The organism is Leeuwenhoekiella parthenopeia, from assembly GCF_020782115.1.
Taxonomy (GTDB): Bacteria; Bacteroidota; Bacteroidia; order Flavobacteriales; family Flavobacteriaceae; genus Leeuwenhoekiella; species Leeuwenhoekiella parthenopeia.
Genome location: NZ_JAJGMW010000021.1, coordinates 1 through 57,671, shown reverse-complemented (window position 1 = coordinate 57,671; position 57,671 = coordinate 1). Strand labels below are relative to the sequence as shown.

The 57,671-nt window shown below is 44.3% G+C and carries 40 protein-coding genes (1 of these 40 running past the window's edge); 15 read left to right on the top strand and 25 right to left on the bottom strand.

All coding sequences use genetic code 11. From position 1 onward, the window contains the following. The 22 genes from LLW17_RS14525 to LLW17_RS14420 form a co-directional block, all read right to left on the bottom strand. Positions 1 to 1,259, bottom strand: partial view of a VCBS repeat-containing protein gene (locus LLW17_RS14525; protein WP_228231016.1) — the 5' portion only. Its footprint begins 2,110 nt before the window's first position; only the first 1,259 of its 3,369 coding nucleotides appear in the window; its start codon is at positions 1,257 to 1,259; the stop codon falls past the left edge of the window. A gap of 85 nt (positions 1,260 to 1,344) precedes the next feature. Further along, complete coding sequence (locus LLW17_RS14520; RefSeq protein WP_228231015.1) at positions 1,345 to 2,868, bottom strand: SusD/RagB family nutrient-binding outer membrane lipoprotein; 1,524 nt, start codon at positions 2,866 to 2,868, stop codon at positions 1,345 to 1,347. Positions 2,869 to 2,878: 10 nt separating this feature from the next. Then, a complete protein-coding gene (locus LLW17_RS14515) occupies positions 2,879 to 5,977 on the bottom strand; it encodes a SusC/RagA family TonB-linked outer membrane protein (protein WP_228231014.1) in 3,099 nt (1,032 codons plus the stop codon). Between the two features lie 519 nt (positions 5,978 to 6,496). Then, positions 6,497 to 7,543, bottom strand: a complete 1,047-nt coding sequence (locus LLW17_RS14510) for a sialidase family protein (RefSeq protein WP_228231013.1) — start codon at positions 7,541 to 7,543, stop codon at positions 6,497 to 6,499. A 2-nt stretch (positions 7,544 to 7,545) separates the two neighbouring features. Next, positions 7,546 to 8,184: a copper homeostasis protein CutC gene (locus LLW17_RS14505; RefSeq protein ID WP_228231012.1), complete on the bottom strand. Its 639-nt coding sequence runs from the start codon at positions 8,182 to 8,184 to the stop codon at positions 7,546 to 7,548. A 5-nt stretch (positions 8,185 to 8,189) separates the two neighbouring features. Continuing rightward, positions 8,190 to 10,067: a beta-N-acetylhexosaminidase gene (locus tag LLW17_RS14500; protein ID WP_228231011.1), complete on the bottom strand. Its 1,878-nt coding sequence runs from the start codon at positions 10,065 to 10,067 to the stop codon at positions 8,190 to 8,192. Positions 10,068 to 10,079: 12 nt separating this feature from the next. Beyond that, positions 10,080 to 11,534 carry an alpha-L-fucosidase gene (locus LLW17_RS14495; RefSeq protein WP_228231010.1) on the bottom strand — a complete coding sequence of 485 codons (1,455 nt, stop codon included), beginning with the start codon at positions 11,532 to 11,534 and terminating at the stop codon, positions 10,080 to 10,082. A 6-nt stretch (positions 11,535 to 11,540) separates the two neighbouring features. Next, complete coding sequence (locus LLW17_RS14490) at positions 11,541 to 12,989, bottom strand: alpha-L-fucosidase (RefSeq protein ID WP_228231009.1); 1,449 nt, start codon at positions 12,987 to 12,989, stop codon at positions 11,541 to 11,543. Positions 12,990 to 12,999: 10 nt separating this feature from the next. Beyond that, positions 13,000 to 15,432, bottom strand: coding sequence for a glycoside hydrolase family 3 N-terminal domain-containing protein (locus tag LLW17_RS14485; RefSeq protein ID WP_228231008.1), 2,433 nt, complete (start codon positions 15,430 to 15,432; stop codon positions 13,000 to 13,002). A 167-nt stretch (positions 15,433 to 15,599) separates the two neighbouring features. Next, positions 15,600 to 16,124: a hypothetical protein gene (locus LLW17_RS14480; protein ID WP_228231007.1), complete on the bottom strand. Its 525-nt coding sequence runs from the start codon at positions 16,122 to 16,124 to the stop codon at positions 15,600 to 15,602. A gap of 3 nt (positions 16,125 to 16,127) precedes the next feature. After that, positions 16,128 to 16,775, bottom strand: coding sequence for a TIGR02117 family protein (locus LLW17_RS14475; protein WP_228231006.1), 648 nt, complete (start codon positions 16,773 to 16,775; stop codon positions 16,128 to 16,130). Between the two features lie 10 nt (positions 16,776 to 16,785). Next, positions 16,786 to 17,142 carry a helix-turn-helix domain-containing protein gene (locus LLW17_RS14470; RefSeq protein ID WP_099646820.1) on the bottom strand — a complete coding sequence of 119 codons (357 nt, stop codon included), beginning with the start codon at positions 17,140 to 17,142 and terminating at the stop codon, positions 16,786 to 16,788. A gap of 2 nt (positions 17,143 to 17,144) precedes the next feature. Then, positions 17,145 to 17,438 carry a type II toxin-antitoxin system HigB family toxin gene (locus tag LLW17_RS14465; RefSeq protein ID WP_228231005.1) on the bottom strand — a complete coding sequence of 98 codons (294 nt, stop codon included), beginning with the start codon at positions 17,436 to 17,438 and terminating at the stop codon, positions 17,145 to 17,147. A 117-nt stretch (positions 17,439 to 17,555) separates the two neighbouring features. Then, a complete protein-coding gene (locus LLW17_RS14460) occupies positions 17,556 to 19,376 on the bottom strand; it encodes a sodium:solute symporter family protein (protein WP_228231004.1) in 1,821 nt (606 codons plus the stop codon). A 58-nt stretch (positions 19,377 to 19,434) separates the two neighbouring features. Further along, a complete protein-coding gene (nagB, locus tag LLW17_RS14455) occupies positions 19,435 to 21,366 on the bottom strand; it encodes a glucosamine-6-phosphate deaminase (protein ID WP_228231003.1) in 1,932 nt (643 codons plus the stop codon). 194 nt (positions 21,367 to 21,560) lie between these two features. After that, positions 21,561 to 23,825, bottom strand: coding sequence for a GH92 family glycosyl hydrolase (locus LLW17_RS14450; RefSeq protein ID WP_228231002.1), 2,265 nt, complete (start codon positions 23,823 to 23,825; stop codon positions 21,561 to 21,563). Positions 23,826 to 23,875: 50 nt separating this feature from the next. Then, positions 23,876 to 26,200 carry a glycoside hydrolase family 20 protein gene (locus LLW17_RS14445; protein ID WP_228231001.1) on the bottom strand — a complete coding sequence of 775 codons (2,325 nt, stop codon included), beginning with the start codon at positions 26,198 to 26,200 and terminating at the stop codon, positions 23,876 to 23,878. A 5-nt stretch (positions 26,201 to 26,205) separates the two neighbouring features. Further along, on the bottom strand, positions 26,206 to 27,315 hold the full coding sequence (locus LLW17_RS14440; protein ID WP_228231000.1) for a glycoside hydrolase family protein: 1,110 nt from the start codon (positions 27,313 to 27,315) through the stop codon (positions 26,206 to 26,208). A 32-nt stretch (positions 27,316 to 27,347) separates the two neighbouring features. Next, positions 27,348 to 28,409 carry a carbohydrate-binding family 9-like protein gene (locus LLW17_RS14435; protein WP_228230999.1) on the bottom strand — a complete coding sequence of 354 codons (1,062 nt, stop codon included), beginning with the start codon at positions 28,407 to 28,409 and terminating at the stop codon, positions 27,348 to 27,350. Then, complete coding sequence (locus LLW17_RS14430) at positions 28,410 to 29,381, bottom strand: glycoside hydrolase family 130 protein (protein ID WP_228230998.1); 972 nt, start codon at positions 29,379 to 29,381, stop codon at positions 28,410 to 28,412. Positions 29,382 to 29,400: 19 nt separating this feature from the next. After that, the gene (locus LLW17_RS14425) at positions 29,401 to 31,275 is read right to left on the bottom strand and encodes a sodium:solute symporter family protein (protein WP_228230997.1); all 1,875 of its coding nucleotides are present in this window, start codon (positions 31,273 to 31,275) and stop codon (positions 29,401 to 29,403) included. Position 31,276: 1 nt separating this feature from the next. Next, positions 31,277 to 33,565: a GH92 family glycosyl hydrolase gene (locus tag LLW17_RS14420; RefSeq protein ID WP_434084788.1), complete on the bottom strand. Its 2,289-nt coding sequence runs from the start codon at positions 33,563 to 33,565 to the stop codon at positions 31,277 to 31,279. Between the two features lie 111 nt (positions 33,566 to 33,676). Between LLW17_RS14420 and LLW17_RS14415 the strand changes: the two genes are divergently transcribed. The 3 genes from LLW17_RS14415 (at position 33,677) to LLW17_RS14405 (ending at position 37,769) form a co-directional block, all read left to right on the top strand. Further along, positions 33,677 to 34,762, top strand: coding sequence for a sensor histidine kinase (locus LLW17_RS14415; RefSeq protein ID WP_228230995.1), 1,086 nt, complete (start codon positions 33,677 to 33,679; stop codon positions 34,760 to 34,762). Further along, entirely contained in the window at positions 34,759 to 35,466 is a 708-nt protein-coding gene (locus tag LLW17_RS14410) for a LytR/AlgR family response regulator transcription factor (RefSeq protein ID WP_228230994.1), read from the top strand. The genes LLW17_RS14415 and LLW17_RS14410 overlap by 4 nt, the downstream gene beginning before the upstream one ends. Positions 35,467 to 35,885: 419 nt before the next feature. Next, the gene (locus tag LLW17_RS14405) at positions 35,886 to 37,769 is read left to right on the top strand and encodes a TIR domain-containing protein (RefSeq protein WP_228230993.1); all 1,884 of its coding nucleotides are present in this window, start codon (positions 35,886 to 35,888) and stop codon (positions 37,767 to 37,769) included. Positions 37,770 to 37,774: 5 nt separating this feature from the next. Here the strand turns inward: LLW17_RS14405 and LLW17_RS14400 are convergent, their stop codons facing one another. Both LLW17_RS14400 and LLW17_RS14395 read right to left on the bottom strand, forming a co-directional pair. Then, the gene (locus tag LLW17_RS14400; RefSeq protein WP_228230992.1) at positions 37,775 to 40,324 is read right to left on the bottom strand and encodes an ABC transporter permease; all 2,550 of its coding nucleotides are present in this window, start codon (positions 40,322 to 40,324) and stop codon (positions 37,775 to 37,777) included. Continuing rightward, positions 40,321 to 41,007 (bottom strand): ABC transporter ATP-binding protein, encoded by a 687-nt coding sequence (locus LLW17_RS14395; RefSeq protein WP_228230991.1) that lies wholly within the window; start codon positions 41,005 to 41,007, stop codon positions 40,321 to 40,323. The genes LLW17_RS14400 and LLW17_RS14395 overlap by 4 nt, the downstream gene beginning before the upstream one ends. 69 nt (positions 41,008 to 41,076) lie before the next feature. Here LLW17_RS14395 and LLW17_RS14390 point away from each other — a divergent pair, with 69 nt between their 5' ends. From LLW17_RS14390 to LLW17_RS14365, 6 genes are all read left to right on the top strand, one after another. Further along, entirely contained in the window at positions 41,077 to 41,799 is a 723-nt protein-coding gene (locus tag LLW17_RS14390; RefSeq protein ID WP_434084787.1) for an arylesterase, read from the top strand. A 254-nt stretch (positions 41,800 to 42,053) separates the two neighbouring features. Continuing rightward, positions 42,054 to 42,902 (top strand): hypothetical protein, encoded by an 849-nt coding sequence (locus tag LLW17_RS14385; protein WP_228230990.1) that lies wholly within the window; start codon positions 42,054 to 42,056, stop codon positions 42,900 to 42,902. After that, complete coding sequence (locus tag LLW17_RS14380) at positions 42,847 to 45,288, top strand: AMP-binding protein (protein WP_228230989.1); 2,442 nt, start codon at positions 42,847 to 42,849, stop codon at positions 45,286 to 45,288. Before LLW17_RS14385 ends, LLW17_RS14380 begins: the two co-directional genes overlap by 56 nt. Continuing rightward, positions 45,281 to 46,591, top strand: coding sequence for an MFS transporter (locus LLW17_RS14375; protein ID WP_228230988.1), 1,311 nt, complete (start codon positions 45,281 to 45,283; stop codon positions 46,589 to 46,591). Before LLW17_RS14380 ends, LLW17_RS14375 begins: the two co-directional genes overlap by 8 nt. A 368-nt stretch (positions 46,592 to 46,959) precedes the next feature. Further along, the gene (locus tag LLW17_RS14370) at positions 46,960 to 47,556 is read left to right on the top strand and encodes a YdeI/OmpD-associated family protein (protein WP_228230987.1); all 597 of its coding nucleotides are present in this window, start codon (positions 46,960 to 46,962) and stop codon (positions 47,554 to 47,556) included. A 122-nt stretch (positions 47,557 to 47,678) separates the two neighbouring features. Then, complete coding sequence (locus LLW17_RS14365; protein ID WP_228230986.1) at positions 47,679 to 48,500, top strand: alpha/beta hydrolase; 822 nt, start codon at positions 47,679 to 47,681, stop codon at positions 48,498 to 48,500. A 97-nt stretch (positions 48,501 to 48,597) separates the two neighbouring features. Here LLW17_RS14365 and LLW17_RS14360 read toward each other — a convergent pair whose 3' ends face one another. Continuing rightward, positions 48,598 to 49,893, bottom strand: a complete 1,296-nt coding sequence (locus LLW17_RS14360; RefSeq protein ID WP_228230985.1) for an NAD(P)/FAD-dependent oxidoreductase — start codon at positions 49,891 to 49,893, stop codon at positions 48,598 to 48,600. Positions 49,894 to 50,017: 124 nt separating this feature from the next. Here LLW17_RS14360 and LLW17_RS14355 point away from each other — a divergent pair, with 124 nt between their 5' ends. The 6 genes from LLW17_RS14355 (at position 50,018) to LLW17_RS14330 (ending at position 57,120) form a co-directional block, all read left to right on the top strand. After that, positions 50,018 to 50,512 (top strand): RNA polymerase sigma factor, encoded by a 495-nt coding sequence (locus LLW17_RS14355; RefSeq protein WP_228230984.1) that lies wholly within the window; start codon positions 50,018 to 50,020, stop codon positions 50,510 to 50,512. Between the two features lie 6 nt (positions 50,513 to 50,518). Next, positions 50,519 to 51,160, top strand: a complete 642-nt coding sequence (locus LLW17_RS14350) for a DUF8845 family protein (RefSeq protein ID WP_228230983.1) — start codon at positions 50,519 to 50,521, stop codon at positions 51,158 to 51,160. Positions 51,161 to 51,323: 163 nt separating this feature from the next. Continuing rightward, positions 51,324 to 54,230, top strand: a complete 2,907-nt coding sequence (locus tag LLW17_RS14345) for a PEP/pyruvate-binding domain-containing protein (RefSeq protein ID WP_228230982.1) — start codon at positions 51,324 to 51,326, stop codon at positions 54,228 to 54,230. Between the two features lie 102 nt (positions 54,231 to 54,332). Then, positions 54,333 to 55,619 (top strand): serine hydrolase, encoded by a 1,287-nt coding sequence (locus tag LLW17_RS14340; protein ID WP_228230981.1) that lies wholly within the window; start codon positions 54,333 to 54,335, stop codon positions 55,617 to 55,619. Between the two features lie 250 nt (positions 55,620 to 55,869). Further along, positions 55,870 to 56,628: a hypothetical protein gene (locus tag LLW17_RS14335; protein WP_228230980.1), complete on the top strand. Its 759-nt coding sequence runs from the start codon at positions 55,870 to 55,872 to the stop codon at positions 56,626 to 56,628. Between the two features lie 129 nt (positions 56,629 to 56,757). Further along, on the top strand, positions 56,758 to 57,120 hold the full coding sequence (locus tag LLW17_RS14330) for a hypothetical protein (RefSeq protein ID WP_228230979.1): 363 nt from the start codon (positions 56,758 to 56,760) through the stop codon (positions 57,118 to 57,120). The last annotated feature ends 551 nt before the right edge of the window (positions 57,121 to 57,671 follow it).

The following is a 57,671-nucleotide window of genomic DNA, read 5'->3' as shown; positions in this document are numbered from 1 at the left end:
TCGGCTACATACTTAGCTACTTTTTTATCTGCATCGGTATTCCGGATATCGCGTAAAAGACCGTTTGAAACGTAAGTGTCTTTTAACCCATCGTTATCAAAATCTGCGATAAGGTTACTCCAGCTCCAGTCAGTCTTCGCCATTCCAAAAAGTTGGGCAACATCGCTGTAAGTACCGTTTCCGTTAGAAAGCTGAAACGTATTGTACATATATTGATAATGCCCGCCGTCGTTTACCACTTTCCAAAATGCATCCGGATTCATTCCGCTCATATTGGCTTTGGAGCGGTAATTGTCTTCCGCCGCCATATCAACGGTAAAAATATCGAGTTGGCCATCATTATTGATGTCTGCCACATCAACTCCCATACTGTAAAAGGATATGTGATTCATGGCCTCATCAATCACATTGCTAAAGGTTCCGTCCTGATTATTGATGTAGAGCAAATCTGGAGCATCAAAATCGTTGGCTACGTAGATGTCTGTCCAGCCGTCATTGTTGAAATCACTGGTGGATACTGCATTGGGATAGCCTGATTTAGCCACTCCTGCAAGGGATGAAACCTCAACAAAAGAATTACCACCCCGATTCTTATAGAGCTTAATATGATATTCAGGCCTTAACAGGTTAGTACCGGAATACTTGGAATAGCTCCCGGGATTGGGTGGTTGGGTGAGCAGGATCAGATCGAGAAAACCATCTTTATTATAATCAAAAAAGGAAGCGTGACGCGTGCGCTGTTGATCAGCCACACCATACTGCTCTGCCGATTCTGTAAACGTCGCATCACCGTTGTTGATATACAATAAATTACGACGCAGTTCAGGTTTCTCATCATACAATTCGCGGCTTAGGTAAATATCCGGCCAGCCATCATTATTTACGTCTGCCACCGTTACGCCTGTAGTCCAACCGCCATCGTGTACCAAACCGGAATTTGCGGAAGCATCTTCAAACTTCAAATCACCTGTGTTGAGATACAACTTACCGTCTACGAGGTTTCCTGCGAAATAGATGTCCTGCAAACCATCCCGATTAAAATCACCAATACCTACTCCTGCCCCGCCGTAAAAATTGTCGTAAAGCAAAATATTACGTTCGGTATTTTCATCCAGAAGATTATTGAAATGAATCCCTGTTTTTGAAGATTCAAGCAGAGTGAATTGCTTAAGCTGCTCTATTGATGTTTGCGCATGTATGAAAATGCCATTAAAAATCAGAGCAATGCAGTAGAAGCTAAGGGTACAAAATCTGTTCATAAAAAGCATCTGTAGATTTAAAAATATACAAAAAAAGGGAGAGTCTCCTCTCCCTTTTTTATAAGGCTAGATCAAAAAAATAAGCTTATTCGGCATCCCACCACATACGTGTAGTAAGTCTATCTGGTCCCTGATCTGAAATTACTGCATTGTAATTCTCAGCATTAAGAACAGCTTCATTAGTAGGATAAACCAAACGGCGAGGAATAGTCCCGCCCGTATCATTACCCTCGTAATTCACAGGAGTAAGTGCCGGTATTCCGGTACGTCTCCAGTTTGCATAGGCCTCATATTCATTCAGGAAAATAGCGAGGTAATACTGGGTGTTAATCTGTTCTAAGGCATTAGCAGCATCGTATGGATTGGCTGTTAGATAATCTGCAATCGCAGTATCTGAAATAGTTGCTCCCGGGTCATATATTGCAAGATACTTCATCGCAGCAGTAACCCCATCTTCATAATGCGTAGCCGCAGCAGCTGCGCCACCCGCAAGGCCCCATCTTACGGCAGCTTCGGCAAGCATAAACTCTACCTCCGCATACGTTTGCCAGAACATAGGTGCTCCCTCACTCATCAAGAATTTAGAGTTTGGTTCAGAATAGGTACTCAAATCAGCACCACCGCTATAGCTTTGGATTGTAGTTGCATCGAGACCATTAGGTAAGCCTTTTTGGTTGGCAGGGTTGTCATCAACTACCCCATTATCTGGAGGAAGTGCAGCATATACCCGTATTCTTGGATCATTACGCTCTTCAAGCATATCAAGAAAGGTCTTGCTTATACGAGCAGAGCGATCTGCTGTAAATACTTCTCCATTACCGTTTCTAATGATACCATTACCTCCGGTCTGGTGCGTGATGTAAGCGATATCATCATAAGATTCCATCACCCCACCTGCGATTGCTTTGCCGGCCCACTCCTGAGCGGCAGCAGGATCAACTTTCACCATACGCAAAGCCAAACGAAGCATTAACGAGTTGCCCCATTTCTTCCATTTTGAAAGATCGCCATTATAAATAATATCTGCTGATCCTATCGTTGAGGTTCCACTGCTTAGGGCAGTTGTGGCTTCTTCAAGTTCTTTAAGCATATCTGCATAGATGTCTTCCTGCTTGTCATAAACCGGTCTGGTTACCCCTTCAATAAAGGCCTTTCCTGCCTGAGAATAAGGAACATCCCCATACAGGTCAGTGATTCGGCTGTAAGCAAAAACACGCAGTATTCTTACCATCGCATATTCCGGAGAACCCGTTAGTTCTTCAGATTCCAACTGAAACTTCATATCTTCAATGGACTTAATAGTCTGCGGATATTGTGCATCCCAGTATGCCGAAGAATAGGCCGCATTATAAAAATACTTGTCTCCACTCCAGTAGCCCTGTGTATTTGCAAGGTGCTGAATCATTGTTGAGCAGTAAATTAAGTTTCCCCTCCAGGATTCATAGCGTTGTCCTGAAGCATATAGAATTGCTTTTGGAAACTTATATTGAAGATCAAGTTCATTTGATTTGGTAGGATCAACGTTAAGTTCGTCAAACCCCTTGTCGCACGAAACCCCGGTAGTTAATACGAGAAGTAGTAGCGTCGCTTTTATTAAAATATTTTTCATGTTTCTTTTTTTAAAACTTTACATCAACACTTAATCCGTAACTTCTTGTGGAAGGCAGTCCAAAACGCTCAATACCATTTGCGAACGTATTGTTATAAGCAGATTCCGGATCTATATTTTCGGTTTTTCTCATTAAGAAGAATAGGTTTCTACCTATGAAAGAGACACGTGCACTTCTAATAAATGTACTTTCAAGAAGACTGGATGGTAGTGAATAGCCTAGGCTTAGCTGTCTTAGTTTGATAAAATCAGCGTCCTGAACGTTAGCCTCCGCTATATCGTAAAGTCTTTGATAGTACGTTCTTAGATTCTCTGGCGCAATAGTCGTTGAGAAATCATTACCTGCTGCATTGACTCCGGTAACTGTTAGGCCATTTTCTCGCCCTACCAAAGTGTTTTTACTTGAACCATAGTAATTTGCAAAAGCACTTGTTCCTGAGAATATATCACCACCAAACTTGCCGTCAATTAAGAAGGAAAACTCGAAATTCTTATAATTAAAGGTATTGGTAATACCCATTGTCCACGGTGCAACACCCTGACCTATGACATCATTTGGACCTATCGTAGGAGCACCATTGCTATCGTACTGAATGTTTCCATCCTCATCTCGTATAAAAGTGGTTCCGTAAATGGTGGCTGCTGGATATCCTACCAAGAATCCCGATTGCGAGTTAACTCCATAAGCTGCATCACCCGGAAAAATGGGGTTACCATCATTATCTGTCTTGGTAACTTCGTTTTTATTGTAAGTAAGATTGTAACTCACGTTCCATTCAAAATCTGTGTTTTTAACAGGACTTCCACTTAATAACATTTCAACACCTCTGTTTTGAAGCTCTCCGATGTTGATACTCGCACTGCTATAACCCGAAGCTGTGGAAGTATTTATGTTTACGATATCATTCTCTGTCTTATTTGAGTAATAGGTTAAATCAAGATTTAAACGACTCTTAAATAAGCGCAGGTCCAAACCTACTTCATATTCCTTCTTTGAAAAAGGTTCCAGATTTTCATTAGGCAGTGAAGAATTGTTTATACCACCCAAAGAAACTGTTGGTCCGGTAGCTGTATAGGTATCTGTAATAGCATAGGTTAAAGCCAGTTGATACGGATCATTAGCACCACCACCTACATCAGAATAGCCGGCTCTTAGTTTACCAAAGCTGATCCATTCCGGCATCTCAAAAGCATCTGAGAAGACAAAACTGGAGTTAACGGAAGGATAGAAATAGTTGTTAGGCGCGGTTTTACCTTCTTTGGAAAGTGTTGAGAACCAGTCATTTCTTCCGGTTACAGTTACATATAGGTAGTTTCTAAATGAAAACTCTGATGAGAAATAAACTCCATTTCTCTTTACCCGACTCAATTGATAACTGTAATTTCTATTGGCCACATTCTCGATATTTACCAGTGACGGAATAACAAAGTCATTCCCGATTAAATTGATAAACTCGTTTTTCACATAGTTAGAGTTGGCACCAACCAAAGTTGAAGTCGCAATATCATCAGTAATTTGTTTGTCAAAACCTAAAATCACGTCGGCGTCAACAGTTTTCACATTGAACGTTTGTTCCTGCATTCCGCCTCTTGGTTTATAAGCAGTACCGTAAGGCTCAACCGAAGTTAAACGAGCCGTAAATTGATCTATACCTGTTCTGCCTAAAAGATAAAGCTCGTCTGTAAATTGATATTTAAGGGTCGTAGAACCTATAAATCTGTCTTTATCGCTTTCATTGCTGAATCTATAAGCAGTCCAATACGGGTTTTGATGATACTGATTAGAAGAAATTAAAAACTCTGTTCCTTCTTCGTTAAAACCAGGCTTGTAATTATTTACATCAATGTTTGGAGGTGAAAGCGCTACAGTAAAGTTTCCATTACCCGGAGAATCTGAAGATCGGGGACGGTTGTTAACTCCCTCAATGATGTATTTTCCACTTACGTTAAGGGTAAGTTTGTCTGCAAGCACAGCTCCTGCATTTAAAGAAAATGTCTTTCTGTTCAAACCTGCATTTGGGGTTATATCATCATTAGACAAATCGGTAGCTGAAAAACGTAAATTGTAATTCTCCCCTGCCTGACTAATGGCGACTGTATTAATGGCAGTTGTTCCGGTCTCATAATACTTGTCAATGTTATCGCCTGTATATGCATAAGGACGGCTCACTCCGTCAAACTGTACTGCAGAAGATACGCTACCCAATCTGGCTCCCCAGGATTGCATTCCCGCGTCTAAAGCTTCCTGCTGAGAAGAAGGCGCCACTCCATTGATACCCTGCCCATAAGTTGTTTGAAACTCATAAAGATCAGTCATTACAGTCTCTAACTGGTAAGAGCTTGAGATATCAATACCAAGTCCCTTTTGCCCTTTACCTGATTTTGTAGTAATCACGATAACCCCGGCAGATGCACGTGACCCGTAAAGTGCAGCGGCAGCACCCCCTTTTAGCACGCTTATGCTTTCAATGTCATCCGGGTTAATACCGGAAACACCGTCACCAAAGTCTGAACCACCCCATCTGCTGGCAGACCCCAGATTTTGGTTGTTAATAGGGATTCCATCTACGATATACAATGGCTGTGAAGTACCACTTAAAGACGACACACCCCGTATCACCACTTTACTCGTACCTGCAGGTCCTGTAGCCGCTCCCGTTATATTAACACCTGCGATTTTACCTTGAAGGGCATTGATGGCATTTACCTGAGGAACTTCTGCTACGGCCTCACCACTTACTTCAGTAAGTGAGTAACCCAAAGCCTTTTGCTCCTTTTTGATACCTAATGCGGTAACCACAACGGCATTGAGTTCTTCTGTACTTTCCTCTAAGCTTATGTTAATAACACCGCCGGAAGAAGCAGGCCGCTCTACTGTAACAAAGCCAAGAGCAGAAAATTCAAGAATTGCATTAGAGCCGGAAACATCAATAGAATAGTTGCCGTCAAAATCTGTTGACGTTCCATTAGAAGTGCCTTTTTCAATAACATTTACTCCCGGCACAGGATTTCCCGAAGAATCGGTAACTGTACCTGTAACGGTCTGGGCCAGAATTCCGGAGAAACTCAAAAGACCAAAAACCAAGAGGTATATAGTTTTCAACTTCATTTTAGATAGGTTTTTAGATGATTTAATTGTTTAGAAATTGTTTGCATTCATAGTTAACAGCAGAGAACCTGAAAGTAGTATCTGAGTTCCCGGTTGTTATACGTTTCAGGACTTAGTTAAGTCCCGTTTTTACTGGGTTTTCAGCATCTGATACATAATATTTTATCATAGAATATTGGTTTTGATTAGGTTATGTTTTTGTTAGTGAAAGCTTAATTCTTTCTTAAAGATGTTTATAAATTCATGTTAAAAGAAACTATTTCGACAGATAACACCTCTCAGAAGTTAAGTAACAAAATAGGCTATGTAGACAACCTCTGGAAAATGACAAATAACAGGTTTAAACTCCTAAACGTTGAAATATTAATCTGTATCGGGCATTTCCAATGATTAAACCCTATAGAATTATAGTTAAATCTGAAGAATTCAAATTTGAAAAGACTGAAGAATCCGAACTATACAACTAAAAGATACACCTAGAACCCGGCTAGCATTTCTTCTGAAGTAATTACATTTAGGTTACCTCTCAACCCGAAGCTTCACATACCTGATTTTGTTGCGGTTGTGGGTATAGGAGATATGTACAAATCCCTGAGCGTCCTGAATGATCGCCGGATAGCTAAACTCACCTTCGGTTGCGTTTTTCAGGACTAAAACATCTTCCCAGTTGTCACCGTCTGCACTGTAGGCCAGATTGAGTTTGTTACGACCGTCTGCCCAGTCTGCACCGGCCTCGGTGGGATTGTAAACCAATAGAAAAGTACCATCTTCTAAAGTCACTGCATCTACCCCGCTGTTGGGATTGAGCACCTTACTTGTTACAGCTTCAGACCAGGTTTTACCATTGTCGTTGCTCGTACTTTCCATCAAATAATTCTGATCGCTGCGCATTAAGGCTTTTAAACTTCCGTCTTTAAGCTGAAGTAGGCTAGGCTGAATCACCTTTACCGTATCTGCGGAAGGAATGGCTATCCTTTCCGATGTATAGCCCTGATCATAGGACAGTTCAATATGGGATTTCCAGACCTCGCCCCCTTCGCTTTCAACGCTTGACGGACTCACAATCACGCCAGATCCCAATTGGATGGGTTTATTTTTTACAGGACCAAGGATGCCGTCGGGTAGCCGTTTTGCTTCAGACCAGGTTTTACCGGTATCTCCTGAAACTTTCAACATTCCCCACCAGGTTGAGGGTGACGGACCTTCTTTATAAAACAGGAGTAATTTATTCTCGGCATTCTTAAATAAAACCGGATTCCAGGTAGGATAGCTTATACTGTCAATCGCAGTCTGGCCGTCAGCCACTTTTTCAGGTACAGACCAGGCGTTCTGAGTGAGCCGACTGGTGTAGATACTTACCTCAGGATGCCGCTCGTATTCCCCGCCGAACCATGCCGCGAGAATCTCACCGTCAAGGGTTTCCACAAGCGTTGAAGCGTGACATTGTTTAAACGGAGCCTCGTTAAAAATAAATTCATCTGCTATTATCTGTACCTGTGGTGTTTGATTCTGAACGCAGGAATTTAGCAGAAACCCGGCAAAGAATAGTATGAAAATGCGGTACATAATCACTTGCTCAATTCGCCTACAATGCGGCTTCCGTGATAGGCTTTGGCTCCCAAATGTGCGTGAAGCTCCTGCAAATTAAACTGGGTTATTTTTCCGGCAGGCATAACCTCGATTTTATCAGCTGCTAACTCGAGCATGGCTTTCAACGTCTCCGCTCCATCAAAAGCATTCGATTTTCCGCCTGAGGTAAGCACGGTATCTATTCCATTAAGCTCCAATACCTGTTGTAAAGCTTCGAGCGGATTTGGAGTTGCGTCGATGGATTTATGAATCACCACGTTTAAAGGTTTTGCCGCTTTGGTCAATTGCTTTAGCGCTTCGATATTTAAGGTATTGTCCGGATTCAGGGCTCCAAATACCACCCCTTCAGCACCGAGCTTTTTACACAACTCGATTCCGCTTTGCATATGATTGAGCTCCTCTTCGTTGTATTTAAAATCCCCATTGCGTGGTCTGATGATCACCCGAACCGGAATCTTTACCTGCCCGATCACTTTTTTGATCAGATCGGGCGCAGGGGTGAGTCCGTCAAAAGCCAGGTAGGCACAGAGTTCCAGGCGGTCTGCTCCCTTTGCCTCGGCAGCCAGGGCCTGTTCTAACGATTCTACACAAGCTTCTTTTAAATAGGGTGATGCCATAAAAATTAGTTTTTGGGTTGCGGAGTTAACATAGTTTCAGAAGTAATGCTTCCCAACAACTTAGAGTCTGAAAATAGTCCGGCTTTAACCGTGATTCCTGCTTTAAGCTTCAGTGGTTTCTCATACGCGTTTGAAGACGCTGTTGGCGTGCTTCCGTCTAAAGTATAACGCACACTTCCCTCCCATTGCGGATGTAATACGACCTCAAAATTTTTAGCTTTTTCATCGTATTCTGCCCGAATCTCCACATTGTAAATCGTATTGGAATAGTTGAGATCCTGCAACTCATAGCGCTCCAATTGCTGCGGAATGCGTTTTTTAAAACTCTCCCAGTCTTTGTGATCCTCCCCGCTCCAAACCACCTCAGCCAATGCACTGATACGTGGAAAAACCATATACTCCCTGCTGTCTGAAGTGGGTAAATACTCCGTCCACACATTGGCCTGAGCGCCCATAATGTATTGAGCCTCTTCATCAGACAGGGCATCAGGCGTGGGTTTGTAAGAATATACTTTTTCCAATGGCAGGTATCCGCCTATGTTTAAGGGTTCCTGATCGGGATCGCCCTGCCCATGGTCAAAATACAAATGCGAACCCGGCGACATCACGACATAATGTGCATCCTTCGCGGCAGCAATTCCACCTTCTTCCCCGCGCCAGGACATGACCGCAGCGTTTGGTGCCAGCCCCCCTTCCAGAATTTCATCCCAACCGATGATTTGACGGCCTTTTGAATTCAGGAATTTTTCAATACGGGTGATGAAATAACTCTGCAACTCGTGCTCATCTTTCAATCCTAAGGAATCTATTTTAAACTGAATGCGCTCCGAAGTTTCCCATTGGTCTTTTGGTGCCTCATCCCCACCAATATGGATGTATTTGGAAGGAAAAATATCCATCACTTCAACCAAAACATCTTCGAGAAAATCAAATGTGCTTTCTTCCACATTAAAAATATCCGGAAAAACACCCCAGGTGGTTACCGTTTTAACCGGCTCATCTGTATTTCCCAATTGGGGATACGATGCAACTGCGGCGGTGGCGTGACCGGGCATTTCGATCTCGGGTACCACAGCAATGTAGCGCTCTTTGGCGTAAGCAACAATTTCGCGGGCTTCCTCTTGTGTGTAGTATCCGCCGTAGCGCTTGCCGTCGTATTTGCCGGTTCCGTAATGACCTACTAGAGTCGAGTCGCGATACGCACCCACTTCAGTCAGCAACGGATATTTTTTGATCTGTAAGCGCCAACCCTGATCTTCAGTTAAATGCCAGTGAAAGGTATTCAGCTTATGCGCCGCCATCTGATCCAGGTATTTTTTGATAAATGCTATCGAACTGATGTGCCGCCCGGTGTCCAGGTGCAAACCACGCCATTTATAAGCCGGAACATCGGTAATTGTTACTGCAGGAACCGTCCAGTCTACTGCACGTACTACTTCATTTTTAACCACTTCAGGCGGAAGCAACTGATATACCGTTTGCAGGGCGTAGAAAAGTCCGGCAGGTTTATTTGCCTGGGCTAAAATATGATTTGGAGTTACTTCCAGGTGATACCCTTCTGCACCTAATTCTTCATCAGATAAAAGCTGAAAAACCACCGCGTGTTGCTGATCTTCAAAGTCAGCAAGTGGCCGTATGGGCAGCAGCATGCCGCTTACGGTTCGCAATTGCTTCTGAAAGCTTTCGGCAATGTGCATAACTTCAGCCTGAGCAGAATCTGCATACAAAACCGTACGCTGATCGATCACAAAATTGCCCTCACCCAACTCATATTCCGTTGGAATAGGAATTACTGAAAGCTCAGCTTTTTGAGCGCTCAGATTTCCGCAAAGCGAAAAAATAACAAGTGCAAGGCTTATACGTAACATTACAGAATGTTTCATAGGATTGGATTTTTAATACACTTCTACGTTTGAAATCAACGGACAAGCCAAAGCTTCTGTGATCTCCACTTTTACTTTTGAGGTTTCCACCCCGTTTAATTTTAAAATGCGTTTGTGACCGATGGTGGTCTCGCTGGCGATTTCCTTCCAGGCGTTATTTTCCCAGACTGAAACGGTAAAAGCCGCTACGCGTTGCCCCAGCTTTATATATTCCTGAAGCACCAGATAATTCAGTTTTTGAGGTGCATCCCAGGTCAGTTCCAGGCTTCCTGTGGTCACACCGTCATCAGTTGTCCAGTAGGTTTCAGCTTTACCATCTAATACTTTTGCCGCATCAAATACTTCGACCTTACCGCGATGGCTGCTTGCGGTAGCCGTTGCTTTTTCCGCCAGGTTAGTAGCAAAAACGCTGTCTAATATCTTGCGGAATCCCTGCAGGGCGGCCACATCATTTTCGTGAAACAGACCTCGACGATCGGGAGGAATATTGAGCAACAAGGTTGAACCGCGCCCTACCGAAGTGAGGTACAATTCAAATAAATTTTCGGGTGTGCGTACCAGCGAATCTTCCGAAGCATGATAAAACCATCCCGGACGGATGGATGTATTTACCTCGGCCGGTACCCAGCTGGTTCCGTCAGGAGAACCGGTTTGAAGCAAATCATAAATATCAGACTTGCCCGCATACAAAGTATCGGTGGTAATGGTGTTCCAGTTGGTTTTTCCGCCTATCCCGGCCTCGTTGCCTACCCAACGCAAATCGGGTCCCGCATCGCTAAAAAACAACACCTGCGGCTGCATTTCTTTAGCCATTGCAATAGTCTTAGGCCAATCGTAATAGGTCTCGCGGTCTATTTTGCGTTCTTCATTATCCCCGCCATAATAGCCATCGCCACCGTTAGCGCCGTCAAACCACATTTCAAAAACCGGCCCGTAACCGGTAAACAATTCTTTGACCTGGTTGCGGTAATAATCGACATACGAGGGTTCGCCATAATCAGCACGATTGCGGTCCCAGGGAGACAGATAGACTCCAAAATCGAGATCGTATTTCTTAGCCGATTGCGCTACTTGCTTTACCAAATCGCCCTTCCCGTCTTTATACGGACTCGCGGCAATATCGTGCTCGGTATAGGCTGAAGGCCACAGCGCAAAACCATCATGGTGTTTGGCGGTTAAAATTGCACCGCTAAATCCGGCATCTTTAAGGGTAGACATCCACTGGTCGGTGTCAAGCCCGGTGGGATTAAAAAGTTCGGGAGACTCATCACCATAACCCCATTCCTTATCGGTAAAGGTGTTGATGGTAAAATGAATAAATGCATTCATTTCCATATCGTACCAGGCCAATTGTTCGGCACTTGGTAGTGGACCGTATGGTTCCGGTGCTTCGTTATTTTTATCCTGCTCGCACGAACTAAAGAGGAGTATGGAAAGAATGGCGGTAAAACCAAATATCTGTTTCATAAAGCTTTAATTTTTAAATGAAAATGCTAAAGCGGCTTTAGCGCTTTTTCGCACTTCGGAAGGTATCTGAACGCTAACGGTAGTTCCGTTTAGGGTATAGCTTAACTTTTGACCCGTACTTACCAATCGCAAGGTGCTTCCCTTCTTCGGAAGCTTACCGGACCAACTGATTGATTTAGGCACTTCTTTTCCGGTTTCAAGCAGGCTAATCGCGAAGGTTTCTTTATCATTGGCCGTAAACCAGGTGTTGTTATCCTGATAGGTATCAATCGCGTGTGTGCCGTAGATGGCTTCTGCATTTTGATCAAGCCAGTCGCCTATTTCGGCCAAAATAGGAAGCGCATCGGGAGGAAGCAAACCATCGGGTTGGGGACCAACGCCCAGCAGCATATTTCCGCCTTTGGCGACCACTTCAACTAAGCTGTGAATGACTTCTGCCGAAGTTTTAAAATTATCATTTGGCACATAGCCCCAGTTGTTACCCAGTGTCATGCAGGTCTCCCAGGGATGATCGAGTTTGGTATCGGGAATTTTACGCTCGGGGGTCTGGTAATTTTCATAGGGACCGTGAACGGTGCGATCGGCAAAAATGATTCCCGGCTGGGCCTCGCGGGCCATTGCTGCGATGCGGGGCATGTTTACTTCCTGACCAAACTCAGGAATCGGTGCTCCCCAGGCACGCACTTCGTCGGTTACGGTTTCGCGTGGGCGCACCCAGCCGCCGTCTAACCACAAAATATCAATAGCCCCGTAATCATGCATCAGTTCGCTGATCTGATTGTAGGTGAAATCCTGATAGCTCTTCCATTTTTCGGGGTATTTGCGAATGTCGTAGTTCACATTTCGGTCTGGCGTAGCGTATTTATCCCACCAGAAGTCCTGATTGTGCCAGTCGGGCTTTGAATAATAAGCCCCAATCATAAAATCCCTATTGCGGAAGGCTTCAAACACATACTTGGCCACATTGGCTTTGGGATGGTTTTTAAAGGGTCCGTTGGTGATTTTATAGTCGGTTTGCTGCGTGTCAAACATATTAAAACCATCGTGATGTTTGGTGGTAAACACCACGTACTTCATCCCGGCATCTGCGGCAGCTTCCGCCCAACTGTCGGGATCAAAATTGACCGGGTTAAAAACCGAACTCAAATTCCAGTACCATTTTTTATAGTCGTTATACGAAATCCCTTCGGGCCGCTCCAGCCAGGGCTCCGAGCACAATTGCCAGGATTCAATAATTCCGGGAACCGCATAAACACCCCAATGAATGAGCATCCCAAACTTTTGATCGCCCCAGGTTTTCAGCTTTTGCTGAACCAAAGGATCTGTAGGTGCCACATAGACTTCAGACTGCTCGTGCAGGTTGCCGCCCTGAGCAAAAAGGGCCGTGCTGCCGGTTAGGGTGCCGTACAGCACAGTCCAAAGTATAAACCTATTTAGGGGTAAAAGGGTTTTCATGAATTCGTTTTTAGTTTTTTATAGGTATCGTTTCAGTAAGCGTCAGCTTATCGGTTAACCGGATGTCCTGTGAAGATGCACCAAGCTGTATTTCAAAGCTTCCGGCTTCGGCTACAAAATCCATATCTACATTATAGAGCGCTAAATCTTCAGGCGTAATTTGAAAGGAAAGTGTTTTGCTTTCGCCTTTGGCTAAATGAATACGCTTAAAGCCGCGTAATTGCTTAACCGGCGTCACCACACTGCTCACCTCATCGCGCAGGTAGAGCTGCACCACCTCATCCCCGTCATGATCACCCGTATTTTTTACAGTAACCGAAACATCAAATGCAGTGTCCTTTCCGTTTCCGCTTTGCGAAATAGTCAAACCTGAATACTCAAATTGCGTATAGCTCAGACCATGACCAAAGGTATAAAGCGCACCGGCCGACTCTTCTACATAATCGCGGCGTTTGGGCCACCAGTGGTTGTAATAAACCGGCGTTTGGCCTACCGATCTCGGGATGGAAATGGGTAAACGACCCGCCGGATTATAATCACCAATCAAAACCTCTGCCAGCGCATGGCCGCCCTGTGAACCCGGGTACCAGGCGTCCAGAATAGCAGGAATGTGTTTGGCAGGCCAGTTGATTAATAAAGGTCTGCCGGTAATCAACACTAATACGGTTGGGGTGCCGGTTGCGGCTACAGCCTGCAGGAGTTCGAGCTGTTTTCCCATCAGGTCAAGGGTAGAACGGTCGTAACCCTCCCCGCTTTCCATATCGCTTAAAAGTTCATCTTCTTTGGAAGAAACGCTTGCAGCACCGGTCTGCAGGTATTCGGTTTTAAAGTCACGGGCGCTGGAACCTCCGAGTACCACGATTGCTACTTCGGCTTCTTTTGCCGCTGCTATTGCCGCAGGAATATCGGTCTGGGTGGTATCGCGGATGGCAGTCCCTTTTATATAAGTTACTTCGGCATTTGGCCATTTTGCCCGAATACCTTCAAGTGGCGTGATGATATACTCAGGATCCTGAGGTGCTGTGTAATCCCCCAATTGATTGTACATCGTATCGGCGTTTGGCCCGATCACTGCAATTTTTTTTAGCTCTTTGGAAAGCGGAAGCAGATTGCCTTCATTTTTGAGCAGGGTGATGCCTTCAAGTGCTACTTCTTTGGCCAGGGCACTGTGTTGCGGGTTGCGCACCACTTTCGCCGGAAGCTTTTCATCTACATAAGGATTTTCAAAAAGCCCCATTTTAAACTTCAGCCGAAGTACGTTTTTAACCGCTTCATCTAATCTGTCCTCACTGACGTCACCCGCCTTAAAGGCTGAAAATAATGCGTCGTCAAAACCGTTTCCGCCCAGGTCAACATCTACACCGGCATTCATCGCAAGGGCCGCAGCCTCTTCTAAAGTCGCGGCTGCGTGATGGTCGTTCTTTATACCTTCTATACTCCCCAGATCGGAAACCACAAAACCTTTAAAACCCCATTGCTCCCGAAGCAATCCGGTAAGCAGTTTTTTATGAGCCGTACTGGGAATCCCGTCTACCGAACTGTAGGCAGTCATAACCGACAGGGCACCGTTGTCAATCGCCTTTTTAAAGGGATACATATACGCCTGCATGAGTTCGCGCTCCCCCACGTGAACCGCGCCGCCGTTGTGTCCGCCCTCAGAGACGCCGTAAGCTGCAAAATGCTTTAAGGTCGAAATAACCCGGTCTTTTTGATCGATGCCTGATCCCTGAAATCCTTTAATAAGGCCCAAACCCATTTCTGCAATGAGATAGGGATCTTCCCCAAAGGTTTCCTCTACTCGTGACCAGCGCGGCTCGCGTGCCAAATCGAGGATGGGTCCGTAGCCGATGTGCGCTCCCTGAGCGCGTAATTCCGCCGCGATGGCAGCGCCCATTTTTTGATTGAGATCGGGGTTAAAAGTGCTGGCCTGAGCGATAGCTGCGGGGAATTCGGTTGTGCCAATGGCCATATGCCCGTGCATGGCTTCTTCGGCTAAGAATAAGGGGATGCCCAGCCTGCTTTCCTCAACAGCAATCTTTTGGATGGCATTTGTAGCCTTTGCAGCCAATTGCGGATTGAGGCCGGTTTGTAATGTTTTTTGAGTCCAGGGATCGGCGCGCAAGGTGCCCCAGAGCGCTCCGATGTTTTGCGTAGCTACTGCGGTTTTGAGCGCTTCGCTGGCCACTACCCCATTTTTGGTTTTGGTATACATAGGCCAACCCAGCAAGGTTGAAAGCTGACCTACTTTTTCTTCGGGAGTCATACGCTTGAGGAGATCGTCAACGCGCTGTTCTATGGAAAGACCCGGATTTTTATAAGCGGCATGAGGCGGAATTTTACCCTGCGCACGAACTGACAAAATCCCCGAAAGGATAAAACTCAGCACGAGGCAGCTGCATTTAGCAAAACCGGAATACGATGTCTTTTGTGTAGCTTTTTGCATAAAATGGTATCAGGTATTCAAGCTTTGGGTGTAAATACCACTAATTTATTCTTTAAAGCTAAAAGAAGTGCGGGTTTACCTGAAAAATAATCGCTGAATGACGGCTCTGCGTAGCTTAGTGACGCCAAGGTGTTAGGAGTTCTTTATGAAATCAGAATGCTCAAGCCTTAATTGTGCCTGGATTCTTTACCTGTAAAACGCAATAACACCGAATCCTTTTGGCTTTGCCCAAAAAGCCTACCGGTTTTAAATGCCGTCAGTACCAAAAGAATTACCAAAGCCAACTGAATACTTATAAGAATCCAAAAAACAACATTCCATACATTGCCTTGAGTTGTTACTATTCCTTCAGTTGAAGAATGATAACCGGAAGAAGTACTCTCCCAAAGCCTAAAGAGACAAATTAAAAAGGTAAAGATTAGTATTAAGGCCATGGTAGATACAATCAAGATCAAATTTGCAATCTTATTTCTGAACTTCTGTAGTAAAACCCGAAACAGGTAAATACTAAAAATGATAAATACGATATAAACACAAATTGCAGGAAGAGTTGGAATTATAAAGTATGTATCGTGAATATTGACATCTATTTGAGACTCGGGGTGCAATGCTTCCCAGCCTATACTATACATAGGTAAAACCAGTAAAGACACAATTAGCATCAGCAAAAAAATCAACTCTTTACCCTTCATATTCTAATCATATTTCCCCATCAACCCAAAATCAAAAGGTGTCCATAAACAGGCTTTTAAACCACTTTCTTTAAATGCCGTATTTACCCAGGTATTGCAGGTTTTAATACACGAATAACTCCCGTTAGCCTTATAAAAATCATCGCGGGAACCATAGCCGGCATCCTTCAACATTTCCTTATTACCATTGGCATCCGGTTTGAAGCTGTTTACCAGATAGGTGTTGATTTTTTCTAATTCTTCCACACTCAGACGCACTTCTAACCAGTCCTCCTGCTTGTTGCGGTAACGGGTTAAATGCATCAGCGTGGTACTTTCTAAAAACAAGGCTCTAAAGGCATTTGCAAAAGTCAGATCTCCCCAGGTAGGCGTATTGATGTAGAAATTTTCATCTCCCCAGCCAAAAGACATATAGGCGTCTGCATCAGTCCTTTTCAAATCTTTACTCAAATCGGCAGTCATAGCCGCTCTGGGCAGAACAATATCTAAATGCACCCCATTGGTTTTGAGATAGATTACCTGATCTGCGGGTTGATCTTTAGCCTCGCGTGGAACGGTTATCGCTGTCAGAACCAAAGAAACAACCAGATAACCTACCGGGATCAACAGGACATAGAATAGAAATCTGAGCAGTTTGCGAAACAGTTTCATTTTTTATATTTCAATATTCCTGAACCAGAACTTCGGTAGGAATGTGAAGCTTTATGTTGAGTTTTCTGATCATATCGAGAGTTAGCTTTCGCTTTTTATTCAGTATCTCGCTCACCCTGCTTTCAAAACCTACTATTTCGGCTAAATCCCTCTGTTTCAAACCCATTTGTTCCATTCTGAATTTAATGGCTTCAATAGGATCTGGCATACCTATCGGAAAATTTTCACTTTCGTACTGCTCAATTAAAATCGAACGAATTTCAAGTTCATCTCCCTCTTCAGTACCTTTTTTGGCATCAAAAATGTCTTCTAGGCGTTCTAGCGCATCCTGATAATCCTGTTCATTTCGTATAGGTGTTATTTTCATGATCAAATGGTATTTGCATCTATTTTGTCATATTCTGCGTGTGTGCCCATAAAGCGAATCCAGCAAATCTGAAACTCAAAATTAATTTTTACAATAAGGCAGTATTTATTGCCCTTGATGTTGAAAACAATTCGATTTTCCCGAAGAACACTGGCTGTTGGATATTCATCCTTAAGCGCGTGGATGGTTTCAAAAGACGACCGCTCCAATTCCCGATACCAGGATTTTAGCTGCTCTTCACAGTCGGAATGCTTTATCCAAAAATCCCGTAATGTTCGCTTTGCAATAACTCTCACTTTAGACCAGGGTTTTACCAAAGATATCAAAACTTACCAAATTGGTAACTATCCGTTTAAAACAAAAAAAACGCCCCGAATTAACGGGACGCCTTTTCACCAGAAACAATTAAAAACTCAAAAAACTCGCGTTTTTATACGCTGCCATAGTTTTACCAGAACTACAGTTGCGATCAGCGTGAGTACGGTTAAAATACCGGCCTGGGTATAGAACCCGTAAATCCAGTATCCGGTGCTAAAGAGCGCACCATATATGGTAATACAACCCACTAAAGTAGCCAGTATCCCTGCGGGTACAGACCATTTTTGGGTTTTAGTAACTAAATTTTTTCCCTGCAACTGTGCTTCCGCAAGTATGCGCTCCCAGCCGGGACCACCGGGTTGGGTGCGTTTGTAAAAGTCGAAAAGCGTGCGTTCGGTTTCAGGCGGGGTCAAGAAGGTAACACTGAGCCATACAATAGTGGTTAGCAATACAATCATTGGATAGGTTGACCAAAAGGGCAAAATACCGTCTGCTTCGGCTGTGCCAAAAAGCACCACTCCCAATGAGGTAAAATTGAACAGAATGGAAATGATTCCTGAAGAGAACATAGCCGAGATTTCACTCCAGGCATTAATACGCCACCAAAACCAACGCAAAATAAAAATGAGTCCGGTACCCGCGCCAAACATCAATATGATATTGAATAACTGGTAGGCATTGGTAAGGATTAAAGCCAAAGCCGAGCTGATGATCATCAGCAGTACAGTTGAAATACGACCGGCATTAACCAGTTCCTTTTGAGATGCTTCGGGTTTGATGTAGCGTGCGTAAAAGTCATTAACTACATACGAAGATCCCCAGTTTAAGTGGGTTGAAATCGTAGACATATAGGCGGCGATCAACGAAGCCATGACCAGACCCAAAAGACCCGCAGGCAGTTTGGTCAACATTGCCGAATACGCCAAATCATCGCCCAGCTTACTTTCTACAATATTGGGAAAAGCCTCGTGAATACTGGCGATATCCGGATAAATAATCAATGATGAAAGCGCTACCAAAATCCACGGCCAGGGACGCAAAGCATAATGCAGGGCATTAAAGAAAAAAGTAGCTCCTATGGCGTGATTTTCATCTTTGGCCGCAAGCATACGCTGAGCGATATAGCCCCCGCCACCGGGTTCAGCACCGGGATACCAGGCGCTCCACCATTGCACCGCAAGCGGAATGATAAGCAGGGTAACCAGGGTCGCTGTATCATTAAAATCGGGCATGATGTTGATCTTATCTATGACTTCGGCGTGGCTCAGGAGTCCGCTCATACCGCCCACTTCAGGCAGGTTAACGCAATACCAGGCTGCTCCTATACCTCCGGCCATTGCTGCAAAAAAGAGAATAAAATCGGTGTACACAACACCTTTAAAACCACCCACGGTGCTGAAAATAACCGTTACCAGACCCGCGTAACCTATGGTTTCCAACGGACTCAACCCCAACATAATCTGACCGATTTTAATCGCTGCCAGAGTTACCGCACTCATCGCAAGCACGTTAAAGATCACACCCAGATACACGGCACGAAAACCGCGTAAAAAACGGGCCGGCTTTCCGCCGTAGCGCAACTCGTAAAACTCGATATCGGTGGTCACTTCAGACTTGCGCCAAAGCTTGGCATACACAAAAACAGTAAGCAAACCGGTAATCAAAAAGGCCCACCAGACCCAGTTGCCGCTTACTCCCTGATTCCGTACAATATCGGTTACCAGGTTAGGCGTATCGGTTGAAAAGGTTGTGGCCACCATCGAAATACCCAAAAGCCACCAGGGCATATTTCGGCCTGATAAAAAATATTCGGCAGAACTTTTGCCTGATTTTTTGGCAACCATTAATCCTATAATCAGGGTGATTGCAAAAAAGCCAATGATAATGGCATAATCGAGGTTTTCAAGAACTACCATGCTTTATTCTTATTTTTATTACAATTACTATTTAAGGGTAGAAAGGTACTTTTATTTTTTAAAAGTGATAGCGCATAAAGGCTTCCATCGCTGCATATTCTGCCAGACCCAGGGCCCGGTATTTCTGAGCGGTTTCTTTGTTTCGGTCTTCTGCACGCACCCAAAACTCGCGTAAATCTTCTCCCTGAAACATCACGCCGTCTTTTTGAGACTGATGGTAGAAAATAGCCTGACGCTTTTTAAGCACCTGGTCCGGACTCATAGGCACGGCCATCTCGATCTCGTGCATTTCAAACTCGTGCCAGGCGCCGCGGTATAACCAGACCCAGCAATCGTTCATATAGGCTTCGCTCTTTAATTGAGCAAGCGATTCAAAAATGATATTAAGGCATACTTTGTGAGTCCCGTGCGGATCGGCAAGGTCCCCCGCAGCGTAGATCTGATGCGGCTTAACGCTGCTGATCAATTCGTTTACGATAGCTACATCTTCCTGAGACATCGGGTTTTTCTTGATCCCTCCGGTTTCGTAAAACGGAAGGTCTAAAAAGTGTACATGCTCATCGGGAACGCCTTCAAAACGCGTAGCTCCCAGAGATTCGCAGCGTCTGATCAAACCTTTTAGCTGACGCACCTCAAGCGGATCGACCTCGTTGCGTTGTTTATTTTTTATCTGATCTGCGATTTTACTGAAACGCTCGCAATCGTTGTTGCCCATAAGCGCTGCCACTTCAGCAAACTTCAAGGCTTCGGTATCGCTCACTGCGATATTTCCCGAAGTCTGATATGCGATATGTACCTCGTGCCCCTGCTCTACCAGGCGATCAAAAGTTCCACCCATTGAGATCACATCATCATCAGGATGCGGACTAAAGATAATCACACGTTTTCTCGCGGGCTCTGCACGCTCGGGACGCTTGGTATCGTCTGCCCCGGGTTTTCCACCGGGCCAGCCGGTGATGGTGTGCTGCAGCTTGTTAAACATTTCGATATTGAGGTTGTAGGCCGAACCTTGCAAGGCAAGCAGGTCTGACATCCCGTGGTCGTTATAATCCTTATCGGTAAGGCTTAAAATGGTCTTTCCGGTTTTTTCGCAAAGCCAAAACACCGCTTTGGCGGTTAATTCTTTAGTCCAGTCACAGGTACCTACAAGCCAGGGTGTTTTTACGCGGGTAAGTTCGGAAGCAGCAGCATCATCGAGTACAAAAGTCGTATTGTCGTGCTCCTGAAGATAGGTAGCAGGCACGGTTGAGGAGATTTCGCCCTCAATGGTTTCCTTTAAAATTTCGGCTTTATTTTGACCCCAGCCCAAAAGCACAATACGTTTAGCGCTCAAAACGGTATTGATACCCATCGTGATGGCCTTTTTTGGCACGTTAGAAAGACCTCTAAACGAACCGGCAGCATCGGCACGGGTTAAATAATCAAGCGTAATCATACGCGTACCCGAGTTGAAATGCGATCCCGGCTCATTGAAGCCAATGTGTCCCGTGCGGCCAATTCCCAAAAGCTGAAAATCAAGTCCGCCAACAGCTTTGATTTTGGCTTCGTAAGCGATGCAAAAAGGTTTTATTTCTTCCTGCGAAAGGGTACCATCGGGTATATTTACCTGATCTGCAGGTATGTCAATATGGTTAAACAGATGCTCGTGCATAAAGTAATGATAGCTCTGCACGTCTGATTTTTCCATCGGCCAGTACTCATCCAGGTTGAAGGTGATCACATTTTTAAAACTCAAACCCTCTTCACGATGCATACGCACGAGTTCGGCATACACATTAATGGGGGAAGAACCGGTAGCCAGACCCAAAACGCAGGGCTTACCGGAAGCTGCTTTGCTGCGGATCAAATCTGCGATCTCACGGGCAACTATTGCCGAAGCTTCGGTTGATTGCCCAAAACTGATGTTGTGAATCTTCTCAAAACGGGTCTCTTCAAATTTACCCGCCGGTTCGTATTTAATTAATGCTGAATCTTGTAAACCTGGTTTCATAGTGGTTGTTATCTTTTTTTTGAGCGTTCAAAATTCCCGGAAAAACCGTATTCAATTCCAAATATAATAAAATATGTAGTACATATTATTCGTTGCTAAGTTGAAATTCTTAAATTTTTTAAGGTTTCCAAAAAAGATTCGATAGACAACCGCTGCGGGAAGCTAAATGACATGAATGGCAGGTTTTGGCCAAATCACTTATAAATCACCTCGCCGGCTTCCACCCAGGTTTTATGATCTACATACGTATTACTTAATGACTTTCCGTCTAAACTAAACTTACCGGAAGCCTCTGACTTCCGCGATCTTTCGTTTTTGATTACCAGCTCATCGCGCTCGTAAAATTGAGGGTCGAGATGAATAATCACTTCCTCAAACCGCGGCTGCGTCAAGGTATAGCCGGGATCAGCCGGAGTCATCGGGTAAAAACCCATCATCGCATACACCAGCCAGGCGCTCATCGTGCCGGTATCGTCATTACCCGGTAATCCTGCCGGTTTATTCGTAAAATAAGCAGCTATGAGTTCGTCTACTTTTTTGCGGGTTTTGTATGCTTTACCCGGCAGGTAATTGTATAAAAACGGATAGGCGATATCGGGTTCGTTTGCCATATCAAACTGTCCCTGCTCAAAAAGCGCATCGAGTTTTGCTTCAAACTTGCGGTTACCTCCCATCAATTGAATCATTCCTTCAATATCCTGGGGTTGCATAAAGAGATATTGCCAGGCATTGCCCTCAATAAACCCGGGATTCTCTGTAAAATTAGCACCTGCCAAAGGATCAAAAGGTTTATACCAGCTGCCATCGGCCATCCTGGGTTGTAAAAAGCCTGATTTTTTATTGTACAATTTCTTATACGAAAGCGCCCGTTGATCAAAACGTTTGGCTGTTTTTTTATCTCCCAAAGCTTCCGCCAGACGGGCAATGGCATAATCGGCGATGTTGTATTCCTGAGTGGTAGATACGGGGCCTTTAATGTGCGAATCGTAACTCACATAACCCAGATCGATATATTCCCCGATGCCGGGTCGCACCGGATTGGCCTCACGGGTATCTGCACTTTTGAGCATGGCTTTATAGGCCTTTTGCACGTCAAAACCGGTGATGCCGCGCAGATAAGTATCGGCCAGCACAACGGCCGCAGGATCGCCTACCATTGTAAACGTCTCGGTCGCGTTGAGCTCCCACTTGGGTAACCAGCCGTTTTCGTCATAAATAGCAAGCATGGAATTCACCATATCCAGTTGTTCCTGAGGATAAAGCAAACTCATCAACTGATGGTAATTGCGATAGGTGTCCCACAGCGAAAATACGGTATAGCGGGTTCCATTTGTATGTTTGGTCTTGCGGGTATTCATCTCGGGGTATTCACCATTAGCATCATTTAAAATGCTGGGTGCGATCTGGGTATGATATAAAGCCGTGTAAAAAATAGTCTTATCATCCCGATCATCTCCCGTAACCTCAACCACGCCCAGTTTATCATTCCAGGCTTTTTTGGTTTCGGCATAAACCGCATCAAACTCTGATGCCCCAACCTCTTTATCCAAATTCTCCCGGGCGTTGGCAATACTCACATACGAGATCCCCACTTTAAGCGTAACCTGCGTGGCTTCTTTAAAATCATACTTAAAATACGCACCAATACTGTCACCCACGACTTCTTTCATAAATTGTTCCTTCAGTCGGGTTTTGCCGTTATAGGTCATCCACTGGGCTTCAACTCCTTTATAAGTCGCGGGTTTATCCCAGATCCCGAAATTTTCCGGAGCTTCAGAAACACGGGCCACGAAATAGATGGGATAAGCGCTTTCGGCATTGTTATAGCAAAACGAACCTACCATACGCGAGCCTTCCACTTCGGTGGGCGAATTGAATTTCAGCACCGCCCCGTGCTCGTTGGTAAGGCCCAGTCCCAGATTGAGGAGCAAATTGGCCTTCCCTGCCGGAAAGTGATAACGGCTTATGCCCACACGGGTACTGGCCGTCAATTCGGTTTTGATGCCGTTATCGAGTTCGACCGAATAATAACCCGGCCTGGCGATCTCGTTTTTATAGGTCGTTCCATACTTTAAGTGATCGGTTTCCAGCGCGCCGGAGGTTGGCATACTTAAGATCACGCCCAGGTCGGGGCAACCCACGCCACTCATATTGACATGGCTAAAACCGGTTAAAAAACGATTTTCATACACATACGGATTGGACAACCAGCGACTGTCCTTTTCCAAATCGGTATCGCCTCCTGCCACGTTAAATGGCGAAACACTGGCCATACCACGCGGGGCAATAGCTCCCGGATGGGTGGCTCCAAAATTTGAAGTCCCGATAAACGGATTTACATATTGGGTAAAGTCCTGTTGCGCATTCGCGAAAAGACCACAGGTTAATCCCAATACACAACTCAGTATGTGTTTAAAGTTGAGCGGAATACTGAAGGATAAAAAAGTTGAAAATCGCATGATTTAAAAATTGTGCTCCTGTCTGGTTTGAAGAGCCTGTTTAAAGTAATCTACTTTACTAAAACTTCGTCGATAAACATCCACACGCCGTTAAGCTTTGACGAACTATAAGGCGATACACTTACCTTAACATAACGCGCTTTCTGATTCTGAATCGGTACGACAAAGGTTTCTAAACTCGAACTGCCGTTTGCCTTAAATGCGCGTTCAAAAGTTCCTGCGGGTTTGAAGGTTTTACCGTCCTCAGATACCGCCACCGCCACAGCGACCGGAAAATAAATACCCGCGCCCTGATTCTCCAGCGTACCCAATTGCACTTCCTCAATCTCCTGAAGGCTGCCTAAATCGAACTGCAGCTCCACCGGTGTATTGAGCCAGCCCAGCCATTGGCCGTCGTGAAAATTCTTAGACCCCCGCAATACGTTTACCAAAGTGGCCGCGCCTTTACCGCTATAAGCCTCTTGCGACTTCGGATTAATTTTGGCAACTGTACCTGCTGCTTTATGAAAATCAAAGCTTTTGTCTAAAATACGCCCTGCAGGCTTTCCGGCTTCGAAAACCGCAGCTTTAATTTGGGTTGTCGTATCAATCTGTAAAGCTTCGGTGAAAAGTTCAGATTCTGCATCAAGGGTATGGCCATTTAGCGCATAACGAATTTCGGCATCGGGCATTTCGGTCTTTAAAGCGATACGGATTCCGTTTGAGAGGCTATCCTGTTCGGCTTTCACTTCTACATTATAAACGCTGCGCGAATAGGCGATATCCAAAGCCTCGAGTCTGGGCATAAAACGCTTGAGCCTTTGCGTATAGTCTTCCCAGTCGCGCTGTTCGCTCCCGGACCAAAGCACCTCTGCCAAAGCCGTAAGCCTCGGAAAAAGCATATACTCTGACTCCTGAGGCGTGGTGATGTATTCAGACCATAAATTGGCCTGCGCACCCAGCACGTGACCGCGTTGCGCGGTGCTCATACTGTCTATCACCGGGTTAAAAGCATACACCTGCTCCAGCGTATTTACCGCATCGAAAGCCAGTGGTTCCACATCAGGATTACCCTGATAAAAATTGAAATACATGGGGTTTTCGGGCGTCATAATCACATCGTGACCCTGGGCGGAAGCTTCCCAACCGCCTTTGGTACCGCGCCAGCTCATCACTGTGGCGGAAGGAGGCAATCCTCCTTCGAGAATTTCGTCCCAGCCGATTAAGACTTTGCCCTTTTTCTCCAGAAATTGCCCGATGCGTTTCATAAAATAACTCTGAAGTGCTTCGGTATCCTCAAGGCCTTCTTCGGCGATACGCCGCTGGCAATCTGGGCAGGTTTCCCAGTTGGTTTTAGTAGCCTCGTCGCCCCCCACGTGCATGTATTTGGAAGGAAAAAGCGGTATAATTTCGTTCAGAACGTTTTCGAGAAACTCAAAAGTCGTTTCCTTGCCCGGGCAGTAAATCTGGGTGATGGGCCACACACCCCCGCTGGGCACCGCGATGGGTTCCTGTGTGCAGGATAAAAACGGATAGGATGCAATCGCGCTCATCACGTGTGCAGGCATCTCAATCTCGGGAACCACCTGTATGCCGCGATCCTGAGCGTAGGCCACGATCTTTTTGATATCTTCCTGAGTATAAAAACCCCCGTAAGTACCGGTTGCATCGGGGTCATTCGTGGCACGGGCGTTCCAGTGTTTATCTTCCTGATTTACGCGAAAAGCCCCCACTTCGGTGAGCTTCGGGTATTGTTTTACTTCAATGCGCCAGCCCTGATCGTCTACCAGATGCAGGTGCAGGGTGTTGAATTTGAGCAGCGCCAGCCGGTCAAGGGTTTTTAAAATGTATTCGGTTTCAAAAAAATGCCGGGAAACATCGAGCATGAGTCCGCGCCAGGCGTAGCGAGGGGCATCCTCAATACGCAGGTTGGGCACGCTAAGGGATGCGGCCCCGTTAGTTTCAAAACTCACCGGAAGCAGTTGCCGAAGGCTTTGCAAGGCATAGCCAAATCCCGCTTTTGCCGAAGCCTTGATCTCAATATAGTCTGAATGTACTTCGAGAATATAGGCTTCAGGCCCCAGATTTTGATCTGAACTGAAAAGGATATAATCTTCCTGAGGCGTTTGCAGCTGAAGCCTGAGCGGAAAATTTGCCGCATCGTGCATCTGCTCCCGGAAAAAGGCCACGGTAGCCGCCAGGCTGTCTGCCGCTACCAGCACCGTAGCTTCAGTAAACCGAAAACTACCTTCTTCAAGCTTAAGCTGTTTGGGTTTTGGAATCAGCGTTACCGCTTCAGGCTTAAACTGCTCTTCAGTCCCGTTGCCGCAACCCAGCAAGAGGCCAAGGCAAAGTACCGCAAAAAGTCTTGGTAGTCCCTGAATTCCTTTCCCCATAAATCTTAGTTTGCCGCTTTAATCACCGCGAGTTGTTCATCAGTTAGTGCATTTCCATCAAAGAAAGCCGCTCCCTTCGCCCCATTATCCTTCGCCAGTTGAATGGCTGTTGCCAGATCTTCCGCAGACATTTCGGGGACGTAAATCCCGGTGTGCAATTCGGTACCGGTACCTTCAAGGTCTTTTACGCCCTGCCCGGTCGCAAAGCCTATCCAGTCTATTTCTTCATTGTAAAAATTGTGGTAAATCATCGGCAGCACTACATCGATATCCCATTTATCCCAGCGTTGACGCACCATATGATCGGCCATCTCCGGGTATGGAAACACCGCTCCGGTTAAAATCTTTCCGTTATCGTGAGCTACTTTATAGGCATCGTCCACAACCGCCTTGATCTGATTGAGGCGAAATTGCTTCCACTCCATATCAATCGCGGTGTTTTCCATCTCCCGCGGATTTTTATGATGTATTTCTTCAAACTTCTCAACACAGGCATCGCAATAGCAAAAATCGTATTCGGGCAATTCGGTGTCCTGTACCAGATCGTATTTGGGCAATAAACCTATGGGCAGGAACACATCGGGATAGCGAATGTAGTCCAGGTGAAAACTGCTCACCCCTTCTACTTTGCTCAGTTTGTCTACCAGACTTAAAATGTGATTGCGCGAACCTTCCCGAGTGGGGCATAAAAACTGGTAATAATCTACATACGGCCTGTTATCAAAGGTTGATTTTCCATCGCGGCTTACCGCATACCATTCGGGGTGTTGCAAGGCAACCGTATCACCGGGGCGGTTCATGGTAAACATCCAGGCGTGCACTTCAAGACCCTGAGCCGTAGCCAAAGGCGTGAGACGTGCCAGCAATTCGGCATCGGCATTGGTATTGATCAAAACGGCGTCGAGACCGTTATCGCTGTATTTTTTAAATTCAGCCGTGTAAGATTCGTCAGTACGTTTAGCATCTGCCGTCATCCAGGTCCAGAATTTGAAATCAGCAGTTTCCGGCTCTGCTTCTTCGGTTTTAGCGGTCTTGCCCGCGGGATGAATATTATCGATGCATGAGGTGGCCGCCAGACTCAAAAGCAGCAAGCCAAGGATTAATTTAAGTTTCATAGAATTCTATTTTTAAGGTACCAGTTCTGGTTTTAATCGATTTTCAAATACTTACCATCTTCCCGGATGCTGTACGTGTAGCCGGTAAACGGACTTTCAACAAAGATGGTCCAGCCCATCTTGTGCGTATTGATTTCAGGTTTTACAATTTTCCCTTCAATCTCAAAACTTGCGGCATCTAAATCGTCCAGATCTTCTGCCCAGGCTTTGTGGGTATTGTAAAAGGTTTTTTGTTTGCGGTAGATTTCGTAGAGTTTCCAGCGGATTTGCTCATCAACCGGGATGCTGAAATTTTCGGTTTCGGTTAGCGGTTTTGAACTGAAATACACATAGCCCCAATGCTCGGGTTCGTGCATATTGATCACCCCTTGCGGAGACCACACCCAGTTGTATTCGGGCAGGTAGTTGCCCGATGCATCTTGAGCGCGGCTGTAGCGGTCTTCATTCAGCTCAAAATCCCAGTTTACCCGTGAGAAATTAATACGCCAAAACTGATCTGCAGGCAGGTCGTTTGAACCGCTGGTTTCCACCAGAACAGACCAGGGCATTGCAATTTCCACACTCCAGCCCGTATCGGTATCGGCGGGATCATTAAGCGTTCCGTTAATAGAAACCGCCGTTTGCAGGCCCTGAATATCCCAGCTGTCCAGCACCGGTGCCGACTCGCGATAGGGTTTTACCAACAATAAATCCCAGACGGTATTGAGCGCATTCATCTCAAACTCATAATAGTTATGCGTATCGCCATCGGGGTCTATAAAAATCTCAAAATCGTTGTTGTAAAAGATCACCGTGTCACGCTGTTTCAGCGTTGCCCAGATGTGGGGTTCGTTTAGCTCTGCGTAGAAATACAGATTCTCCTCATCCCAGAGCATTTTTACACGCGTCGCGTATTTGGGGATTTTTTCGCCTTCAATACCTATAAACGGCTGAGAAAAAGCGGCTTCCTTCCATTCCTGCTCGTCCGCCTTACCGTCAATAGTAAGTGGTGTTTCAACACGATGCGCCACATAACTGCGCGGCGGAATCTTTTGGGCGTAGCCCGAAAAAGCGAATGCGCAAAGAAGGGAAAGAAGGGCTTTTTGAATATCCATTTACAGGCTGTTTGTTTTTACAAAATCAATTATTTCGCTCAGCTTACCAAAAGCAATTGCTGTCACCGTATCGGCCGCGCCGTAATAGAGCGTCACTTTATCTTCTTCAACCGAGTGCAGCGTCGCGCATGGAAACACGACATTAGGCACATCGCCTGCCAGTTCGTAAGATTCTGCCGGCGCCAGTAAGTAAGGCTGACTGCGGTACAGGACCTTATCGGGACGGTCTTTATCCAGAATCGCAGCTCCCACCGAATAGCGGAAACCGTTGCAGGTGTTGATCACGCCATGGTAAAACAGCAACCAGCCTTCATCGGTTAAAATAGGTACGGGCCCCGCTCCTATTTTGGTGCACTGCCAGGCGCTTTGGGTAAACGGCGCCACTTTCATCACGCAGCGGTGCTCTCCCCAGTATTTCATATCGGGGCTGTAGCTAATGTAAATATCCCCAAATGGCGTATGCCCGTTGTCACTGGGACGGCTGAGCATCGCAAATTTACCGTCTATTTTCTGCGGAAGCAAAACCCCGTTGCGGTTGAACGGCAAAAAGGCATTTTCGCACTGAAAAAATTCTTTAAAATCGAAGGTGTACCCGATACCGATTGTCGGCCCGTGATAGCCGTTGCACCAGGTAATCCAATAGCGGTCTTCAATAAAACACACCCGCGGATCGTATTTATAATCAGACTCGATCATTTCGGTGTTTCCGGCGCCAAAAACGATGGGCTCGTGGTTGATTTCCCAGTTGATCCCGTCTTTGCTGAAACCCGCAAAAATATTCATCTGCACCGCTTTGTTATCGCAACGGAACACACCGGCATAGCCGTCTTCAAAAGGCACCACGGCCGAGTTGAAAATACTGTTGGAAGAAGGAATGGCATACCGGTCAATAATAGGGTTGGCATCGTAGCGCCACATCACATCGGTGTTGCCTTGCGGGCGGTCTTGCCAGGGAAATGGGGTTGTACTCATAGAATCGTATTTCTTTAAATTAGGTAGTTAGTTTTTTGACTTTATCAAGCCAGGTAAATTTTAAAATCAGGGTCGTTACACCGAAAATCAGGAGGCTCCAGGCCATTTTTTCGTAATCGCGCACCACCAGAAAAATAGGCAGTACGATCATACTCGATTGCCAAACAATCCCGATGAGACAGTTGAGCATATCGAGGCCAAAATCGGTGTTTTTTTGAATAGCTTCGTCCGCAGTTAACTGCTCCCGAACCGGTTTCCACCAGCCCCAGGGGTACACCGAAGTATAAAAACTTTTTAAAGTTGCTGCCGCCGTGGGTGGCGTGAGATAGGTTCCCAGAAACGCGCCCAGCAAGGAAAAGCCCAGAATTATAGGAAACAAATAAATAACAGGCACGTGGGCGTACCAGTATAAAAAGCTGCCCTCGACATAGGTTGAAGCGCCCTGATCAATCACATATTGCAGGGTGGCCACAATCAGCCCGCTAAGCATTCCCCAGAAATAGCCCCAACCGTTAAAGCGCCACCAGATCCACTTGAGGAAATTGGCTGCCACATAACCCCCGTACAGCGAACTCGTGATCCAGAGCGTGATGGAGTTGATGGAGTCTGCGAAAAAGCCCATAATGACCCCAAGAATTACCACTGCAAAAGAAGCCACATGACTGGCCTTTACGTAATGCCGGTCTGTTGCTACGGGTTTGAAGTATTTCTTATAAATATCGTTTACAATATAAGCAGGCCCTGCATTCACAAAAGCCGAAAAGGTTGACATAAATGCCGCAAGCAGACCCGCAAGCAGCAGGCCTTTAATCCCCACAGGTACGTGGTTGTTGATCACCTGCGGAAGGATCACCTCCAGGTCATTTCCCGAAATCTCACCGGCTTTAGCCAGTTCGGGAGCGATATAGATCAAGCCTAAAACCACAATGGCGGCGATAAGCAAATACCGGGGAATGAACAAAACCAGATTGGTAAAGCCGCTCATATAGGCCGCATCTTTTGCGGTGCGGGTTGAGAGGATGCGCTGCATATCGTAACTGGGCGTAGGCCCGGCGATGCTTGCAAAAAAGCCTTTAAAGAGGCTCATCCCCACAAAAGCACCAAACATTTTATAACCCTGTGTATCGATCAACCGGTTGAAGTTTTCATAGTCACCTGCCCAAAAACCGGTGAGTTCGCTGCCGAACACCACATTTTTCCATTCGGAAGGAATCAAGGCCTGAATTTCGGTATCGGTAAAGGCGAAAAAGGTATAGCCTGCTACCAGAATCCCGGCCAGCACCATGATCCCAAACTGCAATACTTCCGTAGAAACTACGGAGAACATTCCGCCTTTAATGGTGTAAATCGTGGTTAATAAAATGAGGATTAAGGCATAAACCTGTTCGGCATTGAGCAGCGTAAAATCACCAAATATCAAACTGGCGTCCCAGGGCAAAATCACGGTCATAAACTTACCGGCGCCTTCAAAGAAATAGGCGATAAAACCTACCGATGCCACCACGGCGAAAATCGCCACGATCAGGTGTGAGGCACGACCGGCCCTGTCGTCGCCGAAGCGCGAGAGAATCCATTCAGAACCTGTCATCACATTGGAGCGGCGTATCCAGACGGCCAGAAACATCATCACAAAAACCTGATTGAAGATGGGCCAGATCCACATAAACATAAAGCTTTTGACCCCGTATAAAAACAGAATGCCCACCATCCAGGCAGTGCCCGAAACGTCAAACATCCCCGAGCCGTTACTCAGCCCCAGATAATACCATTTTATGCTTTTTCCACCCAAAAAATAAGAGTCCAGACCTTTGGAAGCCTTTTTGGCTACATAAATCCCGATGCCTATGGTAAGCAACAGGTAAACCGCAATAATTACAACGTCTATTAACTCCATACTAATTGGCCTGCTTTACACCCCAGGTTTTATTGGGCTCTGCACCCATATTCAGTACGAGTTCTCCTCCTGCCAATAGTTGCTCGTGGGTAATGCCGGTTTGATTAAAAGGTTTTCCGTTTAGGGTAGCCGACTGAATGTAGAAATGGGATTCTGAAACCCCTTTAGCTTCTATGCTGAAACGTTTACCATTTGGTAGGGAAATAACCGATTTCTCAAAAACCGGACTGCCTATTTCATAAGCAGCACTGGCCGGATTGAAGGGATACAGGCCCATTGAACTCCATACATACCAGGCAGACATCTGGCCGGCATCTTCATTCCCGCTCAGACCGTTTGGCGTGGTGTTGTACTGGGTTTTTAAGATTTCGTGAACCCAGTATTGCGTAAGCCAGGGTTTCCCGGCGCGGTTAAACAGGTAAGCGATGTGATGACTGGGTTCATTACCGTGCGCATACTGGCCAATAAGTCCCGAGATGTCATTGGAAATATAATCCCCGGTGATTTCAGAACTTTCGGTAAACAGCTGTTGCAGCATTTCGTTAAAAGGCTCTTCCCCTCCGTGAAGTTTGATAAAATTAGCGGTATCGTGAAGTACAAACCAGGAGTGTTGCCAGGCGTTCCCTTCCGTATAATCAGTGTTGTCACGGTGTCTGCTGAATTTAGGATCGAAAGGCTCGTGCCAGTTTCCGGCAGCCGATTTCCCACGCATAAAGCCGGTTTCGGAGTCGTACAGTTTTTCGTAGGATTTAGAGCGGTTTAAGAAATACGCGTAATCCTGCTCGCGGCCTAAAGCTTTGGCCATTTGCGCCACACACCAGTCGTTGTAAGCATACTCGAGCGTAAAGGTAACCGACTCGTCTATTTTGTCATACGGAATATACCCATACTCCTTTAAAAACTGAAGTCCGCGCGCATCACGCATCTGGGTGTTTTTCATCGCTTCAAACGCTTTTTCGGCATCAAAACCTGTAATGCCTTTAAAATAAGCTTCGGTAATTACCGGAATCGCGTGGTTACCGGTCATCGTATTGGTCTCATTACCGTAGAGCGTCCACACCGGCAGGCTTTTATGTACTGAATAATACGCGAGCATCGAGTTGATGATATCGCTAACTTTTTCGGGTTCCAACAAAGTAAGCAACGGGTTTTCCGCTCGGAAGGTGTCCCAAAGCGACAAGGTTGAATAGGCTGTATAATCGGCTTTGACAATGCTGTCGTTTTCCAGACGGAATTCTCCTGTAACGTCTGAAAAAGTTACGGGAGCAATTTGCGTATGGTATAATGCCGAATAAAAAATCGTTTTTAAGGAGTCTACCGGAGTTTCCACCACTATTTTATTCAGTTGCTGGTTCCAGGCTTTTTTAGCTTCGGTCCTTGCCGTTTCAAAATCCAAATCGGTATCGGTTTCCAGATTGGCTTTGGCATTGGCAATGCTTACTGAAGAAACCGCAACTTTTACGGTCACGTCGCGGCTTCCGTCTATATCAAAAAAGAACTGACCCGCCGTGGTCTTTCCGGTAACTTTTCCGGCTTCCGATTTATGCTGATCTTTAAATAAGTTATAGCGGGCAATAGGCTTTGAGAATTCGGCCACAAAAAACACCTTTTGATTTTTCGCCCAACCCGTACTGTGCCGGTATCCGCTAATGGTCCTGGCGTCTTCTACTTCAATAGCAGTTTCAACCGGTGCATCCCAGTTGATGGCAAAACCCAGATCGAGCACCACCGAAGCTTCACCGGCACCCTCATAATTGTACTTCTGAAAAGCCGTGCGCTGCGTCGCAGTTAGACTCACCTTAACCTGCGGATCCTGCAAATAAACCATATAATAGCCCGGTTCTGCACTTTCGCGCTTATGCGAAAAACTGGAAGCATACGGCCGGTCCTGTGGATTTTCATAAGTGCCGGTCAAATCGAGTTCTTTCGCCGCAGGCATAAATAAAATATCGGCCAGATCGCCAATACCGGTTCCGGTTAAATGCAGATTGCTAAAACCCGAAATTAGAGAATCAGAATAATGATAGCCCGAGCACCAGTCCCAGCCGTTACGCCCGTTATCGGGGCTTACCTGCACCATCCCAAAAGGAACGGTTGCACCGGGATAGGTATGGCCGTGGCCGCCGGTGCCAATAAAGGGATCTGCGTAGCCCGTAAGCATACGTTCTTCTTGAACCTGAGGAGTAACCTCAGCCGGTTTTTCTTTTTTACAGGAAGAAAACACGGCAAGGCATCCTAAAAGGATAATTTTACAGCCGTGTTTTGCGTTAGGATTAAGCTTTGGGAGCATCATCTGTTAAGATTTTTAATAAATATGTGATATATTATCGCGGTTTTAATCTTTTATTAGACAAACAACAGTTTTGAAAAGCTAAACAGCCAAAAAGTCCTCTGACACTTTATGCCTCTTACAACCACATTTAAAAATAGCTTTAAAATTAACAGCACCACGGGTTACAAGATTAACCCTACCCATCACGCAATTTTTTGGCTGTGCTATTTCCTGTTTAATTTTTTGAGATGGGGAAGTTATTACAACGATTATCTCTATTCCTTTAAGGCCAATTTACTGGGGTTTCCCATTCACATGACGCTCACCTATTTTACGATTTATGTGCTCATCCCCACGTTTATTTATCGCCGAAAGTATATTCTCTTTACCGTAAGCCTGTTCTGCTCCATCCTATTAATGGTGATCATTAAGTATGAACTCACCTATTTTTTGATCAGTAACAACGTCTGGCCCGAAGGCCCTGAAGAAACCACCAGCCTCAACCTCAATTATGTAGTGGTGATGATGTTGGGCGAACTCTATGTGATCTCCTTTGTAGCCGCAATAAAAATAACAATCGACTGGATGCGGGAGCGCCAGCTGGCCTCAAACCTGGCCAAATCGCAGCTGGAGACCGAACTGCGCTTTCTGCGTTCTCAGATTTCGCCGCATTTTTTCTTCAATACCTTAAATAATATTTATTCGCTGAGTCTTGAGAAATCTGAAAATACTCCAGAAACCATTTTAAAACTTTCAGACCTGATGCGGTATTTGTTATACGAAACCAAGCAAAACCGGCAACCGCTTACCAAAGAGATTAAGTTTATTCAGAATTATCTGGATCTGGAGCGCATACGCTACAACGACAAACTCGATTTGGAATTTGAAATCACCGGAAATCCCAAAGGCCGAAAAATCGCGCCTATGCTGCTTATTCATTTTATTGAAAACGGATTTAAGCACGGTGCCGGAAAAAACACGGGTAAGGTACACATCAGCATCAAGCTTCAAATTGAAGAAGACCAGCTTGTTTTTAAAATGAGTAACACCCTGCCGCAAAAGGGATTGAAGAACAACCTCAACAAAGCCGGCGGCATAGGCATTGAGAATGTATTAAAACGCCTTAACTTGGGCTACGGCCCGGAAGGATATCAACTCGATATTTTTGAAGCCGACGGTGAATATCACGTACACTTAAAATTAAACTTATCATGAACCTGAGATGTGTGATCATCGACGATGAACCCCTGGCCATCAATGTGATTAAAAATCATATTGCGCAACTAACGGGTCTCGAAGTCGTAAAAACCTTTGACAACGCGATTGAAAGTCTGGATTTTATCCGAAAAAATGAAATAGATCTGCTGTTTCTGGATATCAATATGCCGGTAATAGACGGCCTGAGCTTCCTTAAAAGCCTGGACGCAAAACCTATGGTGATTCTCACCACGGCCCACGAGGAATATGCAGTTGAAGGTTTTGAGCTCGAAGTGCTGGATTATCTGGTTAAACCCATATCCCTTCCGCGGTTTTTGAAAGCAACCAACAAGGCTGTGGCACGGGTAAAAGAGCAGTCTAAACCTGTTGTAACCTCAGATGAAGACAGCATTTTCGTCAAAATTGACAAGAAAAAAATGAAGAAGGTTTATTTTGATGATATTCTTTTGGTCGAAAGCCTTAAAGATTATATTAAAATCATCACGACCAAAGGCAACTACGTAGTACATCAAACCCTGAGCAGTTTTACAGACGAGTTACCGGCAAGTCAGTTTATACGCATTCACCGTTCCTACACCGCAAACATCAACCGGGTTGATACGGTTGAAGGCAACAGTGTAGAAATTGCCAACAAGCGCTACACCATTGGCCGAAACTATCTGGAAGAAGCCAAAGCCGCAATTTTAAAGGATAAGGGTTAAAAGACCAGCCTTTTAACGAGCTTCATTCCTAAATACCTAAAAGGGTGAATTTTGATGCGGTTTCGGCTGTTTCGGGCTACTGGTATCGACCCAGCAAAACATAACAACAGAATCTCAAACGGCACAAGCGAATTCATTTTATGCAATTGGGATGTACTACAACTGCTTTAGCGATTGAACTGCATAAAACAATCCTTCCGGTTTTTTTGGTACGTAGTCTATGCCTACTTACTGAACTTATAATTCATCGTATTATTAAAAAACCCGGATATTCAGGTTTGAGTTCATCACTTCGTACACAGCCACTCCATTCCCTGAAAAATACAATTCTTTGATAATTAATATTTTACAAATAAAAGCTAACTTTCGTAGTGTATCGAACTCCTGACTTCCAATCATCGGAGCTTTAAACCCATCTTATGAAATACAAAGCTTTTCTGTCTTACAGCCACAGTCAGGACACCGATTTGGGCACCAGCCTGGAAAAGGCTCTCGAGAAATTTGCAAAACCTACGTTTAAAAGAAGGGCTCTGGAGATTTTTAGAGATGCAAATGATCTTTCGGCAGCTGCCGATCTGGGCGAAAAGATTAGAACAGGGCTTGAAGAGTCGGAATACTTTATTTGTATGGCTTGCGAAAAATACGCGCAATCCAAATGGTGCGCACGGGAAGCCGAATGGTGGAGGGATCACAAGTCAATAGATACCTTTTTAATTGTTTTGACGCAGGGCGAAATTTTGTGGGATGAGAGCACCAATGATTTTGACTGGAATGTAACCACGGCCATTCCGAAAGTGCTTTCGGGAGCTTTTAATGGCGAGCCTTTTTACGTTGATTTCAGAAATCTGGGACCCAAAGAAAAACTAACCCTGGAAAATCCCGAATTTAAAAACCGAGTGGTTTTACTCGCTGCCACCCTGCACGGTAAATCTATTGGCGATATGGTGGGTGAAGCGGTAAAACAACACAAGCGTACTGTACGCCTGCGGAACGCCGCCATAAGTGTTTTGAGCATCCTGCTTGTTGCCGTAATTATCGCGTTGTTCTATGCGGTGAGCCAAAAAAACAGAGCCTTGCTATCCAGTTACCTTGCGAATGCACAGGCTCAATTCACCGAAGATCCCACCAGGTCATTAAGATTAGCAGAATATGCCTGGAATTTTGCCCAAGAAAATGACTTTCCAACAGCAGAAGCCGGAGAATTAATCACTAAAGTATTTTACAGCGGCTTTGGTTTTTATCAGGAGCAAACAGACGATATGCCCGATTTTGAAAGTATGGAAAACAGCGCACCCCGTGTTGCCCGTACTCCCTTTGAATCCCGGGTTTTACAACTTACCGATTCCATTCTAAATACAGTACCAAAAGACAATTATCTAAGTAATCAATCAGACCTGTATATCGATTCTGAAAATAAGTCTGCCATACTTGCGGTTTCAAGCAATGCCGTAGGATTCACCCAACTTTATTTTATAGAAACGGCAGATTTTTACATCAACAGGGTACACGTTCAACTTCCGGGTTTTGTAGGCTTTACCGGTTATATTCAGGATATTGATATTTCAAATGATGGTACCTACACGGTTTTGGGTTCGGCTAACGGCAAAACAGCGGTTTTAGACAACGCCTTTTACCGCTCAAACCCCGATAAGAACCGCTTTAAAGACCGAGCAATCCTGATGGCCGAAGAAGGATATCCGGTGAGAGGGATTTCGTTCTTAAATGATGATGATCTCATAGGGGTGGCGAGCTTTGGCAGCACATATAAAAACGGGTATCGGGAAGATTTGCCGCAAACTACCTACTATTTCAAAACAGCTGCATTTCCCTATATTGAATTGCGCAATGATGACAGTGAGCAGGGGAATTCGTCTCTTGATTCGTTTTACTACATCACACCCGATGATCCTCAAAATAACGATCCCTTTACATGGTTTCACTTTGCACAAAGCCTGCACTCAAAAGATGGTGCGGTCATCGCACAATTTCCGGATGCGGAAGGCGTAAAACTGGAATCTGTAGAAAGCCCTGACGGCAACTATTTAGCGAGTTACAAAGCGGTTTTTAATAAGCACAGTGAACAGCTTATCGCTCTCGACCTTGATTTTATTGACAATCCCGGGGTGGCCATTTGCTTTTCAACAGACAGTAAGTATTTTAAAGTAAGCTATCTTGATGGCCTGGAACGTATTTTTCCGCTTGATCCACAGACGATACTCAAACGTATCAACAAGGTCGAAATCATGGGCAACATCGCCCATTTAAGCCCTGCTGATAAAACCCGTTTTTTGATTGAGGATTGAAAAACCTATCGGCTTTCTTTCCGCAATACTTCTAAGGGCGAACTTTTTATAACGCTGATGCTGTTTGTAAGGCCTATTATTAAAACCAGTAGGGTAATACCCGGCAACAGTACCCCAAACGGCACCCAGCTGGGGATAAACGTCGTATCAAAGGCAAAATACGCCAGTAAAAGACTTCCTATTAGTGATAACAAAATCCCGGAAAGTGCTCCCAAGAGTCCCAAATACAAATACTCCAATCCCTGAATGCGTAAAATCTGTTTGCTTTTGGCACCCATTGTACGCAGCAAAACGCTTTCCCGAATGCGCTGATACTTACTGGTACGCACCGCTCCAAGCAAGACGATGATCCCTATGAGAATGCTGAAAAACGCCATAAAGTTGATGATGTAACTGATTTTGGTAAGCAAATCTTCAATCACATTAAGCACCTGGCGCAAATCGAGTATCGAAACATTCGCGTAATCCTTAACCAAAATACGCTGTATAGCTGCGGAAACTTCCGAGTTGGGCACCTGGGTCGTAATCACACCAAATTGCGGTGCCTGCTCGAGCACTCCCGCCGGAAACACCACCGAAAAATTGAGCTGCAAACGGCTCCAGTCAACCAACCTGATGCTGCCTATGATGGTTTCCAAAAGCCTGCCCTGCACATTGAAGGTTACCCGGTCACCAACTGCCACAACCGCATCCTGCGCAAAATTATCACTCACCGAAACCGGAACGGGCTCAGTCCCATCTTCTATTCGGGGAGTAAAGCTTCCTTCCTTAAGACTTTCGGAGCCGATTAACGAATCGCGATAGGTGGTGCGGAACTCGTGATTGAGAATCCAGCGGCTGATTTGTGTGGTGGTATCGGTTTTGATATCTGCGACATCGCGACCATTAATACTATGTACCCGCATCGTCACGATAGGAACTTCGTCAAGTGGCGTCAGATCATTTGCTCGTAGCGTTTGAGCCACCAAAGGCATCTGATCGCGCTGAACATCCAGCAAAATCATATTGGCCTGCTGTGCACTGCTGTCCAGATTGGCCTGCGCCAGCAACATATCTTTGGTAAAATACAGGGTGCTTATTAAAAAAGAACCCACGCCAATCGCCAGAATCAGTACCACCGTCTGATTGCGGGGTCTAAAGAGATTCCGCAAACTTTGGCGCGAGGTAAAACTCCACGAGGTAGGGAAATAACGGCGCAACACGCGCATAAAAAGACGGGCGATTCCTGCAAGAATACTAAAGGTAACGACGATGCCGCCCAGAAAAGCCAGCGCATACTTCCAATCACCCAGCAGCCACAGGGAAAATAAAAAGATAAACAGCAGAATGATACCGCTTACCAAAATCGCGGTGCTTCGTGATTGACTGCCGGCATCCTCAGTGAACCGGAGCGTTTGTAAGGGAGAGACGTAGAGGGTGCTCAACAAAGGATACAGGGCAAAAAGCACCGACATAAACAAGCCGATAAAAATCCCCATCGCGATGACCGGTGCAGACCATGTGATTTTGACATCCACCGGCAGCAAACCTTCCAGCAAAACCGGAAACAACTGCTGTAAGGCGAGGCCCAGAGTGGTGCCCAGGATTCCCCCCAGCAAACCAATGGCCGCAATCTGAATCAAATAAATCAAAAAGGCCTGCTTTCGCGTAGCGCCCAAACATTTTAAGACCGCCACCGAACGCAATTTCTCCCGGATGTAAATGGTGGTCGCACTGGCGATGCCCACGCATCCCAGCAACAAGGCTACAAAACCTACCAGATTGAGAAACTTTCCGAAGTTCTCATAACGCCTGCCCAGACGATCGCTCGTTGAAGTATGGGTGTCCAGATCGGCTTCTGCGGCATCCAAACGATCGCCTATCCTATCTTCAAGAAGTTGCATATCGGCTTTTGGAGCCTTAAAGTAATATTGATAATCAATACGGCTTCCCAACTGCACCAAACCGGTTTGTTCAACGTAGGAATACGGAATCACCACAGGCGGAGCGATGGCGCTAAACACCGCATTACTGCCTGGCAGATTTTTGAGTTCGCCCACTACCGGAAGACGCGCCTCCCCTATTTTTACCGTATCGCCTACTTCAATACCCAGCTGCAGCATCACGGTTGCATCAACCAGGGCTCCGTTACGTTTTGCATAGTTTCTTCCGGCGTTTTCGGGTTGCGTTTCGATTTCCCCATAAAATGGAAAACCCTCGCTAATACCACGTACCTGAAGCAATTTGGTTGCTCCGTTTTTTGGGAATAAAGCCATGGAGGCAAACGAAATTTCTTCCGCATCTGCGCCACCCAGAGAATCTACGATTTGTAAGGCATCTTCGGTCAGGGCATTATCGCTGTCAATCTTAAAATCGGCACCCATCAGGGCTTTAGATTGCAGTGCGATGTTATCTTTCAGGGTTTCTCCAAACGACTGAATAGACACAATAGCCGCAACACCCAGCACGATTGAAACCATAAACAGACTGAGTTTACCCGCACTGGCTTTAAAATCGCGCCAGGCCATTTTAAAAAGCCAGGCCGCACCCGCTGTCATCTTCTGATTTTTACTCATACCGCCGCGCTTGTGAGATTTGCAATTTTTCCTCCTCTGATGGTTAAGATATTTTGGGTTTTGCGTGCCAGCTCCATATCGTGGGTTACCAACACCAGTGTAGTACCGCGCTCTTTATTAAGTTCAAAAAGCAGGTCGACTACCTTCTCCCCGGTCTCGGCATCCAGATTTCCGGTGGGTTCGTCTGCAAATAAAATCTTAGGATCGTTAGCAAAAGCCCGTGCGAGGGCAACACGTTGCTGCTCCCCTCCTGAAAGTTGTGTGGGATAATGATCGCCACGGTCTCCCAAACCTACCTTTTGAAGCAAAGCTTCTGCCTTTTTTGTGGCTTGCCTGTCGCCTTGTAATTCCAACGGAACTGCAACATTTTCTAAAGCCGTAAGCGTGGGCAGGAGTTGAAAATCCTGAAACACAAAGCCCACATCGCGGTTGCGCAATATGGCGCGCTCGTCTTCCGAGAGGCTGCTGAGTTCGGTCCCGTTAAGAATTACGCTACCGGAGTCTGGCCGATCGAGGCCGGCACACAATCCCAAAAGCGTGGTTTTGCCGCTTCCGGAAGGGCCCACGATCGCAAATGTTTCGTTTTCTGTTATACTAAAGTTAATATCTTCAAGTACCTTTAGCTTTTTGGAGCCACTGGTATAGCTTTTTTCTAAATTTGAAATCTCTAATATGAAAGGCATAGTATACGTGGTTTTGACAGAACAATTGAGCTCAAACCGCAGGTTTTGGCTTTTCAGCAAAATAAACAAATGCTTGTGATAAAGAATAGACTCCGCGTACGAACCCTGTTAATCTTTTGTTGTTTTTTAGGCGGAATGGCGCTGCATTCGTGTAAAGACAACTCAAACGCGTCTGCAACCGAAAGCGAAACCTCCCAAAACCAGGAAACGGCCACGACCGAAACCGATAGTACTTCAAAAAGTATTTTGTTTTTTGGCGACAGTCTCACTGCGGGATACGGACTTGATAATCCTGATAATGCCTTCCCTGCCCTGATTCAAAACCGAATAGACAGTCTGGGTCTGGAGTATACCGTAATCAATGCCGGATTGAGCGGCGAAACCACGGCCGGTGGCCGAAACCGGCTCGAATGGGTACTCGAACCTGATGTGGATATTTTTGTTCTCGAGCTGGGCGCCAATGATGGCCTACGCGGAGTGGCGGTGGCGGAAACACGCGAAAACCTGCAATGGATGATAGATAAGGTAAAAACCGAAGCGCCCGGTGCGCAAATCGTACTTACCGGAATGCAATTACCTCCTAATCTGGGCACCGAATACACCACCGATTTTAAAGCAATTTTTCCGGAACTGGCCGAAGAAAACAATATTGCACTCATCCCCTTTTTGCTTGAAGATGTAGGCGGTATCGCCAGTCTCAACCAAAATGACGGTATTCATCCCACAGCCGAAGGGCATAAGATTTTAGCCGAAAACGTTTGGGAAGTTTTAGGGCCGATTTTAAAAGAGTAGCAAATGATTGAAAATCCCAGATTTTTCAAAAGAATTATAGGCATTTCCCTTCTGTTAATGATTGCCAATGTGATTCTGGCTCTTTACGAAAGTTTCGATTTGAGTTTTTATCTGAATTTTACGGCAGCGTTTTTTATTGGCCTAGGTGCCTGGTCGCGGTTGAGAAAACTTCAAAAAGACTAGATTCCTGTCATTTCCTGCGACGAGCATTAAAAAACGAATTCCCGATCCTGACAAACGCTACTGCAGTATTGATGTGCACTAATTTATTCTCAGAAATACAAGCCTTTCAATTAGAAAGCTCAGCGGTTAAAAAATTAGCTCCTTTCGCGCTGTATGATCTGTTTAGACTGTCTGCCTTTGGAAATCGAAAAACCGAAATCAAAACCTATCTGGACCAAAACTTTCTTGCATTTTTATTCCCTGAAGTAGACTATTTCAATTATGTGTACTTCTTTAGTAATTGGGCTTCTGAAAAAACATTAATTGATATTTTAAAAAACTATCAGAACTACGGCAGAAGCACTGTAAAATTCATCATTCCAAAAAATTTAGACCCGAAAATACCCGTTACCTTTTTAAGTGAAAATCCTCCTAAAACCATTTCCTGTTTACAGAACACGGAGCCTGAAATCCCGGAAAATCCCGTAGATTTTGAACTTAAGCCTGTGATTTCTTCGGAAGAACTAGCAGACTATACCCGGCTTTATTTGCAGTGTTTTGAATCTAAGAAAACGAATTACAAAGAGGTTGCTGCCAACTTTTATCTGTTGCTGAATGCTTCAGAAACAGATCTGTTCTTTATCTACTACAAGAATAAAAGAGTTGGTTTTTGCTCCAGTTTTTACACCCCGCAATATTGCCTGTTATCTGCCTGTGGTATCTCTGCCGAAAATAGGTATCTTGGCTTTCAAAAGCAGGCTATCTATGAGCGTTTGCGCATAGCCTCCTTCAAGGGATTTACCAACTTTAAGGTTTGGACCTATAAAGATTCAATAAGTTATTCAAATCTTTTAAAAACAGGTTTCAAGACAGAATATGAGCACCATGAATACCTATCCAGGCCTTTGGAAGATCTTACAAAGTCAACGCATTTTTTATAAAGAAAAACCCTTTGCAACCTATCGTAATTCTCAGTTAGAATTCACTGAACTCTTACAAAACGTTCGCCTGGTAGCAGGGTTCCTGCACGAAGCAACCCGTCGCAACCTTGTAGCAATCCACCTGGAAAATCCATTAGACGCATTAATAGGTGTCCTGGGCTCTTTAGTCTCGGGAAAGGCATTTTGGATTGTTGACTCGGGTATTCTGGAGCAGAACTTAGCTATAGCACAAGCGCAAACTTTTATTTTTGACGCTTCGTCGTACAGGCACGCAATAGAATCTCAAACCAGTTTTAAAACCGATCTTGATTTTTCAAACCCAGTAGAAGAATCAGCCCTTTTTTGCTGGACAACAAGCTCAGGCCGGCTTGCCTCACCAAAAATTACCGAACATACTTACGGATCAATAGTGGGAGACACTTTAAGGCAGATTAATGCTAATCAAATAACTCAAACAGATGCCATAGATGTAATCTCACCCATAGGCTTTAGCGGCTCATTGTCTTCAATCTTCCCCGCGCTTTACAGTGGCGCATCCCTGCATTTTCTTGAAGATACAGCCAGCCATTCCATTTTTAAGTTTTGGCAGACCAAAGGGATTACCATGAGTACATTAATACCTACGACGTTTAGGGCACTTGTTCAGTTTCCTTTTGATTTTAAAGAACTTTCATTGAGGTTCATCTGTCTTTCCGGTGAAGCCGTAAAATATGATGATCTCATTCGCTTTAAAGAACGCTTTAACAAAAATTGTATGTTACAGGTGGCCCTTGCCAGCAGTGAAACCCGAGCAATTGCAGAGTTTAGATTTAAGCCTTCTTATGATTTGCCTTTGGAAAAAGAAATTTCATACAATACCTTCCCCGAAAAACCACTTACTGTGGTAGATGAGCAGGGTAAACCAGTGCCACAGGGTAGAAAGGGATTTATTGCCGTTACCAGCAAAATGATAGGTTCGCGTTATATAAATCAATCAGGTAATTTTTACCCGCAACAAAAGGGTTTTCATACGTTCATATCAGCAGACCGCGGGTATATTCTGAAAAATGGTCAACTGGTTCTGGATCAAAACTCCCGAGAAGGCTTGTTAAAATTTAAGGGGGAATACATAGATCTTAACAGGATTGAAAGACTGATTCTCAATTTGCCCAATGTATATGAGGTACACTGCAGCTTAAACTACGAGCGAACACAGCTTTGTCTTTTTGTTTGCTCTCTGTGTTCAGATGCCGAATTGAAAGATTTTCTAAATAAAGAATTGAACTTAAAATCCTACATAATTTGCAATGCATCAGACCCGCTTCCAAAAACAAAATCGGGAAAACTCGACGTAAAAAAACTCTGGGAGTCGATTGAAAAACCTGCTGTCGATGTTCCTGAAGATCACGTACTTAGCTGCTTACATAAATCCTTTCCTCAAATGGATGACGAGGATTTAAAAACAGGACATTTCTTTCTTGATCTGGGAGGAGATTCTATAACTGCGATGTTGTTTGTAACCCAACTCTCACAACTAACAGGCTATCATCTCGAACCTAGCTTTGTTTATCAAAATTCAACATACCCTGAACTAACAGAGGAACTTAAAAACTATTCATCTCACGCGCTTAAACGCATTTCAGATTCCAGGGAAACGGCCGAAACTATTTTGATTATTCCACCCCTGTATGGAGGAATTTTAAACTATAGCTTTTTAATCGAGGAGCTTAAACCGCACTACACTATTTACACCTTGAGGTACAATGTGCGTAATCAAAATAATTACCTAAGCCTTGGCAACATCGCCCTCAACGCCGCTAAATACCTCAATTCAATATCATTAAGCTTCTCTAAAGTAATAGGCTACTCCATTTCCGGATATCTCGGTTATCACATTACCTCTCAGCTTGATTATAAACCCCATCTTATTCTTATAGATGCTCCACTATACCGCATTAAAAATTTAAGAAGTAAACTGAAAACCGATTCTTCGAAGATCATCTCTAAAATTGGTGATTTTCAAAACAAATCAAGACGCAAAGAGCTACTGAATAAAGCGGTTAAAATTCTTAAAACGCACTACTTAAAAACCAATGTGGAAGAAAGCGAAAAACTCCCCAACTCAACCGGGGCTTTTTATGACATTATCTTTAAAGAGCTTTTTCAAAACGAATTAAAGATTCCTATCACAACATTTCCGGTAAGTCTGTTTATTGCAACCGAACAAAATATGTATCAGGATTACATTGAAGCTTCTTATAATTGGGAAGATTACAGCAAAAATCTTATTCACAAAGAATTTTTAAAGGCTAACCACAACTCGGTATTGAATACTTTTAACGCTGAGAAAATTGCAAGGCACATTTTACATCTAAATAATCTTAAGAACGAACCTGTTAATGGCTAATACTGAATCTCTCGAACAACTCTACGATTACCTTAACGACGAAGAAGACGCGCGTACCTGTAAAGCCATTGATGACGAGGCGTGCCGGGAAACGCCCAAAAATTATTTCCTGATTCTCATAAGCAATATGCTGACTTCGCTGGGCGATACCTTGAGCAATCCCAAAACGGTATTGACATGGGTGATGAGTTATGTAAATGCACCGGTGATGCTCATCAGTTTTATTGTGCCCATTCGCGAAAGCGGGTCGATGCTGCCTCAATTGTTTATTGCGCATTACATCAGAAAACGTCCCGTTCGGAAAATGGTTTGGGTATTGGGTTCGTTGTTACAATTTCTGGCCATCGCAGGTATTGGTTTTGTAGCCTTATCTTTTGAAGGAAGTCTTGCCAGCTGGCTCATTATTGCGTGTCTGATCGCCTTTAGCCTGTCTCGAGGCCTGTGCTCTATTGCATTCAAAGATGTGCTGGGAAAAACCATACCCAAAACCAAACGCGGAAAACTCAAGGGCTACACCTCATCGGTGAGCGGAGCGCTGGTACTCGCTGCCGGACTTTTTATCCTCTATAAATCGAAAGATGATGTAGGCATCGAATTTTACAGCTACCTCATCTTCTTTGCGGCCAGTTTATGGCTCATCGCTGCTCTTATTTATGCGAATATCAAAGAATATCCGGGAGAAACCGATGGCGGTAAAAATGGCTTGAAAGAAGCCCGGGATCGATTGGGCTTATTGAAGGAAGACAAACATTTTCGCAATTTTGTCATCACGCGTTCGCTACTATTATGTTCGGCCCTTACGGCTCCCTATTACGTATTGCTTGCGCAGCGTTATGTGGGTAAGGAAGCCTACTTACTGGGGCTTTTTATCATTGCCAACGGCGTGGCTTCCATCATTAGCGCTCCGGTTTGGGGTAAAATGGCCGATAAATCCAGTAAAAAAGTGATGACTTATTCTGCCACCTTAACGGCAGGTTTAGGCCTTTTGATCGTTGCCATAATTCAGTTTATACCGGCCTGGCGGGATCAAAACTGGTTGTATCCCGTGGCGTTCTTTGTTCTGGGAATTGCGCATCAGGGGGTGCGCCTGGGGCGAAAAACCTATATCGTAGATATGGCTCAGGGCAATCGCCGCACCGATTATGTGGCGGTTAGTAATACGCTGATTGGTTTTATCTTACTCATTACGGGTGGCCTGAGTGCTCTGGCATCGCTGGTTTCGGTAGAAGGTATTATCGCGCTGCTTTCTGTTCTGGGAATTTTAGGAGCCCTTAAAAGCGCTACCTTGCCTGAGGTGGAGTAAATTATTCTGATTTAACTTTCGATTATAAAGCAAGCCAAAGAATATTTTAATCCCCAATATCGAGAAACAAAAAAGCCACGTTTTAAGTGGCTTTCGTTTAATTTATATCGGCTGCATCCTGGATGCCCTTAGATAATTTCAGATTACTTCTTTTTAGAAGCAGTCTTCGCTGGTTTCACAGCTGCAGGCTTGGTTGCCTGTTTTGCTGGAGCCTTTTTAGCAGACTTGTTTTGTGCCATTTTGATCACGTATTAGTAGTACTAATGTAATACGAAAAAGATTCCGTTTTAAAATTTAACAGGAGCGTTTTAGTTAATTTTATAGTTAATTTTTTATGCTAAAAAAGTCTCCAAAATTCCCAACCAAAAATGAACGAGTCCAGCAAAATCAAGGCCTATTTTGAGCAGGAGCATGAGTTTAAAGATGCCCTCTTAAAGCTCCGGGCTATTTTTCAGGAAACCGAACTCACCGAAACCTTTAAATGGAACAGTCCGGTCTATACTTTGAACGGCAAAAACGTCGCAGGACTCGCCCGGTTTAAAAATCATTTTGGCGTTTGGTTTTTCCACGGAGCCCTGTTGCAAGACCCAAAAAAATTGCTTTTTAATGCGCAGGAAGGCAAGACCAAAGCACTGAGACAGCTGCGTTACGAGAGGATTTCTGATATTGATAAAGTTCAGCTTAAAGACTTTTTGAAACAGGCGATTTCGAATCAGAAAAAGGGACTTGACATCAAAACGGCATCTTCAGGCAGTGAGGTGGCTCTTCCTGATGAATTAAAGCAGGCTTTTGCCATTCATTTCGGTTTAGAAGATGAATTTCATACTCTTACTCCCGGTCTACAAAAAGAATATGCCGAGTATATAACAGCTGCCAAACAACCGAAAACCCGTCTAAGCCGGCTCGAAAAGGCAATCCCATTGATTAAAAAACGTGTCGGATTAAATGATAAATACAAAAAGTAGCCAGGACTAAAAAAACTAAACAAGCTCGCTAACCACCGTGTAACCACACCTCCAATCTTGTTATTGAAAAATGGGAATAAAAGCTGAAAAGCGACGTTAGTATCTTAAACCAACTCTAAACCATGCGAATATTTTATCTGCTCATAGCCGTTTTAATCACCAGCTGCGCTTCTGTAAAGCAGGAAGACATCACCTACATAAAAGGTGATTACACCGCTTCTGCCGAAGAACCCAAACTCAATGTTTTTAAGCCTAAAGATTCACTCAATCCACACGATGTATTGATTTTTGTGCACGGCGGAAACTGGAATAGCGGTAATAAAGAAACCTATTCGGTTGTGGGTCGCAATTTTGCGCGTAAAGATTATGTGGCGGTAGTGCCCGGTTATACGCTGAGTCCTTATGTGAACTATGATGGGATGACCCGGGAAATCGCTGAAGCCATACGCTGGACGCACGAGAACATCGCCAACTATGGTGGTAAACCCGACCGGATCTTTCTAATGGGACATTCTGCCGGTGGCCATCTGGTTGCTCTGGCTACGATGAGCCCGGATTACCTCAACAACCCCGATTATATAAAAGGAATCATTCTGGATGATGCGGCAGGCCTTGATATGTATGAGTATCTTCAGGAAAATCCGCCTACTGGTGAGGATTATTACGACGTGACCTGGACCAAAAATGAGGACGAATGGAAGAAAGCTTCTCCTTTTTATTATTTAGACGAAAAGACTCCGCCTATCCTGATGTTTTTAGGCACCAAGACGTATCCTTCTCTGTATTATTACAACGATTTGTTTTATCAAAAACTGAAAGAATACCAGCCCGAAGCAGAATTGATTATCCTGAATAAAAATCACACCGGTATGGTCACGCAGTTCTTTTCGCCCCTAAGTTCGCGATTTGGAGAAATCAAGGAGTTTACAGAAGGTATCGATTAACTTGTTTAATCTAGGCCAGGTTTAGAAACGTTAAACAATTTGTAATCCCTAAGGCTTCGACAGGCTCAGCCTGACACAAGCCTGACACACAAACATACTAGTCCTCTTCTGCAATGATTTTATTCTGTTTAAAAGGCCGAACGATTAAGCGCGCCGCCTTGTCGTAGTTGATGTAACTATAAGTCCAATTGAAGAACGTGACCACCCGGTTTCTAAAACCTACCAAAAACCAGAGGTGAATAAACATCCAGATAAACCAGGCGAAGAAGCCCCCAAATTGCAGTTTACCAATATCAACAACCGCTTTGTTTCGGCCTATGGTCGCCATAGAGCCTTTATCAAAGTATTCAAAAGGGTTAAGGTCTTTACCCTTTTCCATATTGATGAAATTCTTGCCCAGATTTTTACCCTGCTGAATGGCGGGCTGAGCCACCTGTGGGTGTCCTTTGGGCCAGTCTTCGGTCTCCATTAAGGCGATGTCGCCAATGGCATAAATATCTTCAAAACCGGCCACCCTGTTATATACGTCCACCTTATACCGGTTGAGTTTCGGTAAAAGTGAGGTAGACTCAAAACCTTCAATAGATGCCCCGGTTACACCTGCAGACCAGATAAAGGTAGCGGTATCAAGCGTAAGATCACCTTTGGTAGTCACACGATTGTTTTCATAATTGGCTACAAAAGTTTCCAGGTGTATGATTACGCCCATATCCTCTAAAAACTTTTGAGCTTTGGCAGATGATTTTTCACTAAAAGGCGGCAATACGCGGTCTGCTCCTTCAATCAAATGTATTTCGATTTCTGAAATGTCCATATCCGGATAATCGGCCTGTAGGACGTTAGAACGCAGTTCGGCAATCGCACCGCTAAGCTCTACCCCTGTTGGGCCGGCACCGGCGATGACAAATCTTAGAAATTCCTTCCGCTTAACAGGATCGTTGGTACGATTTGCCTTTTCCAGATTTTCAAACATCAAACTGCGAATGTTCAGTGCCTGTGGCAAACTCTTCATCCAGACTGCATTCTCTTCAATTGTTTTGTTTCCGAAGAAATTGGTTCGGGTGCCGGTTGCAATCACCAGATGATCGTAGGAGATATCACCAATATCGGTACGTACTTTTTTAAGCGCTGTATCAATACGTTTCACTTCCGCTATGCGGAAATGCATATTTTTTTGATTGCGAATAATTTTGCGCAAGGGGTAAGCTATCGACTCCGGCTCGAGTCCTGATGTAGAGACCTGATAGAGTAAAGGCTGAAAGGTGTGAAAATTGCGTTTGTCAAGTAAAACGACCTGATAATCTGTTTTTTTTAACTTCTTGATCAGGTTCATTCCTCCAAATCCCCCACCTATGATTACGATGCGAGGCTTTTGAGAATCAGGGATATTCATAGCGGTTAGTTTATCGTAAAGTTAAGACACAGCGCAGAGACGGCTTAATCTTTATCAATATTTTAGCACTAGCTGTAACAATGTTAAGCTCGGGTATACTAATTTCATAACTAACAATTCAAAATTGGATCCGCAACTTGAAAAACAATTTGTAACCCAGCTAGAGGCTAACCAGAACATCGTGCATAAAATCTGCCGATTGTACACGCACGACCGGGAGTCACATAATGATTTATTTCAGGAGATTACTATACAGCTCTTCAAGGCCTACCCTAAATTTAGAGGGGATGCCAAGTTTAGTACCTGGATGTATCGGGTGGCACTCAACACGGCCATAACGCTGTACCGCAAGAAAAAGCGCAGTATACCTACTACAGACTACGATAATGTGATGTTTAAAATCGCAAGTACCGAGTATGATAATACGGTAGAAGAGCAGCTTAAGTTAATGTACGCAGCCATACGCCAACTCAATGATATCGACAAGGCTTTAGTCTTCCTGTACCTCGAAGACAAACCCTACAGTGAGATATCTGAAACTCTGGGAATAAGTGAGGTTAACGCGCGGGTAAAGATGAACCGCGTGAAAAGCAAATTAAAAGAATTATTAAATGTGTAGCACCCGATGGATGAACTTGAATTTTTAAAACAGGACTGGAAGCGGCAGGAAGCCGATCTACCCGTAGTGAGCACAGACTCCATATATAAAATGACCCATAAACGCTCTTCATCGCTGATGAAGTGGTTGCTTTATGTTTCCATTTTGGAATTTGTGTTTTGGACGTTCCTCAATGTCATAAGCATAAATGCAGAACAAATTGACAAATTTAAAGAGCTACACCTTCTTGAGTTTGATATTGTTCTAACAATCATTCAATACGCGGTTCTCGGATTTTTTATCTACTGTTTTTATAAAACGTATAAAGAGGTCGAAACCACTTCAAGCACCCGAAAACTGATGAAAAACATCTTAAGAGTGCGAAAAATTGTTAACGCATACGTGATCTACAATCTGGTAATGGTTATTCTGGTAAGCATTGTTGTTTTTGTGGCAAGCGCAGCTTATGACCCTAAATTTGACAGCCTGTATGTGATTGATCCCGATGGTTCTAAACACCTACCCTTAAGCATTATCGCTACGTTTACCGGTTCTATTCTAATCTTCACGCTAGTGATCTGGCTGTTTTACAAATTACTCTATGGTATCCTGTTAAAACGCCTCAAAGACAATTATAAAAAGCTCAGTAAACTCGAAATGGAAGAATAGGGTTATTGGGTTATTTAAAATATCTAATCCAAAACGGTAAACAGAAAACTGAAAACCAAATCCTTAAATTTTGAATCAACTTTTCGACTTTTAAGAAAATCATAAACTTTTTTAAGCCATTCTTAACAGGGCTTGCACTTACATTTGTGGCAAACAACCATTTATGCAAACTGCACTACGTCTGGCCTTCGGAATTCTAATGATTATCGGGTTTAAGGCTACAGCCCAGGAATACGCTGCCGAAAGCATCAAAAACACCATTCAGGAATTTAAAAATGATCCGCGAGGTCCCTACCTGCGCATCCGCTGGTTCTGTGAAGACGGCACGATGCGGGAGCCCAAAGATCCCTGCCCGGAAGGCGTAGATGGTATTCAGCACGCCAGTTATAAGGAAATCACTAAAAATCTTGCTAAGCGCAATAAGTTATACTTTGGTGAAATTCTCGCCGCCGCAGACAAACAGGAATTTTGGGATGCCTCAAATGAGCACAGCCGCCTCAAACAATACCAACTGGGAAACTACCTGAAAAGTGTAGATAATGGCTGGATTCTGGAAAAAGCACAATTCTACCGCGGTGCCATTCAGTCTGAAGATGAAGAAGCCTGGGGTATTGAGTTTTTTGAATGGCTTTTAAAAGACGATGCCCGTCTGGAAGCCAATTACTACCTCATCCGCCAGGCGCTTAAAGACATTCCACATGCCGGAGACGACAACCTAGCCCAGCGGATGCGCAGTGAATCAAAAGTAATTGCTGAAGAATTCCCTAAATTTATGGATGCCCGTGTGAAAATTCACGGCCAGCCCGATGTAAGTGATGTGGCTTTGGTTCAAAATTTTATGCAGCAGTATAATGATCAGCTTTCAGGGGACCTGAAAACCGATTTAAACCAACTGCTGGAAACTATGCGCGAGTACTATGCTCCCATAAATTTTACGGCACTCAACAAACGGGTAAGCAGCCTTAAAAGCAACCCCGATGTAAAAACTTCCCTGCTTCAGTTTACCAAGGCAAATACGTTTGAAACCCCCGCAGATTCTTTGATCCCTCAGATCAGTGATTTGCTGTGCAACATACGCACCCAGATCACTCAGGTAAAAAGTGCCAAAGAGCGCCTGGAGCTTTTGGACATTTCGCTCAAATTAGAAGATGTTTTACTCAAAAAAGCACCGGAATGGGAACCTTCAAGCCTTCGTGAACTTTTAAATAAAGTATATCAGTTGAGTTATGCCACTGCCGGCACCGGCCTCATCGAAGTCTGGGAATGGGATGAAGTAAACGGCATCCTCGCTCCTATCGCATACACCAATGTTTCGCAGGGCGAACTCAACACCATATTAAACACCGCACGCAATGTAGTGCAATGGAGCGCCGCAATGGCTAAAGCTACCTATGACGGTGTGGTTGAAGATTACACCGCTTTTGAACCCCTTTCTCAGGGCTTCATAGACGATCGCGTACGCTCGTCTGTGGCGCTTCCGTTAGGGAAAGCCGTTAGTGAATTGGGCGATTTTATTTCCCAACGTTCCAATCTGGAGAACAATGTGATGCAAATTGCAGATCAAAGTGCCATTCACGGACTCAACCCCGGCTATGCGATGGGCGAACTGGTGGTAGTTCCCGGTAATCCTGACGGTGTGGAAGTAGACAATCAAAAAATATACATCTTTAAGCGTCCGCCTTCAGACCTCAAACCGGTTGCGGGGATTGCTACTGTAGATGAAGGAAACCTGGTTTCTCACGTGCAGCTGTTGGCCCGGAATCTGGGTATACCCAACGCTGCTTTAAGCGATGCCAACCTCGAAGATCTGGAAGCCTATAACGGTAAGACCGTATTTTACGCGGTTTCTAATAAAGGAACGGTTATTTTAAAACCGGCTTCAGAAATGACGCGCGAAGAAGAGCAACTTTTCAGCAAAGAAGAGCGCAGCCAGGCCAAAATCGCGGTACCTATTGAAAAAATTCAGCTCGATAAAAAAAACATCCTCAATATGCGGGATATCGATGCTTCGGCAAGTGGTATTCTGGCAGGGCCAAAAGCTGCTAACTTAGGTCAGCTTAAGAAAATGTTCCCCGATAAAGTAGTGGAAGGTCTGGTGATCCCTTTCGGAATTTTTAGAGATCATATGAATTTACCAATGCCCGGTCAGGGTAAAAGTTACTGGCAGTTTCTTACCGATATGTTTGCTTCCGCGGAAGCGAAACGCCAGGCCGGCACACCCGAATCTCAGGTAGAAGCTTTTCAACTGGCACAACTGGCCACGCTGCGCGATGCGATCAACGCGATGCAACTGAAGCCTCAATTTGTAAGTGAACTGCGCAGTTCGTTTTCAAAAATATTCGGTTCGCCAATCGGGCAGACTCCGGTTTTTCTGCGCAGCGACACCAATATGGAAGACCTTAAGGAATTTACCGGTGCCGGACTCAACCTCACCCTTTTCAACGTGGTACAGGAACAGCAAATTCTGGACGGTATTAAAAAAGTATGGGCCTCGCCGTATACTGAGCGCAGTTTTAAATGGAGACAGGCATACCTCTCTAATCCGGAAAATGTCTTCCCTTCCATTCTGGTTATTCCCAGCGTAGACGTAGATTACAGCGGGGTGATGATCACCAAAGGGATCAATGAAGGCACCGATGAAGATCTTACCGTGGCCTTTAGCCGTGGAGCCGGTGGCGCTGTAGACGGTCAGGCTGCCGAAACCCGTCTGGTGACTGCACAGGGAGATCGCCTCCTGGCGCCCGCCCGTCAGCCCGATTACATCAGGCTTCCGGCAACGGGAAGTACAAAAGGCTATTCGACCACCTTTGAATCGCCCATTCTCAATGCGCAGAATATTGAAAGCTTGCGCGAAGTAGCTCGTGAAATACGCACCAAAATTCCGCAGGAAACCAATACCGATTACGACGGGGCTTATGATGTGGAGCTCGGGTTTCAGGACAACAAACTCTGGTTATTCCAAATACGTCCGTTTGTAGAAAATAAAAATGCCTTAAGCAACGGCTATCTCGATTCGATTTCGCCTAAAACCGACGCCGGAGCGTTTATAGAACTCGACAGCGCCTTATAAACAACCGATTAGTAAAGCCCATACCGGGCATTTAATAAATCAACCAATACCTGTGCGGCAATCAAAACACAGATTGCCTGCGGTAAACAAATTTGAAATGAGATGAAAAAAGCCTTACTGTTTATTCCACTCGCATTGCTGGCCGTGCTTAGCTTTATGCCCGCAGGCACCTATCCTATTGACGGTTATGAACGTACCGGGATAGACCGCCTCGCTTACCTGCAAAAAATAGTACGCGACAGCATCAAATATACCCGCATCCCGCCCGGAGCCTACCTTTCTATAGATGATATCAAATTACGTCTGACTTCAAAAGCAGACAGCGCAATCGCCTATATGAAAGAAGATCCCGAATTTCAGAAGAAAATTGGCGGACTCTTTTACGGTTTGGATCAAAGCTACTCGATCTCGGTACTCGATATGACCGATACCACCAACCTGAAATACGCTGCCCGTAACGAGACCCGCGGTTATCAGCCCGGTAGTGTAGGCAAATTGGCCATACTGGTAGCTATTTTTGACCAGCTTGAAAAATTATGTCCCGATGATTGGGGCGCGCGCGTAAATCTGCTGAAATACAAACGTGTAAAGGGTGGTCCTTTTGCCGTTTACGATCATCATACCATCCCCATCTACGATATCGAAAAAGATAAACTCTCGAAAAGACAGGCTCAGGAAAGCGATGTGTTTAGCCTGTATGAGTGGATTGACCATATGGTGGCGGTAAGCAACAACGGTGCAGCCAGTGTGGTGTATCGGGAGGCTTTGTTGCTAAAGGTTTTTGGCGAAAAATACTTTAACCTTACCGATGAGGAAGCTATGCAATGGTTTAAAGATACCGATCGTGCCGAGGTGACCCGCCTGGCAAACGAAGTGGTAAACGAACCCCTGCGCGAAATGGGAATCACCGAAGACGAATGGCGCCTGGGTGGCTTTTTCACCAACGGCGGGGAACGCTATGTAGGCCGAATGGGCGGCAGTATTGGTTCGCCTAAAGGTTTGATGAAATTTCTCATCAATCTGGAACAGGGGAAAGCCATTGATTCGCTCTCAAGCCTGGAGATGAAACGGATAATGTACCAGACCGAGCGTCGTATACGCTATGCCTACTCGCACGATCTCGACTCGGCTGCTGTATATTTTAAAAGCGGAAGCTTTTACAAATGCGATAAAAGTAAAGGCGGTTGCGGTGATTATGCCGGTAATGTGTTTAACTATATGAACTCGGTAATCATTGTGGAGCATCCCGGTGGCGGGCCTAAGTACATCGTATGTCTAATGACCAACGTACTGCGTAAAAACTCAGCTACAGACCATATGTACCTGGCCGGGCGTATTGATAAAGCCATTAGAGAAGAACAGGAAACTACTACCGCTACGGGACAGTAGCAACCGGTTTTAAAACAACGTACAACCCGCTTTAGAGTAATCTTTAGAGCGGGTTTTTTATTGGAAAAAACGGCTAATCACCGGTTACTGAGGAATTCCGTAAAAAGATCTGAATAGAATGAATTATATTTAGCCTGATTAAGGGTTTATTAGGCGTACGCAAACGCTGGTAAACGTTTACAATGGATTATAAAAAGGATATAACAGTATATTTTTTACTGTTATGCGATTGTTGTGGGTAATGCTGAAAATGACAAAGACATTAATATTTTTATTTTTAATACTAATAATTTTCTCTTGTAAAAAAGAAATTAAACCTTTCTTTGATTGTCCAGATGAAAGTTGGCCAGATTGTGGAATTTATTCAAGAAATGACAGTATCATATTTTGTGACACAACAAGAGTCAATCTTGTTTCGGGTGAACACAAAAAATACGAGGTTTTAGCCACTTATAAAAATAAAATTGAATATTTGAGTAAGCGAAAATCTAGTAGTGGATCTGAAACAATTTATAACCTAAAAACAGGAAAAGTTATAAGAAACGAATTTGGTCCCTATTTAAAATCGTATAAAGATGGTAGACTCATAATAGAACCAATCAGAATGTTCTTTTATTGGGATAAAAAGTATGAAGAAAATAATTGGATTCAAAAATATTATTCTGTTTTTAGAGAGGAAATTTATGTGGAAAATGACAGTATTAAAACAACGAAAAAAGAATTTATTTTAGAACCACCCTTAATCAATAATAGAGCTTTAAAAAGTGCAAATGAATATTTCGAGGAAACTATTGAATTGAAAAATAAAAAACTTGATGATTTAGAAAGGAATCTATGGTCGCTTCAAGAAATCTTATTGACTTGTGCAATCAATGGAGATAAAATTTCAAAAGAAAGGCTTTTAAATTTTCAAATATTTTTTCCGAGTTATGACAAGGAAAGACTTAATAAAAGTATTGAAATATTGAAATTGTATGAACAAAAAGCACATACCCACAACAGTGTATAACCGCAATTACGGCGGATTCGGCTGCGTCCGAATCCACTCGGAATTGCTAAAGTCAGTGCCTAACCGAAAATTAACGGATATTAACCCGTAACTGACGGTTATACGTGACTGTTGTGCATAATTTAAGAAATGCGAAAACTGATTCCAATATTAGTGATTTTATGTTTGACTTTTAGCTGTAAAATGTCGAACCTGACCGATATTGAAAAACGTTATTTGCTTACTGACAGCGGAAATAAAAAATTCTTTCTGATTGATTTTATAAAAGAAAATCAAGAAAATGGAAAACTGGGAGAAATTCCAATGGTAATTGTAAATGGAGAACCTTTTACCTATCATTATAAAGAGACAGATAAAAAAATTGAAATCTCTAAAAATGACATTAAGCGGATTGAAATAATGGAATCGGAAAAAAGTATTCCTTTGTTTGGAAGTGCTGGTAAATATGGAATTGTTAAACTCTACACTTACGTAAATAAAACAAGGGAATAAAAACTATACAGAATACCGGCTATACCGCTGTAAGACATTTTGACGAACACAAGAGAAAATTGAAAGTAAAAGAATGAGAAAGATTTTAGCTGTTTTAGTTAGTCTCTTTTAGTTGGAATTCCGACTGCAATCATCTTTTATTTTTTTTCTTATAGTATAGTTGAACTTATTGGAAAAGAAAATTATGCTTTAATGATTTTTGGATTGGCGTTTCTGATTTTGGTTTGGGATGTATATAAGAAAGTCTTGAAATTCTTAAAACGCTCATAACTCAACATTTAAAAAAAGAAAATGATAAAAGACAGCCTAAAAATAATTTCAATTTCATTTTTAGTTTTTTTCTCGATATCAATTTTGACAGTTATAAATCATCTGAGCATCCCCCCATTTGTAGGGCAGTTTTCAGCTTAAATTAAGTTCCGGCTATATTGACTAAGCTGCTTTTTGTTGTTTGTTTAAATACTTTACCAGCGGTATTTCGTTTTCTATTCCCTGATGCCTTCTTTTTGTATTGTAATAACTAAAATACGTTTTTAATTGTTGGTATAGAT

Excerpts from the sequence above, each read along its gene's own strand:
- nagB (WP_228231003.1), bottom strand. The coding sequence starts at position 21,366 with ATGAAACCAGGTTTACAAGATTCAGCATTAATTAAATACGAACCGGCG.
- LLW17_RS14365 (WP_228230986.1), top strand. The coding sequence starts at position 47,679 with ATGCGAATATTTTATCTGCTCATAGCCGTTTTAATCACCAGCTGCGCT.
- LLW17_RS14330 (WP_228230979.1), top strand. The coding sequence starts at position 56,758 with ATGCGAAAACTGATTCCAATATTAGTGATTTTATGTTTGACTTTTAGC.
- LLW17_RS14445 (WP_228231001.1), bottom strand. The coding sequence starts at position 26,200 with ATGGGGAAAGGAATTCAGGGACTACCAAGACTTTTTGCGGTACTTTGC.
- LLW17_RS14335 (WP_228230980.1), top strand. The coding sequence starts at position 55,870 with ATGACAAAGACATTAATATTTTTATTTTTAATACTAATAATTTTCTCT.
- LLW17_RS14510 (WP_228231013.1), bottom strand. The coding sequence starts at position 7,543 with ATGTACCGCATTTTCATACTATTCTTTGCCGGGTTTCTGCTAAATTCC.
- LLW17_RS14370 (WP_228230987.1), top strand. The coding sequence starts at position 46,960 with ATGAACGAGTCCAGCAAAATCAAGGCCTATTTTGAGCAGGAGCATGAG.
- LLW17_RS14495 (WP_228231010.1), bottom strand. The coding sequence starts at position 11,534 with ATGAAACAGATATTTGGTTTTACCGCCATTCTTTCCATACTCCTCTTT.
- LLW17_RS14505 (WP_228231012.1), bottom strand. The coding sequence starts at position 8,184 with ATGGCATCACCCTATTTAAAAGAAGCTTGTGTAGAATCGTTAGAACAG.
- LLW17_RS14420 (WP_434084788.1), bottom strand. The coding sequence starts at position 33,565 with ATGCTCCCAAAGCTTAATCCTAACGCAAAACACGGCTGTAAAATTATC.
- LLW17_RS14440 (WP_228231000.1), bottom strand. The coding sequence starts at position 27,315 with ATGAAACTTAAATTAATCCTTGGCTTGCTGCTTTTGAGTCTGGCGGCC.
- LLW17_RS14520 (WP_228231015.1), bottom strand. The coding sequence starts at position 2,868 with ATGAAAAATATTTTAATAAAAGCGACGCTACTACTTCTCGTATTAACT.
- LLW17_RS14405 (WP_228230993.1), top strand. The coding sequence starts at position 35,886 with ATGAAATACAAAGCTTTTCTGTCTTACAGCCACAGTCAGGACACCGAT.
- LLW17_RS14345 (WP_228230982.1), top strand. The coding sequence starts at position 51,324 with ATGCAAACTGCACTACGTCTGGCCTTCGGAATTCTAATGATTATCGGG.
- LLW17_RS14360 (WP_228230985.1), bottom strand. The coding sequence starts at position 49,893 with ATGAATATCCCTGATTCTCAAAAGCCTCGCATCGTAATCATAGGTGGG.
- LLW17_RS14350 (WP_228230983.1), top strand. The coding sequence starts at position 50,519 with ATGGATGAACTTGAATTTTTAAAACAGGACTGGAAGCGGCAGGAAGCC.
- LLW17_RS14500 (WP_228231011.1), bottom strand. The coding sequence starts at position 10,067 with ATGAAACATTCTGTAATGTTACGTATAAGCCTTGCACTTGTTATTTTT.
- LLW17_RS14390 (WP_434084787.1), top strand. The coding sequence starts at position 41,077 with ATGCTTGTGATAAAGAATAGACTCCGCGTACGAACCCTGTTAATCTTT.
- LLW17_RS14410 (WP_228230994.1), top strand. The coding sequence starts at position 34,759 with ATGAACCTGAGATGTGTGATCATCGACGATGAACCCCTGGCCATCAAT.
- LLW17_RS14380 (WP_228230989.1), top strand. The coding sequence starts at position 42,847 with ATGAATACCTATCCAGGCCTTTGGAAGATCTTACAAAGTCAACGCATT.
- LLW17_RS14435 (WP_228230999.1), bottom strand. The coding sequence starts at position 28,409 with ATGGATATTCAAAAAGCCCTTCTTTCCCTTCTTTGCGCATTCGCTTTT.
- LLW17_RS14480 (WP_228231007.1), bottom strand. The coding sequence starts at position 16,124 with ATGAAGGGTAAAGAGTTGATTTTTTTGCTGATGCTAATTGTGTCTTTA.
- LLW17_RS14450 (WP_228231002.1), bottom strand. The coding sequence starts at position 23,825 with ATGCGATTTTCAACTTTTTTATCCTTCAGTATTCCGCTCAACTTTAAA.
- LLW17_RS14515 (WP_228231014.1), bottom strand. The coding sequence starts at position 5,977 with ATGAAGTTGAAAACTATATACCTCTTGGTTTTTGGTCTTTTGAGTTTC.
- LLW17_RS14400 (WP_228230992.1), bottom strand. The coding sequence starts at position 40,324 with ATGAGTAAAAATCAGAAGATGACAGCGGGTGCGGCCTGGCTTTTTAAA.
- LLW17_RS14485 (WP_228231008.1), bottom strand. The coding sequence starts at position 15,432 with ATGCAAAAAGCTACACAAAAGACATCGTATTCCGGTTTTGCTAAATGC.
- LLW17_RS14415 (WP_228230995.1), top strand. The coding sequence starts at position 33,677 with ATGCCTCTTACAACCACATTTAAAAATAGCTTTAAAATTAACAGCACC.
- LLW17_RS14430 (WP_228230998.1), bottom strand. The coding sequence starts at position 29,381 with ATGAGTACAACCCCATTTCCCTGGCAAGACCGCCCGCAAGGCAACACC.
- LLW17_RS14490 (WP_228231009.1), bottom strand. The coding sequence starts at position 12,989 with ATGAAAACCCTTTTACCCCTAAATAGGTTTATACTTTGGACTGTGCTG.
- LLW17_RS14470 (WP_099646820.1), bottom strand. The coding sequence starts at position 17,142 with ATGAAAATAACACCTATACGAAATGAACAGGATTATCAGGATGCGCTA.
- LLW17_RS14425 (WP_228230997.1), bottom strand. The coding sequence starts at position 31,275 with ATGGAGTTAATAGACGTTGTAATTATTGCGGTTTACCTGTTGCTTACC.
- LLW17_RS14340 (WP_228230981.1), top strand. The coding sequence starts at position 54,333 with ATGAAAAAAGCCTTACTGTTTATTCCACTCGCATTGCTGGCCGTGCTT.
- LLW17_RS14475 (WP_228231006.1), bottom strand. The coding sequence starts at position 16,775 with ATGAAACTGTTTCGCAAACTGCTCAGATTTCTATTCTATGTCCTGTTG.
- LLW17_RS14460 (WP_228231004.1), bottom strand. The coding sequence starts at position 19,376 with ATGGTAGTTCTTGAAAACCTCGATTATGCCATTATCATTGGCTTTTTT.
- LLW17_RS14395 (WP_228230991.1), bottom strand. The coding sequence starts at position 41,007 with ATGCCTTTCATATTAGAGATTTCAAATTTAGAAAAAAGCTATACCAGT.
- LLW17_RS14375 (WP_228230988.1), top strand. The coding sequence starts at position 45,281 with ATGGCTAATACTGAATCTCTCGAACAACTCTACGATTACCTTAACGAC.
- LLW17_RS14385 (WP_228230990.1), top strand. The coding sequence starts at position 42,054 with ATGTGCACTAATTTATTCTCAGAAATACAAGCCTTTCAATTAGAAAGC.